Consider the following 40,886-nt stretch of genomic DNA (forward strand, 5'->3'; position numbering starts at 1 on the left):
CTCCCGAAGCAAATGTCAAGGCCGAGCCACTAAGTCCAAGGTTTCTTAAAAATTTTCTTCTTTCCATGATTTATACCGTTACAGTTTTTCCAGGAATCGCATGTGGATAGAACCCATCAGCATCAGGGACCAACTTAGGAGTTGCATCCCAAGCTAAGGTATCTGGGAAAAGATTGATTTCGGAGTTAATAGCTTCATCCATGGTTATTACTTTCCCAGAATATGTAGCGTATCTTCCTAAAATCGATGTCATGGTACTCCTAGCTCCATTTTCAGCATCAGCGAATTTGTACTCTCCATTTACAAGTGCAGCCCAAAGTTCATTATGCTCTTGCTGATAAGGATTAACATTATTTTCTCGATCATGCTCATAAAGTTTTTTACCGGTATAATCTGTTAAGACCCCATGGTTTCCTGCACTTAAATAAGCTGTTCCTTTTGTTCCTTGGAATGTTTCATCAACACGATTCGCAGCACCAGGGAAGTGGCGACATTCACTGTGAATCACCGTTCCATCTTCATAAGTAAATTGAACGGTGTGATGATCGAAAATTTCACCAAATTCTTTTCCTGTTCTTACCATTCTTCCTCCAGTACCTTCTGCTTTAATAGGATATCCTTTCTTCACCCAATTTGCAACATCAATATTATGCACGTGTTGTTCTGTGATATGATCTCCACAAAGCCAATTAAAATAATACCAGTTCCTCATCTGATATTCCATCTCAGTTTGCTCAGGTTTACGTGGTCTTACCCAAACGCCTCCGTCATTCCAATAAACTTGACCCCCTATAATATCACCAATTTCTCCAGCATGAATTTTTGCAATAGTTTTTCTATAATTATCCTGATAGTGACGCTGTAAACCTACTACCACATTCAGTTTTTTTGCTTTCGCCTCTTCAGCAGCTTTCAAAACTTTACGTATCCCTACCGCATCCGTCGCCACAGGTTTTTCCATGAAAATCTGTTTTCCTTGTTTTACCGCTTCAGTAAAATGATCAGGTCTGAAACCTGGAGGTGTGGCCAGGATAACAACATCAGCTTCGGCTATAGCATTTTTGTAAGCATCGAATCCAACAAACTTTCTATCTTCTGGAACATCAACTTTTTCAGCTCCATATTTATCTAAAATTGGCTTTAAACTTCCATCCAATCTATCTCTAAAGGCATCAGCCATAGCAACCAGTTTAATTGGATGTCCTGTTTCCATTGCTTGGAATACAGCTCCTGTTCCTCTACCTCCACAACCGATTAACGCAAGTTTTAGATGGGTTTCAGGAGCAGCATATGCACCGGGAATTACGAAAGAATTAGCAGCAAGTACCCCACCAGTAGCTAGCGCAGATGTTTTAATAAAATCTCTCCTTGTGTTTTTCATAGTTTTGTCATTTTAGGGTTAATAGTCCGCAATTGGTGCTGCGGTATAGTAAGCATTAATTTCTTCTGGACTTGGAGGATTAAGTGGACGAACTAATCTTAAACCTATAAAAGGAGCCTCTGGAAACCACCATTGGCTTTTTGGTATTTGAGGATCCAATTGTTTCCATTTGGGATCATTGAAAAATCTTTTTGCCGAACTAATCTCTTCAGCTGGAGTTTTGAAACTTCCGCCTCTGACAGTTCTTGGATATAAAGATTCTGCGGGATTTAATGGGTTATTCGCAGGGGAGTTTTTATAAAATTCTGGATCATACTGATCTGCTGTCCACTCCAAGACATTGCCATAAATATCATAAAGGCCCCATGGGTTAGGCTTCTTTTTCGCCACCATTTGGGTCATCCCATCACTATTTTCTGCTGTCCAGGCGTACACATCTAAATTAGCAGAATCGTCTCCAAAAAAATACTTCGTATTTGTTCCTGCTCTTGCTGCATATTCCCATTCAGCTTCTGTTGGGAGTCTATAAAAAAATCCGGTTTTCAGATAAAGCCAATGGCAAAATTGAATAGCTCCATATTGAGTCATTCCAATGGCAGGTTTATGTTCTTTACCCATTCCAAAAGTCATATCCAGATATGGTAAACTAGGCCGAGTTAATCCATCAACAATTTCTCCTATGGGCTCTTCAGAAATCGCTAATTCATAATTTTTATCTAAAAACAATTCGAAAGCATCCCATGTGACTTCATGTGTCCCCATCCAAAATGGATCTACTTTAACTTTATGAACAGGTTTTTCGTCAGAATTTAGACTTGAAGATGACCCCATTTCAAAAGTACCTCCCTCAATAGGAGTCATATCGAAGGTGACCGGAGTTCCAGGAATTTTTTGACTATATGCCTCAAACAATGGCTTTTCAATTATATAAAACGCCAAAAGACCGATTAGTATCACCGGGACAACTACTCTTTTCATTATAATAGGACTGGAATAAAATTAGAAAGTAAATTAATCAGTAATTTTTTAAAAACACTTAATCTTTTGACGAAAGGAAAGAATAGGATAAAACCCCACTGTCTTTTACCAAAAAAAGCAATTTGTTATCGATAATCTTACTATTTCTGATATCTCCTTTTACTGATATTCCGGAAGTCACTTTGGTTTGATAGGTAAAATCGCCCTTGCCATTACCTAAAAATACCATGACGTGATTAGCATCATATTTTCCGTACCTAAGTTTTGTTTGGTTCATATTACCTGCCAAAATCAAATCTTTATAGCCATCTGAATTTAAATCCTGATATATACTGGTAAAGACCGGAGAGAACTGTGCTTGAAGTGGCAAATCTTTCTCCTCATATTTACCAGTTGGACTTCCGACAAATAGAGTTGTCTTGAGTCGGTTTATATAAATTTTCTTAGAGCCTTCTCTTTCTTCTGGCGTAAAAATATCATCTGTCTTTACAGAAGCGAAAGATTTAAAATCTAAATATCTTTTTTTAAGGAAATTAACTTGCCCCAATAACTCGTCTCGACTAACTGTTGGATATCTATTAGAACCTATGAAAGAACTCAATATGGCATCAATGGATCCATTGCCATCAAAGTCTTTAAAAAGTAACTCTGCTGGTTTTTCATCCGATACCCTCAATTGAGAATTCAACCCTAAATTTCCTGCTAAAATATCTAGACTTCCATCCCCGTTAAAATCATCTATGGATAAATTATTCCAAAAACCAACTTCCATTTGATCAAAGTAATCGGAAGTCACATCTTTTAATTTCCCCTCTAAATTGCCAAATACTTGGATTGCCATAGCTTCCCCAACTACAACCAATTCTCCATTACCATCTCCATTCAAATCTGCAACTTCAGCGTCAGTTACCATTCCTAAATTCTTTAATTCAGGTGCTAAAGTTTCTGTTTGGTCTGAAAATTTTCCATTCCCGTCATTTATCAAAACTCTCGACCCTGGAGACAAAGGATATTGACCGGGAATTATGCGCCCTCCTACGAATAAATCGAGGGCTTCATCTCCATTTAAATCAATGGTTACAACAACTCCAGTAGAAAAATTTTCAGCAGGCAATGCATTTACCGCAAAAGAAAACTTTCCTTTTCCATCATTGAGGTACAATCTATCTCTTAGCCTTGAATCATTTTCCTGGAAGTCATAAACACCTCCACTACTTACGTAAAGATCAAAATAACCATCTCCATTTGCATCGAAAGAGATGGCGTCGGAATCTTCGGAGGTACTTGCTTCTTGGAATGCTGTTGAGTCGACTTTTGAGAAATTTCCAGTCGAGTTCTGGAAATAGATCCTCCCACTAATACCCACGCCTCCTCCGATAAATAAATCTTTTTCTCCATCTCCATTAAAATCTTGGGCTACAAAAGCCTTTCCGTTTCCTGAAATGGAATTGGTCAAAAGAGGTTGTCTTTTAAAATCATTAATGGTTTTTCCTTCAGGAATTGATATTTCTAAGGAAGCATTAAATAACTGGGAAGGTGAGGAATTACCAAAAGCAGAATTTTTGCCTGCGTCAGATTGATTTAATTCCAAGAATTGATTAGTAGGAATATCCGTTTCTATGGTCAAAGTTCCATCTGGCCAGGTCACTATCAAGGAATCAATTTTGGATGCTTTACCTAGCCCAAAATGCAAAATTGGCGAAACGGAAGACTGAAATCCTCTATGGATATTTTGCTCTAAAAATTGAGTTATGCCTTGATTATAAAGCTTGACAGATGCACCAAGGGCAAGGGTGTTTTTATCATTTCCAATCAATCTTACTTTAAGATAATTAGTTTGGTCTTTTTCTATGCTTTGGTTTTGATATAGAAAGGCTTTTGAATTGATGTTATTGATGACCAAATCCAAATCTCCATCATTGTCAAGGTCTGAGTATGCAACTCCATTACTATTGGCTGGCTGGCTTAATCCCCAATCTTTTGTGACATTTTCAAAGGTCAGATTATTATTATTTCTATAGATATAATTTGTCAAATTCGAAGAAGGCATGTTTTTCACCATGTTTAATAGATCCTCCCTTTTCAATTTACCTCCTGATGTCTGAACGTAATTATCCATGTATTTGAGGAAATCCATATTGTTATAATCTCTCAAATACCCATTACTGACGAACAAATCCTTCCAACCGTCATTATCAAAATCTGCAAACAAAGATGCCCAGCTCCAATCGGTATTTGAAATACCGGCAACTTGGCCAATTTCATAAAATGTCCCATCTCCATTATTGACATGAAGCATATTTCTCATGTATTGATGATGAAAGCCTTTTTTGACATTTAAGTCAAATATTTCATAATTATCAGGAGCCAAAAGCAATTTTTGTCTTGTATTATCTTCCGGCATCATATCCAAAGTCATGATATCTACCAATCCATCATTGTTGATATCAGCTATATCATTTCCCATGGAAAAATTAGAAACATGATCAATCATTTCCAGAATTTGATCTTTAAAAGTACCGTCCTTTTGATTTATATAAAGGTAGTCTGGAATCGTATAATCATTCCCGATATAAATATCCGGCCAGCCGTCTCCATTAATATCAGAAATAGCCAAGCCTAAACCATAAGACAAACTTGAACTGGAAATCCCAGCCTTTTGAGTTATTTCAATAAACTTACCATTCGTATTTTCAAAGAGTTGTGGACCCGCTTCATGTTTTTCTTTGAGAGCAGACTTAGTCACAGCCACATCCAGTATTTGTGTTGATTTAGTATTATGATTTAGTAGGAAAAGATCAACATCTCCATCATTGTCAAAGTCAAAAAAGCTTGCAGATGTACTCGGGGAACCTGAAGCGATTCCATATTCATCTGCCATTTCTTTAAATAAAGGGATACCATTTTCATCATTCCCCTGATTGACAAACAATTGATTTTTTCGCTTTTCAGGAATCAGATTTCCTGAATAACACAAATAAATATCAAGTTTATTATCTCCATTTATATCGACAAAAGTTACTCCAGTCTTCCATGGACCAGATCTTCCCACTGTTTCTGATATTTTCGATACTTCTTGAAAACGAAAAGATCCTTGATTCAAATAAAGCTGATTGCCGGAAACGTTAGCCGAAAAATAAATATCCTCAAATCCATCTCCATTTAAATCCCCTACTGCAACACCTCCACCATTATAGAGGTATTCGTACATCAGTACATTTAAGTTGAGGGATTCGTTTAGTGTGTTTTGAAAATTAACACCTGAGAAATTAGGGTCTATAAGCTTAAAGAGTGGTGGAGTTGTTGGTTCTTGGACTTTTTCAACTTCTGGTTTATTCGAACAAGAAAAAAAAATAGAGAGGGCTACTAAGGTAATACTGGGTACTAATTTTTTCATAACGGTATTAAAAATCCAAGCCACCCAAATTGAGTGGCTTGGAAATTTAAGAAACTTATTCGAATCCAGGGTTCTGAATCAGATTAGTGTTTCTGTTTAATTCATCCCTTAGAATCGGGATATAATACATCTTGTCTAGCCAAGTTCGATTTTCCTTACCTGGATCGATGTCCACGACTTTATAAACATAATTATAAAGTTCAGGATCATATCTGTAAACAGATACACTTGCACCTGGCTTCAAAGTACCTGTAATACTAATTGTATTAGCTTTTCTTCCAAGAGTTATATTTGCTATCATCCAACGACGAGCATCATGATATCTCTGCTCTTCATAAGCCATTTCAATACGTCTTTCGTTTCGGTAATCTTCTACTAATTCAAATCCACTTGAAGTCAATGCAGGCTGTCCCACTCTAAATCTGATTTGGTTTAACCATGCTCTAGCCTCATCTTCTTGACCAAGCTCAAGAGAAGCTTCCACATAATTCAAAACAGCTTCAGTATATCTTAAGATAGGCCATGGAACTTCTTGCCAAGTATTCTGGTCGACAATAGATGGATCCGGATCAACGAATTTTCTTATATAATATCCAGTATAGCTACCATTCCAATCCTCAATAGAACTATTTCTAGTATCTAAACCAAAGTGAGTTACTTTAGCTCCGGAGGCATCAGTTACCTCATAGGTACCAGTTTGAATTTGTCCTAATGGATCTTTTGGTTGATTTGCAGAAGATCTTGGCTTCCATTGAGCTCCATCGTATAGAATAGAAGCATAAAAACGAGCATCACGATTTTCGTATGGATTTGCTGCATGCTCAGGGTTATTCCAGTCAAACAGAGTACCATCCATCATTTCATAATCATCCACCAATAACTGTACCGGGCTATTTCCTGCCCAGTTATTATACCCATTTGGGCCATTGAACAATCCTTGACGTCCGCCATTCTCTAATTTAGCATTGATGAAATATCTTGCCATAATCAATTCATTCTCACCACCATTTCTTGAAAGTGAATTATTGATATAATTTTGAATGCCTTGTTCATGAGAAACTGGCTCAGAAAGTCCATATAGGTTTCCAGATGCTTTATCGAGAACTGCTTTAGCAGCGGCCTGAGCACGTTGCCATCTTTGAGTTCTATCACCACTAGGGTAAGCAAGTAAATCCAAATCAGAAAAACCTGCTAACAAAGAAGAATTTGCAGAAGCAGTAGGACCATCATGTAAGTCACTCGCAGCATACAACAATATTCTCGACTTCAGAGCAAGAGCTGCCAATTCAGAAGCTCTTCCTGCAGCCATGGATTTTCCAGCTAATAATGAAGCAGAATCGTCTAAGTCAGAAACGATAAAATTGATAGTTTCTTCCCAAGTATTTCTTGGCGCCTCATAGGTTTCCTCTCCTAGGCCATATGGTCTGTCGATTAAAGGAATTCCACCATAGTATCTAGCCAACTGGTGATAATAATAAGCTCTCATAAATTTTGCTTCACCAAGAAGTCTGTCAACAATTCCCCCATCATTCGGAAATTGTGGTTCAGATAATTCTTCTATAGCAATGTTAGCTCTTCTGATGTAGCTATACATATTGCCCCAAAATATAGTGTTGTTTACCCATCCATCATCTGCTGAGTTAGTTCTCGCTTCTGTAATGGTAGTAATCCCACGACCTGGGTGAGTAAAAATGGCTTCATCAGTTAGTGAAGCAAGCATTTGCTCATCAAAACCACCATTTCCAAAACCTTGGTAGATTCCAGTTACAAAAGCCTCAGCTAGTGCTGGATCACTCCACACTGCTGCCTGAGATACTTCCCCGAGGGGATCAGTATTCAGGAAATCATTATTACAGCTTAGCATGGTAAAACATGCTGTCAGCATTATTACTAAATGTTTTAAATTATTTTTCATGTTGTCAAGTTTTAGAATGAAACAGAAATACCAGTGTTGATAACTCTAGCCTGTGGATAATATTGACCAGTTGCATTACTAGATTCTGGATCATAGACTTTTAACTTATCCCAAGTCAATAAGTTTAAACCGTTTACATAAATTCTTGCATTTCTTACACCAATTTTCTCAGTAAGAGTCGCTGGAATATTATATCCAATCTCCAAGTTTTTCAATCTTAAATAATCAGTTTTTCTGAACCAATATGTATTGCCATTAGAGTAATACTGATCCGATCTGTTAGCGATTCTTGGATCGGTACTGCTAGGATTATCGATTGTCCATCTGTTTTCATAAATATCTAACAAATAGTTACCGATGTTTCCTGATTCTCCAGCACTAACATATTGTCTTGCTCCCAATGCTCCTTGGAATAAGATTGCCAAATCAAATCCTTTGAAGTTTGCCGAGAAATTCAATCCGCCCTGGAATGTTGGAATATTATTCTGGTCCATTCTCACTCTGTCATCAGGAGTAATTTTCCCATCACCATTGTAATCTTCATACTTCATATCACCTGGACGTAAAGCATTAGTAATTGCGGTATAGTCAATAGTCTCAGAATCAATATCCTGCTGATCGCGGAAAACACCAGCATATTGGTATACCAAGAATGTATTCATTGGACTACCGGTTGATTGCTGCCATTCTGGAGCTCCTGGAGACTCATCCCAGAAAAGGATACTGTTCTTAGCATATCCACCATTTACACTGACAGAATACTGGAATTCACCTTTTCCACCTCTTAATCCAAGGTTCAAGTCAAATCCTTTGTTTTCAACTTCTCCAATATTTTCTGCCGGTAAGGAAAGACCTGTACTTTGAGGAACTGAAGCATTTCTTTGCCAAAGAATGTTTGTTCTTTTGTTGTAGAACAAATCGAATTCGAAGAACACTTTACCTTGTAAAAACTGACCCTCAAAACCTAAGTTAGAGTTATTTGCAACTTCCCAAGTAACTGCCTCGTTTGGAACTCTAGTTTCAAAAAGAGTTTTAGTTTCAGCTCCACCAATAATGTATGAACTAAATCCATAAGTGGATAAGAACTGATATTCAGCAATCTGATCATTACCTAGCTGACCCCAAGAACCTCTAACCTTGAAGAAATCAAATGTTCCACCTAGTGAGTTTTTCCAGAAATTCTCTTCAGAAACTACCCAACCCAACATAATGCCTGGGAAGAAACCAAATCTGGTATCCTCAGGAAAAATGTAAGAACCGTCATATCTCCAAAGAAATTCTGCAAGATATTTTTCCTTGTAGTTATAAGCTACTCTACCAAAGTAATTCAATCTAGCGCGGTTGAATGCTCCACCACCATTGTCTTTTTGTAAATCACCTCCAGCAAACATCTGGTCAATTGCTGTTGAAATAAAGAATCTTCTGTATGCATTAAAGTTATTTCCTTCTACAGTTTCTTTGTTAACACCAGCAACCACGTTTAATGTATGATCTTCACCAAACTTCTTATCGTAATTAAATACACCCCCTAAAAGAATGTTCAACTGGTTGCTATTAGACTCTCTAAGTCTTGGTTCAGCAGGACCTCTTTTACTTGGTACCAAAACAGGAGTTACGCCATCTGGCTCAAAACCGTTACCTAATTGGTATAAAGTCCATGGAATCTCCCATCTTTTTGTAGTTTGGATATACTTATCGATAGCTGCTGTACCTGTAAATTTCAATCCTTCTATTCCAGGAATCTTAATTTCTAAATTTCCTGTGGTCTGAATGTAATCTCTCTTATCACGGTCATAACCAGTTTGGTTTGTAGTAATTACAACTGGATTTTCACCGTTTTCGATATCTGGTCCAGGTTTGCCATTTGGCCAATAAGCTGGCTGATTTGGTTTACCTCTCATCTGCATACGGAAGATAGCGCCTGCTCCTCTGGTAGGGAAGAATCTATATTCCTCTCTAGCCACAATGCCCAAGCCAACTTTCACATACTTATTGACATTCGCATCCAAGTTGATTCTGAAATCATACTGCTTGTATCCTGTTGCTGCATCTTTATAATATGCATCTTGATTTTGATAACCTAAAGAAGTCAAATACTTCACATTGTCACTACCACCAACCAATTGCAAGTTATATCTGCTTTGAGGTGACCAGTTCTTCAAGGTCGCGTCATACCAATCGGTATTTGGATAAAACCAAGGATCAGAACCATTTCTGTATAGTTCTAATTCATCAGGAGAATATGGTGCAGAACGAACCTGACCATTTGGCCTAACATATTCGCCACTTTGCTTATATGCCTCATTCGCAGCATCCCATTCTGAAGTTGGCAATGCGTAAATATCCAAGTCATTTAACATTTCTGCATATTGAGCAGCATTGGCCAAGTCAGGAACTACTGTAGGCTGGGCCCAACCTTGATTTGCTTGGAACGTTAATTCTGGAGCTCCAGAAGCACCTCTCTTTGTAGTAACCAAGATTACACCATTAGCAGCTCTGGAACCATAAATAGCAGCAGAAGCATCTTTCAATACAGAAATGCTCTCGATGTCATTTGGGTTAAGTCTTTGAAGACCACCGGCTCTGTCGGGAATACCATCGATTACAACAAGAGCCTCATTATTACCTAAGGTATTGCTACCTCTGATTCGAATGCCGGATCCATCATAACCTGGCTCACCAGATCTGTTTACCGCTACCACACCTGCCATTCGTCCGGCAAGAGAGTTTGATAAGTTCATTGCAGGAGACTTGACAAGATCTTTACCTTTTACGGTAGCCACCGAACCGGTAATAGTCTCTTTCTTTTGCTCACCATAACCTACAACAATAACCTCTTCCAAAGATTTGGTATCAGGTACTAAAGTAAGGTCAAAAGAAGTTCGTTCTCCGACAGGAACTTCAAGTGTGGTAAATCCTATAAAGGACAATACAAGTGTAGCATCTGATCCAGATACATTTACTCTAAAATTTCCATCTATGTCTGTAACTGTACCTACTGTAGTACCTTTCACTAAAACGGAAACACCAGGAAGGGGCAAATTATCCTCCCCTGAAATCACGACTCCAGACACCTCCCGGGTCTGTGCCATTACTGAGCCCATAATGCCCAGAAACATTAAAAATGTTAAGCCAAAAAGCTTAAATCGAGTAGAGTTTTTCATACACGGTTATTGGTTTGGGTTGCACTTATAAAATTAACTATTAAAGTTGTCATTAAATCTAACCAATTTCTCACTGAATATTTTTGAATTCTGACTGTATTTTATCGCATTCAATCGATTGCATGGCTATAAAAAAGAGAAAATTGTGTTTTTTTACAGAGGAATTGGATTTTCGAAATAATAGAATTTTTTCATTTTTATTGAATCAAAAATCAAATCTATTTTTTAATTCATTATTGTTAAAAAATCTTATTTATTTTTATCAAATCCTTAAAAAGTTTATTTCGAAATTATTTTTAAAAACATTTTTCAAATGTAATAGTTACAATCTGTCAACTACTTTTTTCTTAGGAATTCTTAGTGACCACATTCCCCTCAATTCTCCCATTTTATAACCTTTTGCGTTATCTTCAGGGTAAAGATTCTCTAATGCATTTAAAACCGGATCAGAAATCTGAGAACCAGGTTCACCATGGCAACTCAAACAAATACCTCCGGGAAAAATAATCGCTTTAGTGTATAAATAGACTTCTCCGTTTTCAATTTTTTGAATATTGGGTTCACTTTCTAAACCATTTTCAGCATTGTAAGCATATGCATCCAAAATGGGAGATTCTTGAGAATCTGGATAATTATTTGAGTTTCTATTTTTGGTTGAAACTCTCCGAATTAAAATGTCCTCTGAAATATTAGTTATCTGACTTGCATTTTCCTTACAAAATTCGATCGCATGAGGCATCCCGCCTTCTTCTATCGCTTTTTGTAGATTTGTGATCAAATTTTCTTGTGCAGATTTACTGATAGAATCACCCCAGATCATAGCTTCCTGAATAATTTCAACCTCAGTTAACCTCTTTATTTCCATATTCTTATTTACCTCATCAAAGACCTCTTTCGATACCCTTTCTCTTGGACCGCATGAAATAATGATAGATACCAAAAGGATATAAGTATATCTGTTTTTCATATTTATTTAAATTCTACTGTATTAAAAGTACAAATCATTAACGGATTTTATTTAATTCAACCCAAAAAGTCATAATCAACAAAAAGACATTTTTTACTTCACTTTGCTAAGAAAGGATTTAGCGTATTTTTGTTTTATAACTTGCATTAACTCTATGCGGAAGCCTTTTTTCTTTTTTATCATTTATCTCTTTTTGGGCAATTTACTTTTTGGGCAAACTTGGCAAAGAATGCAAAGTTGGGGATTGGATTTAGAATCAGTTACTTGGGTAAATACTTTAGTGGGATTTGCTGCGGGTGAAAACCTACTTATAAAAACATCAGACGGAGGATTAACTTGGCAAGAAATTGATATTCCAAAAATTAGCCGCTTAAACAAGATTAAATTTTGGGATGAGAATCTGGGTTTTGCTGTAGGAGTAGATGGAATTGTTTTAAAAACAAGTAACGGAGGAGGTCAATGGAGTCAAATCAATAGTCCAACAGATTCGGATTTATTTAGCATTTCATTTATTGATGAGAAAAGCCTGATCATAGTAGGAGAATCCGGTGGAATATATAAATCTCTGGATTTAGGGACATCTTGGAAGTCCATCGCTTCTTCAGTTAATTCCTCGCTCAATGAGATTTTGTTTTTAAATACCGAACAAGGATTTATTGTGGGCAATAATGGTGCATTATTGACAACAATTGATGGAGGCAATAGCTTTTCGAAAAAAAACCTACCAATTACTAACAACTTAAATTCAATAGCTTTTTCGAGTGATTTAATAGGATATATAGTAGGAGAATCAGGAATTGTTCTCAAAACTGAAGATGCCGGTATCAATTGGACGACCTTAAATTCTGGGGTAACTGTAGAATTAAATCAAATTGATATTAGTCTTATTGATCCGAGAATCCTAGTAATCATAGGAGATCAGGCAACTTCTATTAAATCAACTAATTCTGGAGTTTCATTTTCTAAAGCAAACCTTGGAGCCGGAAATACTAGGAATTTAAAAAGCCTTCAATTCATTCCAGGAACAAATCAAGTTACTGCTGTTGGACAAGATGGCTATTTAATTAACTCAGCAAATGCAGGGACAAGTTGGGCAACTAAACTGGCTGGTTATAGAAATAACTTTAGTTCTATTGATTTTAAATCTGATAGAGTTGGTTTTGTTTCTGGACAAAATGGTTCTTTTTATTTTACTTCAAATGGAGCTTTGTCTTTGGTTGATCGATCCTTACCTGAGATAAAAGATATTGAAAACATAGATTTTTGGAATACTAGCTTTGGATACGCTGCTAGTAAAACTGGCCAAATGTTTAGGACTGGTAACTCCGGAAGAACCTGGATATCGGTGCCTGCAGAAACAACATATGACATAACTGGCTTTTATTTATTTGCACCCTCTGTATTATACATTACAGGGACTAATGGGTATATAGCACGATCTTTTGATTCTGGAGTTACCTGGGATTCCAATATTGCCACAAATACCTCAGAAAATTTGAAAGATGTCACCTATTTTGATTTTCAAGTAGGTTTTGCAATTGGTGAAAAAGGACAAATTAGCTGGACAAATGGTGGTAATATTTGGGAAAACCTTCCCAAACTAACTGACAAAAATCTCAATTCACTTTCAAAACTAGATTCTAGCACAGCGATAATTGTAGGGGATGGAGGAGTAATTCTAAAATCTGTCGACCAAGCAAAAACTTGGAGGCTTATCAATTCTGATATTACAGAAAATCTAAATTCAGTTGATTTTTGGGATGAAAATATTGGAATTATTGCGGGTGACAACGGCTTAACCCTTCAATCAAAAGATGGAGGAGAAACCTGGCTTCAGATTAAAAGTGGAACCAAAAGGAATTTAAATTCAATAAGCATGGGAAATTCGCTTGTAGCTTTTGCGGCAGGCGATGATGGAACTCTTTTGAACTACACCTGCATCACACCTCCTGGAATCAGCGAAATTTCCGGAGAAACAAATGTCTGTTTAGGGATATCATCCTATTATGTTGAAGACACTAATATTACCGGTTCACAGATAGTCTGGAGAGTAGATGGCGGTGAAATTATCTCTGGGCAAAGTACCAATTCCATAGTGGTAAACTGGACGGAAATTGGAAGGCAAGGAGTATTTGTAAGCCGTCAAAACTTTTGTGGAAATGGTGAAACATCTGCTTTAGAAGTAGAGGTGTTAACAAAACCAAATAATGAAAAAGAAATTCAAGGACTTGGTTCAGTTTGTACCAATTTAAATGAAACTTATTCTTTACCCTTGGAAGCAGGAGTTGTTTATAATTGGCAGGCCGAAGGTGGAGAAATAATTTCCGGGCAAACCAGCTCAGAAGTGCTTATCCAATGGAATGAAGTTGGTGAAAAAATACTTACTGTGGTTTTAGAAAACAGTTGTGGAGAATCCACTCCCATCATCAAAAAAATAAACGTAAGTGCTCCTCCAGACCAACCAAGTGCGATTTTTGGAGAAAACCAACTTGGAATTGGAGAATCTTTTTATCAGGTAGAAAATATAGAGGGGATAAATTACTATTGGGAAATTAGCGGGAATGGAGGAAGTATTCTTTCTGGCCAGGGCACTAATATTGTTCTTATCGAGTGGTTAAATGAAGGAGATTTTCTATTAAAAGTCACCCCTCAAAATAATTGTAATAATGGCCCATCTAGTGAGCTAGAAATTAACGTGAATATTATAACTTGGGTAGAACCCAATACCGAAAAGGATTTAAAAATATTCCCAAACCCCAGTCGAGGGACCTTAACTATTTCATCTGAAAACCTTTCATTTTATAATGAAATAGTGATTTTAAATGCTTTTGGACAAGAGGTTTTTAAAAGAAATATTTTGGAAGGTCAATCCGAGATATTTATGACAGAACTTCCAAAAGGATTATTGTTGCTCAGGCTGAGAAATCAAAGTAACTCAGTTACCAAAAAAATAATAATCAATTAGAATTGGTTTAGGGATTATGTTCTCCTCTTACAATTACATATTGGAAAATATCACCAATCACTCCATTTTTAATAAACCCCTTTTTCAAAATTGCTTCTGGGATGTAGCCTGCTTTTTCCAATACATTCATTGATTGTCCATTGAAGTCAAAGATCTGGGCATACAATCTTTGTATATCAAATTTTTCAAAAATGTATTTGGTGTAAAGCTTCACAGCCTCATTTGCAATACCTTTTCCCCAAAATGGTTCTCCCACCCAAAATCCCAACTCCATGTTAGTCCTAAGCTCATCTTTGCCTCTTTCGGCTCCTATTGCTCCTGCTAATTTACCCTCAAATTCAATAGCAAAATTTTGGGGTGGATTGAACTTCTGATTATGCTCTATCCAATGTCTGGCATCGTGAATTGTATAAGGTTGAGGAAAACTATCCCTCAAATTCATCGCAATTTTCGGATTATTTGCAAGAGGGTAAAGTTGATGGAAATGTGACTCGTTCCAGGTCACTAAACTTATTTCTCTTTCTCCTGCGATATTCATAAAAGTTGTTTGATTTATTCTTCAAGATAATAGGCTTATCTCAAAAAAAATAAAATTGCTAAGATTATTAATGCAAACATCCTGCCTAATCTTCCATTCCGGAGGATTGCATCTTTTCGAGGTTTTCTGCCATACGCAATGCGGATATAAAATCCTCAATATGCCCATCCATGACATCAGGAAGATTATAAACTGTTTTATTAATTCTATGATCTGTAACTCTAGACTGCGAATAATTGTAAGTCCTAATCTTATCCGATCTATCTCCACTTCCTACCATAGATCTTCTTTGGGCCCCAACAGCTTCGTTATGTTTAGCTAATTCTATCTCATAAATTCTTGATCGCAAAACTTTCAACGCTTTTTCAAAGTTCTTAATCTGAGATTTCTCGTCTTGGCAGGTCACCACCAAACCCGTAGGAGCATGCGTCAAACGAACAGCAGAATAAGTAGTGTTTACAGACTGCCCTCCTGGACCTGAAGAGCAAAAAGTATCTTTCCTTACATCATTCATATCCAAATTTACTTCTACTTCGTCCATCTCAGGAAGTACCGCTACTGAGGCTGCAGAAGTGTGAACTCTACCTTGTGATTCGGTAGCGGGAACTCGCTGAACTCTGTGGACACCGGATTCATATTTGAGCATTCCGTATACATCAGCTCCTGATACGGTTGCAATTATCTCCTTATATCCACCTGCTGAACCAAAAGTCAAATCAAGAACGGTCAATTTCCAGCCTTGCATTTCGCAAAATCGCTCATACATCCTAAACAAATCACCAGCAAATATGGCGGCCTCATCTCCACCTGTGCCTCCTCGGATTTCCAAAATACAATCCTTAGAATCATTTGGATCTTTTGGTATCAACAATTGCTTCAAATCTGCTTCAAGGACTTCTTTTCTTTCTTTTAGTTCATCAATTTCAGCTTTTGCCATTTCCCTAAAGTCAGGATCTTTTTCTTTATCCAGGATTTCTTTGGAACTTGTAATATTTTGAAGAACCAATTTATATTCATCATAAACCTCTACAATCTTTTCAAGGTCTTTATATTCCTTAGTCAGCTTGGCGTATTTACTCATGTCTGCCATACTTTCCGGCAATACGATCAATTGGCCAACTTCTTCAAATCTATCTTTTAGGGCTTGTAATTTGTCCAGCATAATTTTTCTTTGCGATGCAAAAGTAGGGAAATTTATCGGTTGGCTGAAAACCAAATAAAAACTATAAATCAGGTTTTAAGTAGAGGAATTATACTCAATTGCGTTTTAGAAGCATGAAAACTATAAAAATTTCTTTTGGCATGATTCTTCTATTTTTTGCAATGGCTTGCGAAAATGAAGAGCCATTTAAAAACTGTGTAAATCCTGAAAGGATAAGAACAGGAGCTTGTACTCTTGATTATAGGCCAGTTTGTGGCTGTGATGGCAAATCATACGGAAATGCTTGCGAAGCCGATATGGCTGGAGTCATTTCTTGGACAGAAGGAGTCTGTAATTAAAAAAGGCTGCCCTTTAGGACAGCCTCTGGATTTATTCTACTGTAACAGATTTAGCAAGATTCCTAGGTTGATCTACATTACAACCTCTCATGACTGCTATGTGATATGAAAGTAATTGTAAAGGAACAACAGCGATCAAAGGAACAAAAGCTTCATGGATTGCAGGAATTTCAATCACATGATCGGCCATCCCTTTAACTGTCGTGTCCCCTTCGGTCACCACTGCTATCACTTTCCCTTTTCTTGCTTTCACTTCCTGAATATTGCTAACTACTTTTTCATAAGAGCTATCTTGAGTAGCAATAAATATCACAGGCATCTCCTCATCAATCAAAGCAATAGGTCCATGCTTCATTTCAGCGGCAGGATATCCTTCAGCATGGATATATGAAATTTCTTTAAGCTTTAAAGCCCCTTCTAAAGCAACAGGGAAATTATATCCTCTGCCTAAATACAAAGCATTTCGAACATCCTTGTACTCACTTGCAATGTATTTAATAGCATCATTTGATTTTAAGGCTTTTTCCACCTTAGAGGGTACAGATGCTAATTCATGAAGTAATTGGATATATCTACTTTCGGGAAGGGTACCTCTTTGATATCCTAACTTTAATGCCATCATAGCCAAGACAGAAATCTGTGCAGTAAAAGCTTTTGTTGAGGCAACACCGATTTCAGGCCCTGCATGGGTATAAGATCCAGCATGAGTAGCTCTTGGAATTGAGGATCCTACCACATTACAAACTCCAAAAATGGTCGCTCCTTTTGACTTTGCGAGCTCAATTGCCGCCAGAGTATCTGCAGTTTCTCCAGATTGTGAGATTGCAATAACAAAGTCTTTTTCACTCAATACAGGATTTCTATATCGGAATTCAGAAGCATATTCTACTTCCACAGGAACTCTTGCAAATTCTTCGAAAAGATATTCAGCAACTAGCCCGGCATGCCAAGATGTACCGCAAGCAGTAATGATGATTCTTTCGGCATTTTGGAATTTATTCATATAATCCCTTAAGCCACCCAGTACCAATCTTCCGGATTTCGCATCGAGTCTTCCTCTGAGGCAATCCGCAATAGATTTTGGTTGCTCATAGATTTCTTTTAGCATGAAATGCTCGTATCCTCCCTTCTCAATAGCTTCTAATTCCAGCTCTAATTGATTGATATAAGGATTGGTTTCTACATTTTCAATAGTTTTAACCTGAAGCCTATTGTTTCTGATAACGGCAATTTCATAATCATCCAAATAAACTACCTTATTGGTGTACTCAATAATTGGAGTAGCATCAGAAGCCAAAAAATATTCATCTTCACCAACACCTATTACTAAAGGAGATCCTTTTCTTGCCGCAATCAAAGTATCTGGTTCATCTTTGTTTATCAAAACTATTGCATAAGCACCTACTACTTTATGAAGTGCTAATCGTAAAGCCTCTTCTAAACTGCAATCATTATTTGCATAAATATCCTCTATGAACTTAATGAAAACCTCTGTATCTGTATCACTTTGAAAGTGGTATCCTTTCTTCTCTAAATCTTTCTTTAAAACTTCATAATTTTCAATGATTCCATTATGAATTATTGCCAAATGCTCTGAAGAAGAATAATGAGGATGTGCATTTACATCGTTTGGTTCTCCATGTGTTGCCCATCTTGTATGACCAATTCCGATCTTAGATTTCAAATTTCCACTCGCCTCTAAATGCTTTTCCAACTCAGAAACTTTCCCCTTCTTTTTATAAATACCGAGTCCATTTTCATCTAAAAGAGCAACCCCCGCACTATCATAACCTCTATATTCTAATCTCCTGAGGCCTTTAATTATTATAGGTAGAGCTTCTTGCTGTCCTACATACGCTACAATTCCACACATATTGAAAAATTCTTATTTGATTTTAAAACTTACGCAAATAAACATGAATCAGGCCAAAAAAAATAGCCTACTTCTTAAAAATTAAGAAGTAGGCCTTAGTCAATTTTTTAAATGAGTGATTACCTAATTTTTGAATAGATAATTTGAACCTTAACTTTATCTTTATCTACTTTAAATTGTCTTAAGGACTGTCTAAATGGGTCATTGTTCGTACCTAAAGCACTACTAATGTAACCTCCATATAGCAACCAATCCTTTCTTATAAGTTTACCACGGAAAATCGCGTTAACATGGGAGGTAATTAATTGACTATACGTATTATTCTCTGAATCAAAGTTTAAAGAAGCCGGGGCTGTAACATTAGGAACTTCGTCTCCATCGTCATTGATAAAAACCTGTGATTGTCCGTCCGCTTGAACAGTGAAGTAAACTGAATTTCTACTCTTTAAAAAACTATTGCTATCATCAGTGAAATAGATAGACAATGCTTGTGGTGGGTTCTGGTCTTCAGACAATGATTCAACTTCTCCAATTGATAAATTCACCTGATTAAACGTGATACCGGAAAGCGTATCCAAAAAGGCATCCAAAGGGCTTGTATCTAACTTTATCACCATCCCTAAACCAGACTTTAGGCCTACCATCGATCCTGTGGAATAATTTTTCTTAGGCTCAGTTACAACGCTTGTTGGTGTACCTGATCGATCACTATCAATACCACTAAAATATCTAGAAGAGGTAGTATTTATTTCATATAAAGTTGAACTAGTATCTCCAAGGTAATGATAATATGTGGCTATCCGAGTATTTTGACCTAACTCAATTTCTAGCGTGGTATTATCCCCTGCTCTTCCTTTAAAAGCCATCCCAGGTAAATATTCTCTAAATCGAAATAAATCTTCAAAATCCAATCCTCTTTTGATTTTGCCAAAAAGCTCTTCTCTAAATTCCTCGCTTATTTGAAGAGAAACGATAGTATCTTGAGCCTCCTCATAAGTAAATTCACCAGAGGCAATTGGCTCATTTTCATACTGCAGTCTATCAAAATTATAGTATGCAGTATCTAAAATTGGCTCAGTTAATCTATGGATTGATAAATACTTTGGCTGATCTAATTCTGTACCGTTTATACCTATTATCTCCACATCAAATAGCATAGAGTCAAGAAATGCTTCGGATTCTGGTCTTTCATCAGAGATATCTATATACAATCTAGAATATCCAGTCCCCTCAGTTTTTCCAAAATAGGCATCCTCTTCCACCCCAACGATCAAGTTACCTTTGTTGGTAGTATTGAACGAATCCAATAACACTACCTCAGCTGAAAACTCAATATCCTGGAAGAAAACACCAATTTGGTTATTTTCAGGAGCAAGTTCTATACCTACTGTGGCAGGGTCACTACAAGAATTTGTTAGAATAATGGACAAGATGGCCAAAAAGGCCAATTTAACCGGCGAGACTTGTGTAAATGCCGTAGAGCTCTTCATGAGCCTGTTCTTCTGCTTCGATGCTGATTTCAAACTTCTTGTCTTTTGAGAAATCCTCTATTAGTTGGTTCAATTTATCTGAAACTTCTCCGCCTTTAACTACCATGTCTGCATACTGCATACCCATGCTTATAAAGCCTTCAAAGTCTTTGCTTTTCAAAGGTGCTAAAATTGCGTCATCAATGTCCACCATCTTAACCTTGTTTAACAAATCATCGCCAAAGGTATGAGAAAATCCGTTGTTATATATCGCAAATACTGATTTAGTATCTTTGAACAAAGGCTCATTTTTGTAGGTAGTTTTCAAATACATTGGTATTAAGCTGGTCATCCAGTCGTTGCAATGTACAATGTCAGGAGCCCAACCTAATTTTTTTACTGTTTCGATAACACCTTTACAGAAGAAAATTGCACGTTCGTCATTATCTTCATAAAATTTCTGTTGCTTATCGTGGAATACACTTTTACGCTGGAAATAGTCCTCGTTATCGATAAAATAAACTTGAAGCTTTGCATTTGGAATTGATGCAACCTTTATAACTAAAGGCTTTTCCTCTTCGCCAACTGCAATATTGATCCCTGAAAGTCGAACAACTTCATGTAATCTGTTTTTTCTTTCGTTTATCAATCCGAATCTAGGAACCAAAATACGAATTTCCATCCCTCGCTCTTGCATAGCTTGAGGAAGTGATCTTAAGAAATTTGCTACTTCGGAAGTTTGGAGAAAAGGGTTGATTTCACTGGCAACGTAGAGAATACGTAGTTTTGACATGCTCTTTGGATTTTAGCGTTATTAGGTGATAAACAACGGCACAAAGATAATAAAAAAAGCCTTATAAGCCTTGTTTTTCTAAATATTAATCTAGTTTTGCTGCTATTTACCTATCAAACACCCTAATTCTGTGCAGGTATTCAAAAGTGGAACCGAATGGCAAAAAAGCTGGCTCCAGGCTCTTAAAACGAATAAAACAATAGGTTTTGTTCCAACTATGGGGGCACTTCATAAGGGCCATTTAGAACTCATTCGAGCATCCAAAAAATCAACTGATCTTACAGTAGTTTCCATCTTTGTTAATCCAATTCAATTCACCAATCAAGAAGATTTTGAGAAATACCCTGTTTTAACTTCTCAAGATTTAGAATTGCTTCAAAAGGAAAAAGTTGATTTTGTTTTCCTCCCAAGTCAAGAGTCAATTTATCCTGAAAAACCTATTTTAAATTTTAATTTTGGGAATTTAGAACGAGTCCTTGAAGGTGAATTTAGACCAGGACATTTTAGCGGAGTTGGAATAATCGTTTCTAAATTATTTAATATCATCCGGCCTAATATTGCTTTTTTCGGGCAAAAAGACTTACAGCAAGTAGCAATTATCAAAAAAGTAGTGCAGGATTTATCCTTTCCTTTAAAATTACATATTGTACCAACGATTAGAGAAAAAGATGGATTGGCCCTTTCTTCCAGAAATATGCGACTTTCCGTTCAAGAAAGAGAAAAGGCTTTAATTCTTTATAACAGTCTTGAATTTGCGAAAAATGAACTTTTAACTAACAAGGATTGGTTGGCAGTTCGGAAACAAATGATGCTATCATTTGAGGCAGAACCCTTAGCTAAATTGGAATATTTTGAACTTGTTCACCCAGAGACCTTCCAAGTTTTTGAGGAATTTGAACGTGGAAAAAAATCATCCATATGCGTGGCTTCTTTTATTGGAAATATCAGATTAATAGATAACCTTCCAATAATTCCTTAATTTTGCGGCAAATTTCAAATGATGCAGATTCAGGTATTAAAATCAAAGATTCACCGGGTTAAAATTACGCAGGCAGAACTTAATTATGTGGGATCTATTACGATTGACGAAGATCTAATGGATGCCGCAAATCTGATTGAGAATGAGAAGGTTCAAATCGTAAATGTAAATAATGGTGAGCGTTTAGAAACTTATGTAATTACAGGTGAAAGAGGTTCTGGACAGGTTTGTCTCAATGGACCGGCAGCGAGAAAAGCGCAAGTTGGAGATGTGGTAATTATCATATCTTATGCAGGAATGGAAATTGAAGAAGCCAAAAAGCATAAACCAGTTGTAATTTTTCCTGATGATAGAAATAGAATTATTTGATGACCAACCAAAAACTTAAGCAATGGATCCAAGTAGCAGTTTCTTTGGGAATTGCAATCTGGATTTTTTGGTATTTATATAAAGATATCGCTGTAGATAGCCTTATAGCTCAAATCAAAACAAGCAATTGGATTTGGATTGGAGCCTCTATATTTATTTCATTTTTTGGCTATTTCTTGCGTGGTTGGAGATGGACCCTATTAATACAATCAAATGAAGGAGAAAAAGTAACTCCTAATCGGGCCTATCATGCTACTATGATCGGATATCTCGCTAACCTGGTTGTTCCAAGAGCTGGAGAAGTAGCAAAATGTGGAGTATTAACCCGAACCAATGGAATATCACTAGGTCACCTTCTTGGGACAGTTATTATAGAAAGAAGTGTCGATTTGCTTTGCTTGGTGGGAACTATTTTTTTGGCATTTGTTATAGAAAAAACTTTATTTTTAGAACTAGCAGGTCAACTAGTCAATACAGAAAGCTTACTTTCCAGCTTAAAATCGAACCTTCCCATTGCAATTGGTGGTTTAGTCATCACAATTATTCTCATTCGATTTTTACTAAAAAGATTTAGAGACAATGGCTTTATTAATAAGATTCAGCATTTTTTCAGAGAAATTGGAGGAGGGCTCAAAAGAATTAATAAAATGGAAAACCCTGTCGGATTCTGGGGTAGTTCCATTTTAATGTGGATCATTTACTTTCTCACCATGTATACTGTTTCCCTTGGAATTGAAAGCACTGCCAATTTGTCTTCAGGGGAAGTTCTTTTAGTCATGGTAATGGGTAGTATTGGCATGGTAGCACCCGTTCAAGGAGGCATTGGCACCTTCCATGCACTTGTGGCCTTTATTTTGATTCAATATGGAGTGACTGAAGTTGACGGCAAAATATTTGCAGCAATCATTCACGGTACTCAGTTGATTCTTGTTCTTATTCTGGGGATAATAAGTTGGTTAGTTATGATGAAATTGCCAACTTGGAAACAACCTGAACAAGCTTAAATCGTTATTAAAAGCAAACTTATAAACTATGATTATTCTAATTGTAATCGTCTTTGCAATTGCTGGCTTTGCAGTCAGCCGCAGATTGAAAAGTAAATTCAAAAAATATTCTCAAACAGCCTTACAGGCAAATTTATCTGGGGCTGAGATTGCCAAATTAATGTTGGCAGACAATAATATCCATGATGTGCAAGTAGTCTGTGTGGAAGGTCAACTTACTGATCATTACAATCCTGCAAATAAAACAGTTAACTTAAGTCCTGATGTTTATTATGGAAGGAATGCCGCCGCCGCTGCTGTTGCTTCTCACGAGTGTGGCCATGCTGTTCAGCATGCAACATCTTACGCATGGTTAAATATCAGATCCACGCTAGTGCCAATACAGCATAGTGCTGGTAAGATTTTGAATATTGTGCTGATTGCTTCTTTATTTGGAGGCTTTGCTTTAGGTCTACCTGTTCCTTTTATAGGGTATATTGTTGTAGGTTCTTATTCAGTAATTACACTTTTCACAATCGTTACTTTACCTGTGGAATTTGATGCAAGTAGTAGAGCTTTAGCTTGGGTAAAGACAAGAAACATTGTCACTCCAGCAGAATACGAAATGTCAAAGGATGCTTTAAAATGGGCAGCAATGACATATGTAGTAGCAGCTTTAGCCTCAATTACTACCCTGGCATACTATATTATGGTCTTTTTTGGTGGAAGAGATTGATCCAGATCAAATAAGAAATTCGAAGAGGGGCAAGCTTTTGCCCCTCTTCTTTTTTTGGTATATCTTCAATCCAATAATATAAACCTGACATTTGGTTATGGATTTTCAATTAACAGAAGAACATTTAGCAGTTAGAGAAGCTGCAAGAGATTTTGCCCAAAATGAGCTTTTGCCTGGCGTAATAGAAAGAGATACTAACGCAATTTTTCCAAAGGATCAAGTAAAGAAAATGGGAGAACTGGGTTTTTTGGGAATGATGGTAAACCCGAAATACAATGGCGGAGGAATGGATACTTTATCCTATGTGATAGCCATGGAAGAGCTTTCCAAAATTGATGCCTCGGCATCTGTAGCGATGTCTGTAAACAATTCATTGGTTTGCTGGGGACTTGAGAAATATGGTACTGAAGAACAAAAAGGAAAATATCTTAAACCCTTAGCCTCGGGAGAAGTACTTGGTGCTTTTTGCTTATCTGAACCTGAAGCAGGATCTGACGCTACGTCACAAAGAACTGAAGCAATTTTAGATGGTGATCATTACATTTTAAATGGCACCAAAAACTGGATCACAAATGGTTCATCGGCAAGCTTTTATCTAATTATTGCCCAGACCCATCCTGAATTAGGACATAAAGGCATTTCAGTTTTTATAGTTGAGAAAAATTGGGAAGGATTCGTTATCGGAAAAAAAGAAGACAAATTAGGTATTCGAGGTTCTGATACACATTCTTTGATGTTTACTGATGTGAAAGTTCCGGTTGAAAACAGAATCGGAGACGAAGGATTTGGATTCACGTTTGCAATGGAAACTCTAAATGGTGGAAGAATAGGAATTGCCGCACAGGCCTTAGGAATTGCATCTGGTGCATATGAATTAGCTTTGGCTTATTCCAAGGAGAGAAAGGCCTTTGGGAAACCAATTAGTAAACATCAAGCTATTCAATTTAAGTTAGCAGATATGGCAACTCAAATAGAGGCAGCCCGACTCTTAGTTTACAAGGCCGCTTGGCTAAAAGACAATGGAGAGGATTATGCACAAGCATCTGCAATAGCAAAACTTTATGCTTCTCAAGTTGCCATGGATGTCACAGTAGAGGCTATTCAGGTTCATGGCGGATATGGGTATGTAAAAGAATATCATGTAGAACGTCTCATGAGAGACGCAAAAATTACTCAGATCTACGAGGGGACTTCTGAAATTCAAAAAATCGTAATATCCAGAAGTATATTAAGATAATCCAGTTTTTAAAGTATTTGAAGGGGTATAATTACAACAAATTATACCCTTTTTTTATTTTTTCGTGCCTTTTATCAAATATTTAAGTAAATAAGTAAGAAAAATCATATTTTTGGATTCTGGTTTTCTACTAAAAAATAATGGAATATTACAACAAAGTCATTGAATCAATAAATGTCCGCTACCTTCGAGGAAACAACTATCGCGTAGAAAAGCCTGTGTCGATCGTTAATTACGAAGAAACTGACAATACCCTTGTATTACTACACCATGGCACCTTAAAATTTGGTGAGGACCAAGAATTAGTTAACGAAGGCGAAGTTCTTTTCTTGCCTGGAGGACAAAAAACTCCGCTTACAATCGGGGGAAGTACCAAGAAAATGGAGATTGATCTCGATCAATTCACTGAGTCAAAAAAGAAGCATCTTCAAAGCCTAAGCTTTAGAGAAATTAAGAATACCGAAGATGATTGTATTTCAATGGTAAGCTTTGAATCTAAAGTCTTTGACGTAGTGAATTTCTTTAACTCTTTGGATATCCCTCCTTTTATTATCCGGTTTAATGATAGGTTAGCTACTATCATTGAGGATTTGATGAAAGAAATGGAGCAAACTCATGTGGGAAGAGAAAGAGCTCTTAAAGCTCTAACTGAAATATTGGTTATTGAGTTACTTCGTCATATTTTGAAAAACAGATTGTTCCTAGAAGAACTTTCGACCAACTCTACTTATTTTAAAGATCCAAGACTAATTGATTTGTTCAACTATATTAAAACAAATCTTGGTGGTGATCTTTCCAATAAGGTCTTGGCCAAAGTTGCCAATGTCTCTGAAGACTATGTAGGCCAATATTTTAAAATGCTTACAGGAATAAATCCCCAGGATTACATAGAATACCAAAGAATGGAAGCTGCTGTTGAACTTCTCAGAACAACCAAAAAATCTATTAGGGACATAGGAAAAGAAGTAGGTTATAAAGACACAGCCTATTTCTGTCGAAGATTCAAAATGATGTATGGAGTACCAGCGGGAAAAATGAGAAGGAGAGAATCCTTAATTAACGTTTAGACATAAATTATAATACGCCTTATAATCTAAGACCTCGGCCAAAAAGCCGGGGTCTTTTTCTATTGAATTACCCAATACTACCAAATCCGCACCTGCTTCGTAAGCCCCTTTTAGTTTTTCGATACTATCAATTCCACCACCAATAATTAGTGGGATAGGAATATTATTTTTTACAGCTTCAATAACCTCATGGGAGACTGGGCTTTTTGATCCGCTTCCTGCATCCATAAAGATGTATTTCATTCCCAAATAATATCCTGCTAGAGCAGTATCTCTAACCAATCCTGCATTCGTATTTGGAATAGGCATGGTTTGACTTATCGTATTTACGCTGGTTATTTCGCCATCATTCACTAAAAGATAAGCAGTGGGTAGAACCTCCATACCCATACTTTCAATTTTAGGTGCGGCAGCTACTTGTTGACCAATAAGATATTCGGGATTTCTTCCTGATATTAATGATAAAAATAAAATACTGTCAGCACCTTCAGCAAGTTGAATATGGGATCCTGGGAAAATGACTATCGGTATTTGACCGGCAATTTGTCGAACAAAATCTACTACATCGTGAAAATTATTATTATTGAATTGACTTCCACCTATGAATATTAAGTTCAATTCAGAATTTTTTACCCAGTCATATTTGGTGATAAAAGAATCCTTCATAGGACATTTATCCGGATCAATTAACCAAGCGACACCTTTCTTTTTAGATTGATGGAGGTCTTTGAGAATTTTACTAACTCTGCCCGCTTTTTGATTCTGCATCTTCGGCGTCTTCAATACTAAATAAATTAGGAAGATATTTTTCCTTTGCGTATGCTAGACCAAGGATCAAAAGTCTTTGGCTTAAGGTTGGCCAAAAACCTTTAGCGTTTGAGTTATTTCTAAGCTTATTTTCTAATTCTTCATTTAACAAACCCTCTCTTTCTAATAAGTCTATCGCCTTTTCTGTATTACGATTTTTCTTTCTTTTTTTAATTTTCAAAATCGCTAAAGCAATAAGTCCCCCTGCAATGGCTATTCCACCAATTTTAACCCAATCGCCCGAATCTTTTTTTAATAGCTCAAGCTGTTTAGCCAAAGTCTGTTCTAACTCTTCAGCCTTATTTTCAAGTTCCTTTTTCATCATCTTTTGCCTTTGCTTTTCGGGCATTAAAAATAAAAACTTTTAGCCCATCCTGAACACTATTCTGGATAGATTTAGAATAACGGGAATAATATAAAAAGACTAATAGGGCAAGATAAATCAATCCTACTAACAAGAAACCCATATATGGTGAATTTGTATATTGACTTAGAAAGAATGCCAGAGAAAAACTAAAAAAAAGTAAAACGAGCAAGCATATTGCACTCATAAAAAAGAGCAGCAGAACTCTCGAAATAATTCCTAAAAATTCATCTTGAATTTCTAGTCTTAATAGATCAATTTTTGTCTCAACGATTCCTTTTATTGTTTGGACTATTTCTCCAATTTTTAGCATAGATTAAAATTTGATTCAAATTTTAATCACAATATACTCGAAATCGAAAGACCAAAAAAATTAGACGCCTTCCTCTATGCCCTCTTCATAAAATTTATATCTCAGAACAAGCTCCAAAGAAAATGCGATTGCTTTATTTATTGGCATTTGTTGAGTCAGGGAAGAATCAATTTCATCCAATAGCATGTAGAACTTCGAAGCACTAGGAATGGGTAAATCTGTATTTATTCTATTGGTTGCTTCCTGAAAAGCAGCATTCTTAGCTTCTTTTAAAGTCTTGCAGATAATAATGTCTTTCAATCCATATTTGTTCTTTCGGGCTGATACTGCAAATAGCCTACAAATCATCCCCCTATTCAAATAATTAGTGCAGTAGCCCGACTTATTGTCAATTGAATTTGCCCGGTATACAATACAGTTACTATTTTCATCATCAGAATCAAGAAGAATAAGGATAGATTCGGCAATTCCCTTTTTATAGAAGTCAAAAGCAAGTGGCAAAAATTCTAATGGAGATGCCGGAATTTGGGGATTTGCACAACAAGCACCACACCCTGAAATACAGCCCAAACCACTTTCGGAAGTAAATTGTCTTGCTTCCTCCTCCAACTCTTTGAAAACTTTCAATACAGCCAGAGATTTTTCTTCGAGATTCACCGATATGTCTAAATAGTTTGCGAAGCTACATAAACTCTTGGCATAAGATTCCATTCCTTGAATTTATTTTTTGATTGATTATCAGTTAATTACCTATTCACTTTTTGGAAAAATATATTAGTGGCTGTCCTTTTTTAATCAGAGATCGTTTTCTTTATTAAATGAAGAATGAAATGAGTACTAAAGACGATAAAATTCAAGAAGATAGAATAAGACAAGCCTTTAAAGAACGGGACTGGAATGAAATAAAAAGTTCAGATTCTTGGGTGATCTTTAAAGTCATGTCTGAGTTTGTGGAAGGTTTTGAAAAACTAGCTAAAATCGGTCCTTGCGTTTCCGTTTTTGGATCTGCCAGAACGCCCAGAGATCATTCACATTACAAAATGGCTGAGGAAATTGCCGCTAAACTTGTCAGACATGGTTACGGTGTTATCACAGGTGGTGGGCCGGGAATTATGGAGGCAGGTAATAAAGGAGCTCATTCTGAAGGTGGAAAATCTGTTGGACTTAATATTGTCTTACCTTTTGAGCAGTTTAATAACATTTATATTGATCGGGATAAACTTCTGACTTTTGACTATTTCTTCGTCAGAAAAGTCATGTTTATTAAATATTCACAAGGCTTTGTAGTACTTCCGGGCGGATTCGGAACCATGGATGAATTTTTTGAAGCCTTGACTTTGATCCAGACGAATAAGATAGGCAGGTTCCCCATTGTTTTGGTAGGAAAAAATTACTGGATGGGACTTCTAGATTGGATAAAAAGTACAATACTGGAAAACAAATATATTAATGAAGAAGATCTTGAACTTTTTAGTATCGTGGAAGATGCGACAGAAGCTGTAAAGGTCATTGATGATTTTTATAGTAAATACCTTCTTAGCCCAAATTTCTAATGAGCAAATACAATTTACTTACGCTTTACTTCTTACTTTTTGTATGTATTGGAATGGCATCTTATGCTATTTTTAAAACCCCCAATTCCCCCAATTCAATTTCAAATTCTATTGCAGGGGTCGGAATGCTGGAATCAATGCCAAGACCCTCAAGAGATTCTTTAATGTTATTTGATTTACCAAATGAATTGACTTTTGCAGGAGAAAAGGTCCCTCTTGAAATACCCGATGTAAAGGAAAGACTCGAGCGTGAAATCTATGTCAATGCGTATTGGCAGTCCAATATGATCCTTCTTATGAAAAGGTCGGCTAAGTTTATTCCTAAAATAGAAACTATCCTTAAAGAGAGTGGTGTTCCAGATGATTTTAAATATCTGGCGATGGCCGAATCGGGACTAATGAATGTGGCTTCTCCAGCTGGGGCTAAAGGATTTTGGCAGTTTATGGAATCTACAGGTAAGGAATATGGTCTAGAAATATCTAAGGATGTAGATGAACGGTATCATCTTCAGAAGGCAACTCTCGCTGCTACTAAATATTTGAAGAAAGCCCATAATAAATTTGGAGATTGGACATCAGTGGCCGCCAGTTATAACATGGGGCAATCTGGTTTTGCAAGAAGACAGTCAGAACAACTCCAACCGAATTATTACGATCTACACCTCAATGATGAAACAAGCCGATACATGTTTCGGATTTTAGCCTTCAAAGTGATTTTTGAAAACCCTGGAGCATTTGGCTTTAATCTAAGGGAATCAGATTATTATAGTGAACCTGAAATGAAATCAATAATAGTTACTTCAGACATAAAAAACCTAGCAAATTGGGCTAAAGAACAAGGAAGTACCTATAAAGAATTAAAACTTTATAACCCTTGGTTAAGAGATAAAGATCTAAATGTCAGAAAAGGTAGATCTTACGATCTAGCAATTCCAAAATAGGTCCCTTTTTTATTGTAAGATTCTACTTTTTAAAATTTAACTTTGACAACCACTTACCCATAAATAAAATGAAAAGAAGGGATTTCATGAATGTAACTTTATTGGGTGCTGGAGCATCCATAATAAGTAGTACGACAGCATGTGACTCATCTCAAACCCCAAAAACAAGTTCATCATCAATTGATCAGCTCAGTTCAAGAACAGCGGATGTACAGTTAATATCGGTAGAGGAAAGAAAGTCTCGAGTTGCAAAAGCTCAAGAATTAATGAATCGAATCGGTATGAAAGCTATACTTTTAGACGGGGGAACTTCTTTAGACTATTTTACAGGAATAAGATGGGGAGGAAGTGAAAGGCCTATGGTGGCAATTATTCCAGCAAACGGAGAGGTGAGTTATGTCTGTCCAGGCTTTGAAGAGGATCGGTTGAATGAGCTTATAAAAATCGGAGATACGGTATATCCTTGGCAAGAAGATGAAAGCCCATACCTAGAAATAAAAAAAGCTTTAGAAGATTCCGGGGTCAAAAGCGGTAGCATTGGCATCGAGGAGCGCGTTCGGTTTTTTATCGTCGATGGGATTAGAAAGGTTGCTCCTCAACTTGAACTTACAAGCGCTGATCCAATAACAATTCCCTGCAGAATTATTAAATCAGCGGCAGAAATAGCATTAATGCAACGTGCAACTGAAATAACCATTGAAGCAATTAAATTTGGACTAACTTTTTTGAAAGAAGGGGGAAGTCCTTCAGATTTCTCATCAGCAGTGGCACAGGCACATCAAAAAATGGGAGCAAGGCATGCATTTGCGCTAGCTAATTTTGGTGAGGCATCCGCATTCCCACATGGAAGTATTCAACCACAAAAACTAAAAAAAGGAGATATAGTATTAGTCGATTGCGGTTGTGAAGTTGGTGGATATAATTCAGACATAAGTAGAACCATTGTTTTTGGGGCAGATCCTACGGCAAGACAACAAGAAATTTGGGATTTGGAAAAAGAGGCCCAAGCTGCTGGGTTTTCTGCTGCTAAAATTGGAGCTCCATTAGAAGATGTAGATTCTGCGGCAAGGAAAGTAATTACAGATGCCGGATTCGGTCCAGGATATAATTTGCCTGGATTACCCCATAGAACTGGGCATGGAATAGGGATGGATGGTCACGAATGGGGAAATGCAGTCAAAGGAAACAAAAGGATAATCGAACCAGGAATGTGTTTTAGTATTGAACCAAATATTTCTATCGTTGGTGAATTTGGGATAAGACATGAAGATTGTGTTTACATGACAGAATCAGGTCCGGTTTGGTTTTCAAAACCAAGTCCATCCATCAGCCAACCTTTCGAGTAAATCCATCATTTTAGGCAGAGATAAAAAATCTTTCGGAAGTAATCTGTCCTAATTCAAACTATGTCCACATAAACTAGGTTACAATTTGGAATTCGGCTACCGCTTACCCTCTAAATTTCATACCTTTGCCGATTGAATTTGCCTAACAATTTATGAGTCAAACTACTTCTAATCAGGAAGAATTTATAGAAATTTTTGGTGCCCGAGAGCACAATTTGAAAAATCTAGACCTGAAAATACCTCGAAATAAGTTAGTGGTAGTGACTGGACTTAGTGGTAGCGGAAAAAGTTCTTTGGCTTTTGATACCATTTACGCGGAAGGTCAAAGACGTTACATGGAATCCTTTTCTGCCTACGCCAGGTCATTTTTGGGTGGATTGGAAAGACCAGATGTTGATAAAATAAATGGTCTTTCACCAGTAATTGCCATAGAACAAAAGACAACATCAAAAAACCCCAGATCTACCGTAGGAACCGTAACCGAAATCTATGATTTTATGCGTTTGCTTTATGCAAGGGCAGGTGAAGCTTTTTCTTATCTCACGGGAAAAAAAATGATACGGCAAACGGAGGATCAGATTATTGAACAGCTTTTCTCAAAATTTGAAAATAAAAAATTATATATCCTCGCTCCGGTTGTAAAGGGAAGAAAAGGGCACTATCGAGAGCTATTTGAGCAAATCCGAAAAATGGGATTTTCAAAAGTTAGGGTTGATGGGGTCGTAATGGAGATGGTTCCTAAAATGCAGGTGGATCGATATAAAATCCACGACATAGAAATAGTAGTTGACCGAATTGTAGCAGAAGAATCAGATAGATTCAGAATTACCCAATCTCTAAAGTCTGCTTTGCAACATGGAAAGGGTGTAATTATGATCCGCGATGAGGAAGGAGAGATTCATCATTTTTCAAAATACCTAATGGATCCTGAAACTGGACTTTCCTATGATGAACCAGCACCAAACAACTTTTCTTTCAATAGTCCCTATGGCGCGTGTCCTAGTTGCAATGGATTAGGAATTATTGAAGAAATCACCAGAGAAAATATTATCCCGGATCCAAATTTGAGTATCACTCGAGGTGGTATCGCTCCATTGGGAGAATATCGCGACATTTGGATTTTCAAGAAAATTGAGGCTATTCTAAAACATTATAAATGTTCCATGAGTACCCCTATCAAAAATTTGCCGGAAGAAGTGGTTGAGATTTTGCTGAAAGGGGACAAAATGGAAGTGGCGGTTGATTCTGTAAAATATCCTGGAACTAAGTGGCATACGACATTTGAAGGAATTCTAAATTTCCTGCAGAAATATCAAGAGGGGGGATCGGATAAAATCCAAGAGTGGGTGAGTGAATTCACAAGCACTCAAATATGTCCTGATTGCGAAGGCTATCGTTTGAAAAAAGAATCTCTGAACTTTAAAATTGACAATAAACACATCGGACACCTTGCCGTCATGGATATAAATGGCTTAGGAGAATGGTTTGAAAATTTAGAGGAGCGGTTAAGTGAAAAACAAAATATAATTGCCAGTGAGGTTTTGAAAGAAATCCGGAAGCGGATTGGATTCCTTCTTGATATTGGATTAGATTATTTATCCCTCAATAGGCCACTTAAAACACTTTCCGGGGGTGAAGCTCAAAGAATTCGACTGGCTACACAAATTGGGACACAACTTGTGGGGGTCCTCTATATACTTGATGAACCGAGTATCGGACTTCATCAAAGAGATAATGTCAAATTAATCAAAGCTTTACAAAATCTTCGGGATCTAGGAAATTCTGTTCTTGTTGTAGAACACGATAAAGATATGATGCTTGAATCTGACTTCGTCCTCGATATGGGTCCTGGTGCTGGAAGACATGGTGGACATATAGTGGCAGCCGGTACGCCAAAGGAGGTTTTAAAAACATCAGGAACAACTGCAAAATATCTTCTTGGGGAGCTTGGGTTACCTATTCCAGAAGTAAGACGAAAGGGAAAAGGTAAATCCCTAATTCTAAAAGGAGCCAGCGGAAATAACTTAAAAGACATTGATCTAAATTTGCCTTTGGGCACTATGATTTGTGTCACAGGAGTTTCCGGAAGCGGAAAAAGTACTTTAATCCATGAAACGCTATTTCCTTTATTGAGCAGAGAATTCTACAGATCCAAAAAAGAGCCAATGGCTTTTAAGAGTATAGACGGACTAAAAGAATTGGATAAGGTTATTGAAGTAGATCAATCTCCTATTGGAAGAACTCCAAGATCTAATCCAGCTACTTACACAGGTGTTTTTTCTGATATTAGAACTTTGTTTACAGAACTCCCGGAAGCTAAAATTAGAGGGTATAAACCAGGACGTTTTTCTTTCAACGTCAAAGGCGGCCGCTGTGAAGATTGTGAAGGGGCAGGTATGAAATTGATCGAAATGGATTTTCTTCCTGATGTTCATATCCCTTGTGAAACCTGCAAAGGAAAACGATATAATCGGGAAACTTTGGAGGTAAGATTCAAAGGAAAATCCATATCGGATGTACTGGATATGACTGTGGAGCAAGCGGTTGAGTTTTTTGAAAATCAACCTAAAATCCTTCGAAAAATCACTACGCTCAATGATGTTGGACTTGGATATATCACATTAGGGCAACATGCAACTACGCTCTCAGGAGGAGAGGCTCAGCGGGTGAAACTCGCGACAGAGCTCTCTAAAAAAGACACGGGTAAGACTTTTTATATTTTAGATGAACCCACTACAGGCTTACATTTTCAAGATATTGATTTACTTATGCTAGTTTTGAATCGATTAGTGGATAAAGGGAATACTGTGCTAATTATTGAACATAATATGGATGTCATAAAAATGGCAGATTATATTATTGATTTAGGTCCAGAAGGAGGAAATAAGGGAGGAAGTATAGTAGCTCAAGGTACACCAGAGCAAGTGTCCCAAAACCAAAAAAGTCATACTGCCAAATTCCTAAAGGTAGAATTAAACTAATGATCTCAATTAAAATCAAGGCTTTAGTCCATTTATCACAATAAAGGAAATCAATCTTTTGTGATTTCTATCTTTATCAAGGAATGAATAGATTCAGATTATATTGGATTTTACAAGTTTTTGGTTGGGGGCTCTTTGCCTTTGTAAATATTTTCTTTGCCAATTTATCACGAGGGATCACACCGGTCCAAATTTGGGCATTTGTAGTTTTAGCGGGCTTTTACTTAATCTCAACCCACTTTTTACGATTCATTATTAAATCATATCAATGGTTTAAACTTGAAATTTCTCAATTATTACTTCAGGCGTTATTAGCTTTACTCGCATTAAGCCTAATTAATACCATTGCGCAAGTATTCATTAATCTAGCTTTTGGGACATTAAACCCTTCAGAAGACTTTAAAATCCTGGTTATTTCGGTCAATCTATTCTTGAGTTTCTTGTTTTATGCGATTTGGTTTTTGTCTTATTTCTTGTTCCACTTTTTGGACAATTACAACACCTCATTAAAATATGAAGCCAAAATCAACGAAATCAGGTTAAACCATCTAAAAAGTCAACTCAATCCTCATTTTATTTTTAACGCTTTAAATAGTGTTAGAGCTTTGGTGGATGAGGATCCTGTAAAAGCAAAAACTGCCATTACCAGAGTTTCCAATATTCTCCGCTTTTCCTTAATGATGGATAAAAAACAGGTGATCGAATTTGAAGATGAATTAAATACAGTAAAGGATTACTTAGCACTTGAAACCATTAGATTTGAGGAGAGATTAGAGGTATCATACATTATTGAGGAGGAATCTTATAGCTATAAAATCCCTCCGATGATGCTTCAGACTATTGTTGAGAATGCGATTAAACACGGGATTTCTAACCTAGTCAAAGGAGGAGTAATAGAAATCAAATGCCGTGAGGGAGTTGATGATGACCTTTACATTCAAGTAAAAAATAGTGGTAGATTACTTTCCACGCCTACTTTAAAGAAAAAAGGAGAAGGAGGACACGGCCTTAGTAACACCGTTCAAAGGCTAAAACTCATTTATGGAAATAAAGGTACATTACGTATCTTTAACTCAGGAAGTCAGTACGTAATCACAGAAATAAAAATCCCCAAACAAAGAGTTAACTTAGAATAACAAAATTCAAATATAATGCGAGCAATTGTAATAGATGATGAAAGACTAGCGCGAAAAGAGCTAATCACACTTTTAAATCAATTGGAAAGTGTAGAAGTAGTCGGTGAAGCTGTCAATGTTGACGATGCGAAAGAAAAAATTGATCAGCTGAACCCTGATGTGATTTTTCTCGATATCCAAATGCCCGAGAAAACCGGTTTTGAATTATTGGAAGAATTGGATCAAGTTCCCCACGTGATCTTTACTACTGCCTATGATGAATATGCGTTGAAAGCTTTTCAAGTGAATGCTTTAGATTATTTATTAAAGCCAATTGAGCCTAAAAGGTTGGAGGAAGCGATTAACAAGCTTTCCTCAAAAATAGATGCTAATTCCAAAAAGGAAGATTTTAATTATTCGGCAAATCAGAAAAAACTAACCTTAGAAGATCAGGTCTTTGTTAAAGACGGAGATAGATGTTGGTTTGTGAGACTTTCGAATGTGAGGCTTTTTGAATCAGACGGTAACTACATCAAAGTTTATTTTGACAACTTCAAACCAATGATCCATAAATCTCTTAATGCGTTGGACGAAAGACTAGACGAGAAATCCTTCTTTAGAGCAAGTCGAAAGCACATTATTAATTTAGGTTGGGTAGAGGGAATAGAGCCTTGGTTTAATGGAGGTTTAGTTGTCACACTTAAAGGAGGTGATAGAATCGAAGTCAGTAGAAGACAAGCTGCAAGATTTAAGGAAATGATGAGTCTTTAATAATCTTCAAGTTAAGTCCAAACTGAAATTTTTGGGATTTAATTTCCAAAATTTAATTCTGTGTTTAGGCAAGAATAAAGATTTAAATTTTTAAATTAACTTCACTTAATCTTAACCGAATATCTCAAAGAATCTAATGAAAGAAGAGCGGATTTTAATAGTAGAAGATGAACTAAGTATCGCAGAGAATATCCAAGAAATTCTGGAACTTCTTGGATATGTAAACATTGATATTGCCAATTCGGCAAATCAATGTATCAAGGTCATCAAAAAATATAGACCTGATTTGATATTTATGGATATCAAATTAAAAGGCGATAAAGATGGAATTGAACTTGGTGAGATAGTTAAACAAATGGTCGACGCTCCTTTAGTTTATGTGACATCTTATAGTGATCCAACTATCATTGAAAGAGCTAAAAGGATTAATCCTGCCGGTTTTATTGTAAAGCCATTTAATACAAATGATATTCATGCTATCGTTGAAATTGTTCTTTATAATAAAAGAACAAAACCTAGTACTGAGACTGCTGCAGTAAAAACAGCAAATGAAAGTCCTTATTTAGTTACTGATGCCGTATTCATAAAAGCAGATAATGCTTTTGAAAGAGTGCCATATAATGACATTTATTATGTTGAGGCGAATGGAAATATGGTCAAAATCTTTTCTAAAAACAGAGAATTCAGCATTCGGAAATCCATGAAAGAAATTGAGGACATTTTACCTTCTCAATATTTCCTCCGAGTGCAAAAATCATACATTGTACATTTAGGTCAAATTGAATTTTTCAATACCAAAGAAATAACCCTGAAACAAGGAGCCGTCGTCCAAGTTGGAAGACAATACTATAACAGTTTCCTTTCGAAACTGAATACTATTACTGAAAGTTGAGAAGACAAAAGAGGTGGGCAAAACCCACCTCTTTTGATAACCAAACAATCAACCAAATTAACCCTTACGAGTAATTTTCTTTAAGATTTTACTGGTCTGAATACTAGATTATCTTCTAATATTTCAGGCTTTAATGTTTCATGAGAAATGTGGTAAACATCACTCCTTTGTCCGATAGTATTTGTTGGTTTAGTTTTTTCAAATCGGGCAGTATGTCTATCTGTGTATGAACTTGCTTCTGTTTTCGCTTTCCAAACAATGGTGAAAGCCATTAGTAAGCCAAGTGCAGCACAAATGTTTTTTTGGGATAAATATGAAGCTATCATGGCAGTTGTATTTAAGTTGGTTTAATTTCGTGATAGGTATATGCCAAAAAGTGACCCAATTTTTTAAACATCTGATTTACAGTTATTTAAATAAATTTGATTAGCTTATTATGTACAGTAACGAACACCCCACCATCAGGTTCGAACAAAACCACTCAAAATCAGAGGTAATTAGAAGTTTCAAAAAATTGAATTTTATTCACATTTAACAAAAACCCCATTCCTCTAAACTAAAAAAGATGCTCCCTATCCAGAAGCATCTTTTTTGAGGTTTATATATTCGCGAAATTTATAACAACTCATTAGCCAGATTCGCTAATTCAGATCGCTCTCCTTTTTCAAGCTTAATGTGAGCATAGAGCGGATGATCTTTTACCCGGTCAATTAGATAGGAAAGACCATTTGATTGTGAATCCAAATATGGCGTATCTATTTGAAACACGTCTCCTGTAAATACAATCTTCGTATTTTCTCCAGCTCTAGAAATAATTGTTTTGATTTCGTGTGGAGTCAAATTTTGAGCCTCATCAACTATGAAGAAAATGTTTGACAAAGATCGACCACGGATATATGCAAGAGGCTGAATCACCAACTTTTCCTGATTTACTAGTTCCGTAATCTTTTGAAATTCCTTATCCGTGTCTTTGTATTGATTCTGAATAAATTTCAGGTTGTCCCAAAGAGGTTCCATGTAGGGGTTCAACTTTGACTTAATATCCCCAGGTAAATACCCTATATCTTTATTACTAAGAGGGACGATAGGTCTCGCTAGAAAAATCTGCTTATAATCTCTTCTCTGTTCCAACGCACCAGCCAGAGCCAATAATGTCTTACCTGTTCCTGCCACTCCCTGAATGGAAACCAATCGAATTCTAGGATTTGTAATAGCATCCAAGGCAAAGGTTTGCTCGGCATTTTTAGGCTTAATATTATAGGCTAGTTTTTTGTCTACCCTTTCCAGAATATTTTCTTCAGGATTGAAATATGCTAAAACAGAATTCTTATCGCTTTTTAGAATATAATAAGCATTTGCTTTTCGCTTTCTAGTTCCTAAAACAGTTTTGGCCTCTATATATCCTATTTCATAAAGCTTATTGATCGCTTCTGGATCCACATCTTCAAGTACGTATTTACCGGTATTTTCAAGCTCAGTAATATTCTTGATTTTGCCGGTTTCATAATCCTCTGCTAAAAGTTCGAGCGATTTAGCCTTTAGTCGAAGGTTTATATCTTTACTTACAAGAATAACCTTTCGGTTTTTCTCATGCTGTTTTAGATACAATGCAGCATTTAAGATTTTATGGTCATTCTTTTCTTCCCCGAAAATTTCGTTTGCATTGATCTGATTTTCTGGATTCATCAGAACTCTAAAGCTTCCCTTAGTTTTTCCATTTAGAGGAGTCCAATTATGAATCATTTGATCCTTAGATAATTTATCCAAAAGCCGAATAAACTCTCTAGCCTCAAAATTCTTAGTATCATTGCCTTTCTTGAACTGATCCAGTTCCTCCAATACTGTGATCGGAATGACCACATCGTGTTCGGCAAAATTCATTATGGAGTTATGTGCGTAAAGGATTACTGAAGTATCCAACACAAAGATTTTCCGATCTTTATCGGCTTTTGCTCTTGGCATGTGTATGGTAGGTTGTAATGGTACTGAGTAGGTTTAATTTAGATAAATAATGTCTGTATTCTTTCCATTTTTACAATTAATTATTCTTAAAAAAAATTAAAAAAAGCCTATTTATTTGACTATCAACCCAATAAAAAAGGGCCAATAACTATTTAATCGCCCTTTTCAACTCAGATTTCAGAATTTTAATTTAACAATGCCGCTATATCATCCTGATCAAGACTTTTCATAAAGCTTTCCTCTGTGCTAATCAATTCTCCTGCTAATGCAAGTTTCCTATTTTGGAGTGCCATGATCTTCTCTTCTACAGAATTTCTACTGATAAATTTATAGATAATCACCTTATTCTCTTGGCCTATTCTATGTGCTCGATCTATCGCTTGAGCCTCTACAGCTGGGTTCCACCAAGGATCTAAAAGAAACACATATTCTGCTTTGGTTAAATTCAATCCTACTCCACCTGCTTTTAAGGAAATAAGGAATACTTTGATTTCTTCTTTTTCTTGAAAGGCTTCTACTTGGCCCTGACGATCTTTTGTAGACCCATCTAAGTATGAAAACGGGATTTTTTCTTTGATTAAATACTCTTTAACAATTGCCAGATGTCTAACAAATTGACTGAAAACAAGTACTTTATGACCCTCCGAAATTGTAGATTGAAGCATATATGTGATATCTTCCAACTTACCTGATTCCCCCTCGTAATTATCTCTTACCAATTTAGGATGATTCGCAATTTGTCTAAGTTGAGTTAGACCTCTGAGTAAGGTAAATTGTTGAGAATTTCTTCCGGTGGCTTTGATATCGGAAATTATTTTTTCTCTATAATAATTCTTTACTTCTTCATAGACTTTTTCTTGCTCTGAAGTCATAGCGGAATATTTCACATTTGTGATTTTTTCAGGCAGGTCAGTCGCTACTTGAGATTTAAGCCTTCTCATAATAAAAGGTTTGATCATCGAATGAAGCTTGGTCGCCTTATTCCGATCATTTTGTTTCTCAATAGGCAACAGAAACTGTTTTTTAAATGAGTTTTGTGTTCCTAATAATCCAGGGTTTACAAAGTTCATCTGAGACCAAAGATCCATTGTGCCATTTTCTACAGGAGTACCGGTAAGGATCAATCGCTGCTTACTTTTCAATTGATTCACCGCAGCAGCAATATTACTACTTGGATTTTTGATCGCTTGAGACTCATCTAATATTACATAGTTGAAAAAGAAGCTTTTTAGTATTTCAATATCCAATCTTATAATTCCATAAGAAGTCAGGACTAAATCATAATCACTAAATCTCCAAGGATCTTTTATTCGGTTGGTTCCAGTATATACTAAAATCTTCAAATCAGGTGTAAACTTTTTTGCTTCCAACTCCCAATTGTAAATCAATGAAGTTGGCATTACCAATAGAGAAGTTTGTCCTTTATTGACTTCAGCTTCGTGGGCCAAGAGCGCTAAAGTTTGGACAGTTTTACCCAATCCCATATCATCTGCGAGACATCCTCCAAACTTAAATTCGTTTAAAAATCGA

33 protein-coding genes are annotated in these 40,886 nt (G+C 36.4%); 15 read left to right on the forward strand and 18 right to left on the reverse strand.

What is annotated here, in order from left to right; all coding sequences use genetic code 11:
• Positions 1-70: 70 nt before the first annotated feature.
• The 6 genes from Q0L68_RS00860 to Q0L68_RS00885 all read right to left on the reverse strand — a co-directional run bounded on the left by Q0L68_RS00860 (position 71) and on the right by Q0L68_RS00885 (position 11,802).
• The gene (locus tag Q0L68_RS00860) at positions 71-1,381 is read right to left on the reverse strand and encodes a Gfo/Idh/MocA family oxidoreductase (RefSeq protein WP_296698039.1); all 1,311 of its coding nucleotides are present in this window, start codon (positions 1,379-1,381) and stop codon (positions 71-73) included.
• A gap of 18 nt (positions 1,382-1,399) precedes the next feature.
• A complete protein-coding gene (locus tag Q0L68_RS00865) occupies positions 1,400-2,359 on the reverse strand; it encodes an SUMF1/EgtB/PvdO family nonheme iron enzyme (RefSeq protein WP_296698041.1) in 960 nt (319 codons plus the stop codon).
• Positions 2,360-2,417: 58 nt separating this feature from the next.
• The gene (locus Q0L68_RS00870) at positions 2,418-5,756 is read right to left on the reverse strand and encodes a VCBS repeat-containing protein (RefSeq protein WP_296698046.1); all 3,339 of its coding nucleotides are present in this window, start codon (positions 5,754-5,756) and stop codon (positions 2,418-2,420) included.
• A gap of 55 nt (positions 5,757-5,811) precedes the next feature.
• Positions 5,812-7,671 (reverse strand): RagB/SusD family nutrient uptake outer membrane protein, encoded by a 1,860-nt coding sequence (locus Q0L68_RS00875; protein WP_296698049.1) that lies wholly within the window; start codon positions 7,669-7,671, stop codon positions 5,812-5,814.
• Positions 7,672-7,682: 11 nt separating this feature from the next.
• Positions 7,683-10,835 (reverse strand): TonB-dependent receptor, encoded by a 3,153-nt coding sequence (locus Q0L68_RS00880; protein ID WP_296698051.1) that lies wholly within the window; start codon positions 10,833-10,835, stop codon positions 7,683-7,685.
• A 322-nt stretch (positions 10,836-11,157) separates the two neighbouring features.
• The gene (locus Q0L68_RS00885; RefSeq protein ID WP_296698054.1) at positions 11,158-11,802 is read right to left on the reverse strand and encodes a DUF3365 domain-containing protein; all 645 of its coding nucleotides are present in this window, start codon (positions 11,800-11,802) and stop codon (positions 11,158-11,160) included.
• 229 nt (positions 11,803-12,031) lie between these two features.
• Here Q0L68_RS00885 and Q0L68_RS00890 point away from each other — a divergent pair, with 229 nt between their 5' ends.
• Positions 12,032-14,767, forward strand: coding sequence for a YCF48-related protein (locus tag Q0L68_RS00890; protein ID WP_296698057.1), 2,736 nt, complete (start codon positions 12,032-12,034; stop codon positions 14,765-14,767).
• A 7-nt stretch (positions 14,768-14,774) separates the two neighbouring features.
• Here the strand turns inward: Q0L68_RS00890 and Q0L68_RS00895 are convergent, their stop codons facing one another.
• Both Q0L68_RS00895 and prfA read right to left on the reverse strand, forming a co-directional pair.
• Positions 14,775-15,305, reverse strand: a complete 531-nt coding sequence (locus Q0L68_RS00895) for a GNAT family protein (protein WP_296698060.1) — start codon at positions 15,303-15,305, stop codon at positions 14,775-14,777.
• Positions 15,306-15,390: 85 nt separating this feature from the next.
• On the reverse strand, positions 15,391-16,467 hold the full coding sequence (prfA, locus tag Q0L68_RS00900; RefSeq protein ID WP_296698064.1) for a peptide chain release factor 1: 1,077 nt from the start codon (positions 16,465-16,467) through the stop codon (positions 15,391-15,393).
• Positions 16,468-16,580: 113 nt separating this feature from the next.
• Here prfA and Q0L68_RS00905 point away from each other — a divergent pair, with 113 nt between their 5' ends.
• Positions 16,581-16,805: a Kazal-type serine protease inhibitor family protein gene (locus Q0L68_RS00905; protein ID WP_296698067.1), complete on the forward strand. Its 225-nt coding sequence runs from the start codon at positions 16,581-16,583 to the stop codon at positions 16,803-16,805.
• Positions 16,806-16,836: 31 nt separating this feature from the next.
• On the opposite strand, the gene glmS is transcribed toward Q0L68_RS00905, so the two are convergent.
• The 3 genes from glmS to Q0L68_RS00920 form a co-directional block, all read right to left on the reverse strand.
• Positions 16,837-18,678, reverse strand: a complete 1,842-nt coding sequence (gene glmS / locus Q0L68_RS00910; protein ID WP_296698069.1) for a glutamine--fructose-6-phosphate transaminase (isomerizing) — start codon at positions 18,676-18,678, stop codon at positions 16,837-16,839.
• Positions 18,679-18,797: 119 nt separating this feature from the next.
• Complete coding sequence (locus tag Q0L68_RS00915; protein ID WP_296698072.1) at positions 18,798-20,168, reverse strand: DUF4270 family protein; 1,371 nt, start codon at positions 20,166-20,168, stop codon at positions 18,798-18,800.
• The gene (locus Q0L68_RS00920) at positions 20,128-20,940 is read right to left on the reverse strand and encodes a glycogen/starch synthase (protein WP_206585320.1); all 813 of its coding nucleotides are present in this window, start codon (positions 20,938-20,940) and stop codon (positions 20,128-20,130) included. Before Q0L68_RS00920 ends, Q0L68_RS00915 begins: the two co-directional genes overlap by 41 nt.
• A 130-nt stretch (positions 20,941-21,070) precedes the next feature.
• Between Q0L68_RS00920 and panC the strand changes: the two genes are divergently transcribed.
• The 6 genes from panC to Q0L68_RS00950 all read left to right on the forward strand — a co-directional run bounded on the left by panC (position 21,071) and on the right by Q0L68_RS00950 (position 26,311).
• A complete protein-coding gene (gene panC / locus Q0L68_RS00925) occupies positions 21,071-21,919 on the forward strand; it encodes a pantoate--beta-alanine ligase (protein WP_296698079.1) in 849 nt (282 codons plus the stop codon).
• A gap of 21 nt (positions 21,920-21,940) precedes the next feature.
• The gene (panD, locus tag Q0L68_RS00930; RefSeq protein ID WP_296698081.1) at positions 21,941-22,288 is read left to right on the forward strand and encodes an aspartate 1-decarboxylase; all 348 of its coding nucleotides are present in this window, start codon (positions 21,941-21,943) and stop codon (positions 22,286-22,288) included.
• Complete coding sequence (locus Q0L68_RS00935; protein WP_296698083.1) at positions 22,288-23,292, forward strand: lysylphosphatidylglycerol synthase transmembrane domain-containing protein; 1,005 nt, start codon at positions 22,288-22,290, stop codon at positions 23,290-23,292. The genes panD and Q0L68_RS00935 overlap by 1 nt, the downstream gene beginning before the upstream one ends.
• A gap of 28 nt (positions 23,293-23,320) precedes the next feature.
• Positions 23,321-24,007 (forward strand): zinc metallopeptidase, encoded by a 687-nt coding sequence (locus tag Q0L68_RS00940; RefSeq protein WP_296698086.1) that lies wholly within the window; start codon positions 23,321-23,323, stop codon positions 24,005-24,007.
• Positions 24,008-24,104: 97 nt separating this feature from the next.
• Positions 24,105-25,244: an acyl-CoA dehydrogenase gene (locus Q0L68_RS00945; RefSeq protein WP_296698089.1), complete on the forward strand. Its 1,140-nt coding sequence runs from the start codon at positions 24,105-24,107 to the stop codon at positions 25,242-25,244.
• Positions 25,245-25,384: 140 nt separating this feature from the next.
• Positions 25,385-26,311, forward strand: coding sequence for an AraC family transcriptional regulator (locus tag Q0L68_RS00950; protein WP_296698092.1), 927 nt, complete (start codon positions 25,385-25,387; stop codon positions 26,309-26,311).
• Here the strand turns inward: Q0L68_RS00950 and Q0L68_RS00955 are convergent.
• From Q0L68_RS00955 to Q0L68_RS00970, 4 genes are read right to left on the reverse strand one after another with little or no spacing between them, the layout of a single operon-like run.
• The gene (locus Q0L68_RS00955) at positions 26,297-27,079 is read right to left on the reverse strand and encodes a geranylgeranylglyceryl/heptaprenylglyceryl phosphate synthase (RefSeq protein WP_296698095.1); all 783 of its coding nucleotides are present in this window, start codon (positions 27,077-27,079) and stop codon (positions 26,297-26,299) included. The two genes, Q0L68_RS00950 and Q0L68_RS00955, sit on opposite strands and share 15 nt — an antisense overlap.
• Positions 27,051-27,440 (reverse strand): hypothetical protein, encoded by a 390-nt coding sequence (locus Q0L68_RS00960; protein WP_296698097.1) that lies wholly within the window; start codon positions 27,438-27,440, stop codon positions 27,051-27,053. The genes Q0L68_RS00955 and Q0L68_RS00960 overlap by 29 nt, the downstream gene beginning before the upstream one ends.
• The gene (locus tag Q0L68_RS00965) at positions 27,424-27,795 is read right to left on the reverse strand and encodes a phage holin family protein (RefSeq protein ID WP_296698100.1); all 372 of its coding nucleotides are present in this window, start codon (positions 27,793-27,795) and stop codon (positions 27,424-27,426) included. Before Q0L68_RS00965 ends, Q0L68_RS00960 begins: the two co-directional genes overlap by 17 nt.
• A 60-nt stretch (positions 27,796-27,855) precedes the next feature.
• Positions 27,856-28,506, reverse strand: a complete 651-nt coding sequence (locus Q0L68_RS00970) for a YkgJ family cysteine cluster protein (protein ID WP_296698104.1) — start codon at positions 28,504-28,506, stop codon at positions 27,856-27,858.
• A 119-nt stretch (positions 28,507-28,625) separates the two neighbouring features.
• Between Q0L68_RS00970 and Q0L68_RS00975 the strand changes: the two genes are divergently transcribed.
• The 7 genes from Q0L68_RS00975 (at position 28,626) to Q0L68_RS01005 (ending at position 37,394) form a co-directional block, all read left to right on the forward strand.
• Positions 28,626-29,348 (forward strand): TIGR00730 family Rossman fold protein, encoded by a 723-nt coding sequence (locus Q0L68_RS00975; RefSeq protein WP_296698107.1) that lies wholly within the window; start codon positions 28,626-28,628, stop codon positions 29,346-29,348.
• Positions 29,348-30,289 (forward strand): lytic transglycosylase domain-containing protein, encoded by a 942-nt coding sequence (locus Q0L68_RS00980; RefSeq protein ID WP_296698110.1) that lies wholly within the window; start codon positions 29,348-29,350, stop codon positions 30,287-30,289. Before Q0L68_RS00975 ends, Q0L68_RS00980 begins: the two co-directional genes overlap by 1 nt.
• Positions 30,290-30,357: 68 nt before the next feature.
• The gene (locus Q0L68_RS00985) at positions 30,358-31,635 is read left to right on the forward strand and encodes a Xaa-Pro peptidase family protein (protein WP_296698112.1); all 1,278 of its coding nucleotides are present in this window, start codon (positions 30,358-30,360) and stop codon (positions 31,633-31,635) included.
• 152 nt (positions 31,636-31,787) lie between these two features.
• Entirely contained in the window at positions 31,788-34,616 is a 2,829-nt protein-coding gene (gene uvrA, locus Q0L68_RS00990; protein ID WP_296698117.1) for an excinuclease ABC subunit UvrA, read from the forward strand.
• Positions 34,617-34,699: 83 nt separating this feature from the next.
• The gene (locus Q0L68_RS00995) at positions 34,700-35,752 is read left to right on the forward strand and encodes a histidine kinase (protein ID WP_296698120.1); all 1,053 of its coding nucleotides are present in this window, start codon (positions 34,700-34,702) and stop codon (positions 35,750-35,752) included.
• A 15-nt stretch (positions 35,753-35,767) separates the two neighbouring features.
• Positions 35,768-36,502 (forward strand): response regulator, encoded by a 735-nt coding sequence (locus tag Q0L68_RS01000; RefSeq protein WP_296698123.1) that lies wholly within the window; start codon positions 35,768-35,770, stop codon positions 36,500-36,502.
• 136 nt (positions 36,503-36,638) lie between these two features.
• Positions 36,639-37,394: a response regulator gene (locus Q0L68_RS01005; protein ID WP_296698126.1), complete on the forward strand. Its 756-nt coding sequence runs from the start codon at positions 36,639-36,641 to the stop codon at positions 37,392-37,394.
• Between the two features lie 80 nt (positions 37,395-37,474).
• On the opposite strand, the gene Q0L68_RS01010 is transcribed toward Q0L68_RS01005, so the two are convergent.
• From Q0L68_RS01010 to Q0L68_RS01020, 3 genes are all read right to left on the reverse strand, one after another.
• Positions 37,475-37,720, reverse strand: coding sequence for a hypothetical protein (locus Q0L68_RS01010; RefSeq protein ID WP_296698129.1), 246 nt, complete (start codon positions 37,718-37,720; stop codon positions 37,475-37,477).
• A gap of 289 nt (positions 37,721-38,009) precedes the next feature.
• On the reverse strand, positions 38,010-39,356 hold the full coding sequence (locus tag Q0L68_RS01015; protein WP_296698152.1) for a PhoH family protein: 1,347 nt from the start codon (positions 39,354-39,356) through the stop codon (positions 38,010-38,012).
• A 185-nt stretch (positions 39,357-39,541) separates the two neighbouring features.
• Positions 39,542-40,886: DEAD/DEAH box helicase (locus Q0L68_RS01020; RefSeq protein ID WP_296698154.1), on the reverse strand; the 1,345-nt coding region annotated here is incomplete at its 5' end.

Origin of the sequence: Algoriphagus sp. (assembly GCF_024642405.1) — a bacterium.
Taxonomy (GTDB): domain Bacteria; phylum Bacteroidota; class Bacteroidia; order Cytophagales; family Cyclobacteriaceae; genus Algoriphagus.

Coding starts and splice junctions, on each gene's coding strand:
- uvrA (WP_296698117.1), top strand. CDS start 31,788: ATGAGTCAAACTACTTCTAATCAGGAAGAATTTATAGAAATTTTTGGT.
- Q0L68_RS00860 (WP_296698039.1), bottom strand. CDS start 1,381: ATGAAAAACACAAGGAGAGATTTTATTAAAACATCTGCGCTAGCTACT.
- Q0L68_RS01000 (WP_296698123.1), top strand. CDS start 35,768: ATGCGAGCAATTGTAATAGATGATGAAAGACTAGCGCGAAAAGAGCTA.
- Q0L68_RS00960 (WP_296698097.1), bottom strand. CDS start 27,440: ATGAAAAAGGAACTTGAAAATAAGGCTGAAGAGTTAGAACAGACTTTG.
- Q0L68_RS00895 (WP_296698060.1), bottom strand. CDS start 15,305: ATGAATATCGCAGGAGAAAGAGAAATAAGTTTAGTGACCTGGAACGAG.
- Q0L68_RS00985 (WP_296698112.1), top strand. CDS start 30,358: ATGAAAAGAAGGGATTTCATGAATGTAACTTTATTGGGTGCTGGAGCA.
- Q0L68_RS00970 (WP_296698104.1), bottom strand. CDS start 28,506: ATGGAATCTTATGCCAAGAGTTTATGTAGCTTCGCAAACTATTTAGAC.
- Q0L68_RS01015 (WP_296698152.1), bottom strand. CDS start 39,356: ATGCCAAGAGCAAAAGCCGATAAAGATCGGAAAATCTTTGTGTTGGAT.
- glmS (WP_296698069.1), bottom strand. CDS start 18,678: ATGTGTGGAATTGTAGCGTATGTAGGACAGCAAGAAGCTCTACCTATA.
- Q0L68_RS00980 (WP_296698110.1), top strand. CDS start 29,348: ATGAGCAAATACAATTTACTTACGCTTTACTTCTTACTTTTTGTATGT.
- Q0L68_RS00885 (WP_296698054.1), bottom strand. CDS start 11,802: ATGAAAAACAGATATACTTATATCCTTTTGGTATCTATCATTATTTCA.
- Q0L68_RS00905 (WP_296698067.1), top strand. CDS start 16,581: ATGAAAACTATAAAAATTTCTTTTGGCATGATTCTTCTATTTTTTGCA.
- Q0L68_RS00865 (WP_296698041.1), bottom strand. CDS start 2,359: ATGAAAAGAGTAGTTGTCCCGGTGATACTAATCGGTCTTTTGGCGTTT.
- prfA (WP_296698064.1), bottom strand. CDS start 16,467: ATGCTGGACAAATTACAAGCCCTAAAAGATAGATTTGAAGAAGTTGGC.
- Q0L68_RS00875 (WP_296698049.1), bottom strand. CDS start 7,671: ATGAAAAATAATTTAAAACATTTAGTAATAATGCTGACAGCATGTTTT.
- Q0L68_RS00940 (WP_296698086.1), top strand. CDS start 23,321: ATGATTATTCTAATTGTAATCGTCTTTGCAATTGCTGGCTTTGCAGTC.
- Q0L68_RS01005 (WP_296698126.1), top strand. CDS start 36,639: ATGAAAGAAGAGCGGATTTTAATAGTAGAAGATGAACTAAGTATCGCA.
- panD (WP_296698081.1), top strand. CDS start 21,941: ATGCAGATTCAGGTATTAAAATCAAAGATTCACCGGGTTAAAATTACG.
- Q0L68_RS00915 (WP_296698072.1), bottom strand. CDS start 20,168: ATGAAGAGCTCTACGGCATTTACACAAGTCTCGCCGGTTAAATTGGCC.
- Q0L68_RS00965 (WP_296698100.1), bottom strand. CDS start 27,795: ATGCTAAAAATTGGAGAAATAGTCCAAACAATAAAAGGAATCGTTGAG.
- Q0L68_RS00995 (WP_296698120.1), top strand. CDS start 34,700: ATGAATAGATTCAGATTATATTGGATTTTACAAGTTTTTGGTTGGGGG.
- Q0L68_RS01010 (WP_296698129.1), bottom strand. CDS start 37,720: ATGATAGCTTCATATTTATCCCAAAAAAACATTTGTGCTGCACTTGGC.
- Q0L68_RS00955 (WP_296698095.1), bottom strand. CDS start 27,079: ATGCAGAATCAAAAAGCGGGCAGAGTTAGTAAAATTCTCAAAGACCTC.
- Q0L68_RS00950 (WP_296698092.1), top strand. CDS start 25,385: ATGGAATATTACAACAAAGTCATTGAATCAATAAATGTCCGCTACCTT.
- Q0L68_RS00870 (WP_296698046.1), bottom strand. CDS start 5,756: ATGAAAAAATTAGTACCCAGTATTACCTTAGTAGCCCTCTCTATTTTT.
- Q0L68_RS00880 (WP_296698051.1), bottom strand. CDS start 10,835: ATGAAAAACTCTACTCGATTTAAGCTTTTTGGCTTAACATTTTTAATG.
- Q0L68_RS00945 (WP_296698089.1), top strand. CDS start 24,105: ATGGATTTTCAATTAACAGAAGAACATTTAGCAGTTAGAGAAGCTGCA.
- Q0L68_RS00890 (WP_296698057.1), top strand. CDS start 12,032: ATGCAAAGTTGGGGATTGGATTTAGAATCAGTTACTTGGGTAAATACT.
- Q0L68_RS00920 (WP_206585320.1), bottom strand. CDS start 20,940: ATGTCAAAACTACGTATTCTCTACGTTGCCAGTGAAATCAACCCTTTT.
- Q0L68_RS00975 (WP_296698107.1), top strand. CDS start 28,626: ATGAGTACTAAAGACGATAAAATTCAAGAAGATAGAATAAGACAAGCC.
- Q0L68_RS00935 (WP_296698083.1), top strand. CDS start 22,288: ATGACCAACCAAAAACTTAAGCAATGGATCCAAGTAGCAGTTTCTTTG.